This window comes from Tessaracoccus sp. SD287 (assembly GCF_017355265.1).
Taxonomy (GTDB): Bacteria; Actinomycetota; Actinomycetes; order Propionibacteriales; family Propionibacteriaceae; genus Aestuariimicrobium.
This window is the reverse complement of sequence record NZ_JADIJQ010000002.1, coordinates 57,672-115,342: the sequence shown is the minus strand read 5'-3', so window position 1 is coordinate 115,342 and position 57,671 is coordinate 57,672. Positions and strand designations below refer to the sequence as shown.

Annotated in this window: 46 protein-coding genes, 1 tRNA gene, 1 other RNA gene and 1 riboswitch (2 of these 49 cut by a window edge); of the genes, 20 read left to right on the top strand and 28 right to left on the bottom strand. The window is 67.9% G+C overall.

Going from position 1 to position 57,671, the window contains the following annotated elements:
- The 6 genes from IPV09_RS01575 to IPV09_RS01550 form a co-directional block, all read right to left on the bottom strand.
- On the bottom strand, positions 1-1,064 hold the 5' portion of the coding sequence (locus IPV09_RS01575) for a multicopper oxidase domain-containing protein (protein ID WP_207473186.1). Its footprint begins 1,540 nt before the window's first position; only the first 1,064 of its 2,604 coding nucleotides appear in the window; it begins with the start codon at positions 1,062-1,064; its stop codon lies off the left edge, out of view.
- Between the two features lie 159 nt (positions 1,065-1,223).
- Positions 1,224-2,051, bottom strand: coding sequence for a phosphoenolpyruvate hydrolase family protein (locus IPV09_RS01570; RefSeq protein ID WP_207473179.1), 828 nt, complete (start codon positions 2,049-2,051; stop codon positions 1,224-1,226).
- Positions 2,052-2,082: 31 nt separating this feature from the next.
- Complete coding sequence (locus IPV09_RS01565) at positions 2,083-3,306, bottom strand: Tm-1-like ATP-binding domain-containing protein (RefSeq protein ID WP_207473177.1); 1,224 nt, start codon at positions 3,304-3,306, stop codon at positions 2,083-2,085.
- Positions 3,307-3,460: 154 nt separating this feature from the next.
- Positions 3,461-3,922, bottom strand: coding sequence for a hypothetical protein (locus tag IPV09_RS01560; RefSeq protein WP_207473175.1), 462 nt, complete (start codon positions 3,920-3,922; stop codon positions 3,461-3,463).
- Positions 3,923-4,136: 214 nt separating this feature from the next.
- Positions 4,137-4,913 (bottom strand): peroxide stress protein YaaA, encoded by a 777-nt coding sequence (gene yaaA / locus IPV09_RS01555; RefSeq protein WP_207473173.1) that lies wholly within the window; start codon positions 4,911-4,913, stop codon positions 4,137-4,139.
- A 35-nt stretch (positions 4,914-4,948) separates the two neighbouring features.
- Positions 4,949-7,033 (bottom strand): copper-translocating P-type ATPase, encoded by a 2,085-nt coding sequence (locus IPV09_RS01550; RefSeq protein WP_304650732.1) that lies wholly within the window; start codon positions 7,031-7,033, stop codon positions 4,949-4,951.
- Positions 7,034-7,466: 433 nt separating this feature from the next.
- On the opposite strand from IPV09_RS01550, the gene IPV09_RS01545 reads away from it, so the two are divergent.
- The 4 genes from IPV09_RS01545 to IPV09_RS01530 are packed head-to-tail and all read left to right on the top strand — an operon-like array spanning position 7,467 to position 10,538.
- Complete coding sequence (locus tag IPV09_RS01545) at positions 7,467-8,303, top strand: ATP-binding cassette domain-containing protein (RefSeq protein ID WP_207473172.1); 837 nt, start codon at positions 7,467-7,469, stop codon at positions 8,301-8,303.
- The gene (locus tag IPV09_RS01540) at positions 8,300-8,953 is read left to right on the top strand and encodes an ABC transporter permease (RefSeq protein WP_370590175.1); all 654 of its coding nucleotides are present in this window, start codon (positions 8,300-8,302) and stop codon (positions 8,951-8,953) included. Before IPV09_RS01545 ends, IPV09_RS01540 begins: the two co-directional genes overlap by 4 nt.
- On the top strand, positions 8,917-9,627 hold the full coding sequence (locus tag IPV09_RS01535; RefSeq protein ID WP_242681081.1) for an ABC transporter permease: 711 nt from the start codon (positions 8,917-8,919) through the stop codon (positions 9,625-9,627). The genes IPV09_RS01540 and IPV09_RS01535 overlap by 37 nt, the downstream gene beginning before the upstream one ends.
- On the top strand, positions 9,624-10,538 hold the full coding sequence (locus tag IPV09_RS01530; protein ID WP_207473171.1) for an ABC transporter substrate-binding protein: 915 nt from the start codon (positions 9,624-9,626) through the stop codon (positions 10,536-10,538). Before IPV09_RS01535 ends, IPV09_RS01530 begins: the two co-directional genes overlap by 4 nt.
- Positions 10,539-10,730: 192 nt before the next feature.
- On the opposite strand, the gene IPV09_RS01525 is transcribed toward IPV09_RS01530, so the two are convergent.
- From IPV09_RS01525 to IPV09_RS01505, 5 genes are all read right to left on the bottom strand, one after another.
- Complete coding sequence (locus tag IPV09_RS01525) at positions 10,731-12,470, bottom strand: ATP-dependent helicase (RefSeq protein WP_207473170.1); 1,740 nt, start codon at positions 12,468-12,470, stop codon at positions 10,731-10,733.
- Positions 12,467-14,167, bottom strand: a complete 1,701-nt coding sequence (locus tag IPV09_RS01520; RefSeq protein ID WP_207473169.1) for an ATP-dependent endonuclease — start codon at positions 14,165-14,167, stop codon at positions 12,467-12,469. Before IPV09_RS01520 ends, IPV09_RS01525 begins: the two co-directional genes overlap by 4 nt.
- A 114-nt stretch (positions 14,168-14,281) precedes the next feature.
- Entirely contained in the window at positions 14,282-17,284 is a 3,003-nt protein-coding gene (locus IPV09_RS01515; RefSeq protein WP_207473168.1) for a type I restriction endonuclease subunit R, read from the bottom strand.
- A 3-nt stretch (positions 17,285-17,287) separates the two neighbouring features.
- Positions 17,288-18,505 (bottom strand): hypothetical protein, encoded by a 1,218-nt coding sequence (locus tag IPV09_RS01510; protein ID WP_207473166.1) that lies wholly within the window; start codon positions 18,503-18,505, stop codon positions 17,288-17,290.
- On the bottom strand, positions 18,502-20,283 hold the full coding sequence (locus tag IPV09_RS01505; RefSeq protein ID WP_207473164.1) for a class I SAM-dependent DNA methyltransferase: 1,782 nt from the start codon (positions 20,281-20,283) through the stop codon (positions 18,502-18,504). Before IPV09_RS01505 ends, IPV09_RS01510 begins: the two co-directional genes overlap by 4 nt.
- Before the next feature lie 97 nt (positions 20,284-20,380).
- Here IPV09_RS01505 and IPV09_RS01500 point away from each other — a divergent pair, with 97 nt between their 5' ends.
- Both IPV09_RS01500 and IPV09_RS01495 read left to right on the top strand, forming a co-directional pair.
- On the top strand, positions 20,381-20,638 hold the full coding sequence (locus IPV09_RS01500) for a hypothetical protein (RefSeq protein WP_207473162.1): 258 nt from the start codon (positions 20,381-20,383) through the stop codon (positions 20,636-20,638).
- A 51-nt stretch (positions 20,639-20,689) separates the two neighbouring features.
- Positions 20,690-21,445 (top strand): hypothetical protein, encoded by a 756-nt coding sequence (locus IPV09_RS01495; RefSeq protein WP_207473161.1) that lies wholly within the window; start codon positions 20,690-20,692, stop codon positions 21,443-21,445.
- A gap of 579 nt (positions 21,446-22,024) precedes the next feature.
- On the opposite strand, the gene IPV09_RS01490 is transcribed toward IPV09_RS01495, so the two are convergent.
- The 4 genes from IPV09_RS01490 to IPV09_RS01475 are packed head-to-tail and all read right to left on the bottom strand — an operon-like array spanning position 22,025 to position 28,287.
- Positions 22,025-23,095, bottom strand: a complete 1,071-nt coding sequence (locus IPV09_RS01490; protein WP_242681080.1) for an ABC transporter ATP-binding protein — start codon at positions 23,093-23,095, stop codon at positions 22,025-22,027.
- 8 nt (positions 23,096-23,103) lie between these two features.
- Positions 23,104-24,630: an iron ABC transporter permease gene (locus tag IPV09_RS01485; RefSeq protein WP_207473159.1), complete on the bottom strand. Its 1,527-nt coding sequence runs from the start codon at positions 24,628-24,630 to the stop codon at positions 23,104-23,106.
- Positions 24,614-25,663, bottom strand: coding sequence for an iron ABC transporter substrate-binding protein (locus IPV09_RS01480; RefSeq protein ID WP_370590174.1), 1,050 nt, complete (start codon positions 25,661-25,663; stop codon positions 24,614-24,616). The genes IPV09_RS01485 and IPV09_RS01480 overlap by 17 nt, the downstream gene beginning before the upstream one ends.
- Positions 25,660-28,287 (bottom strand): AMP-binding protein, encoded by a 2,628-nt coding sequence (locus IPV09_RS01475; RefSeq protein WP_207473158.1) that lies wholly within the window; start codon positions 28,285-28,287, stop codon positions 25,660-25,662. Before IPV09_RS01475 ends, IPV09_RS01480 begins: the two co-directional genes overlap by 4 nt.
- A gap of 53 nt (positions 28,288-28,340) precedes the next feature.
- Here IPV09_RS01475 and IPV09_RS01470 point away from each other — a divergent pair, with 53 nt between their 5' ends.
- Complete coding sequence (locus IPV09_RS01470) at positions 28,341-28,922, top strand: 4'-phosphopantetheinyl transferase superfamily protein (RefSeq protein WP_207473157.1); 582 nt, start codon at positions 28,341-28,343, stop codon at positions 28,920-28,922.
- An 88-nt stretch (positions 28,923-29,010) separates the two neighbouring features.
- Positions 29,011-30,771, top strand: a complete 1,761-nt coding sequence (locus tag IPV09_RS01465) for a BCCT family transporter (RefSeq protein WP_207473156.1) — start codon at positions 29,011-29,013, stop codon at positions 30,769-30,771.
- Between the two features lie 282 nt (positions 30,772-31,053).
- Here the strand turns inward: IPV09_RS01465 and IPV09_RS01460 are convergent, their stop codons facing one another.
- The 3 genes from IPV09_RS01460 to IPV09_RS01450 form a co-directional block, all read right to left on the bottom strand.
- Positions 31,054-31,785 carry a hypothetical protein gene (locus tag IPV09_RS01460; protein ID WP_207473153.1) on the bottom strand — a complete coding sequence of 244 codons (732 nt, stop codon included), beginning with the start codon at positions 31,783-31,785 and terminating at the stop codon, positions 31,054-31,056.
- A gap of 542 nt (positions 31,786-32,327) precedes the next feature.
- Entirely contained in the window at positions 32,328-33,062 is a 735-nt protein-coding gene (locus IPV09_RS01455; protein WP_207473151.1) for a hemolysin III family protein, read from the bottom strand.
- 172 nt (positions 33,063-33,234) lie between these two features.
- A tRNA-Ser gene (locus IPV09_RS01450) sits at positions 33,235-33,319 on the bottom strand.
- 70 nt (positions 33,320-33,389) lie between these two features.
- Between IPV09_RS01450 and IPV09_RS01445 the strand changes: the two genes are divergently transcribed.
- Positions 33,390-34,316: a cation diffusion facilitator family transporter gene (locus IPV09_RS01445; RefSeq protein WP_207473149.1), complete on the top strand. Its 927-nt coding sequence runs from the start codon at positions 33,390-33,392 to the stop codon at positions 34,314-34,316.
- Here IPV09_RS01445 and IPV09_RS01440 read toward each other — a convergent pair.
- The 4 genes from IPV09_RS01440 to IPV09_RS01425 form a co-directional block, all read right to left on the bottom strand.
- A complete protein-coding gene (locus IPV09_RS01440) occupies positions 34,313-34,999 on the bottom strand; it encodes a molecular chaperone TorD family protein (protein WP_207473147.1) in 687 nt (228 codons plus the stop codon). The genes IPV09_RS01445 and IPV09_RS01440 overlap by 4 nt on opposite strands.
- A gap of 99 nt (positions 35,000-35,098) precedes the next feature.
- Positions 35,099-36,013, bottom strand: coding sequence for a DmsC/YnfH family molybdoenzyme membrane anchor subunit (locus IPV09_RS01435; protein WP_207473146.1), 915 nt, complete (start codon positions 36,011-36,013; stop codon positions 35,099-35,101).
- A 1-nt stretch (position 36,014) separates the two neighbouring features.
- The gene (locus IPV09_RS01430; RefSeq protein WP_207473145.1) at positions 36,015-36,644 is read right to left on the bottom strand and encodes a DMSO/selenate family reductase complex B subunit; all 630 of its coding nucleotides are present in this window, start codon (positions 36,642-36,644) and stop codon (positions 36,015-36,017) included.
- A gap of 3 nt (positions 36,645-36,647) precedes the next feature.
- Positions 36,648-39,125, bottom strand: coding sequence for a DMSO/selenate family reductase complex A subunit (locus IPV09_RS01425; RefSeq protein ID WP_207473144.1), 2,478 nt, complete (start codon positions 39,123-39,125; stop codon positions 36,648-36,650).
- Between the two features lie 194 nt (positions 39,126-39,319).
- Between IPV09_RS01425 and IPV09_RS01420 the strand changes: the two genes are divergently transcribed.
- From IPV09_RS01420 to recR, 7 genes are all read left to right on the top strand, one after another.
- Complete coding sequence (locus IPV09_RS01420) at positions 39,320-40,846, top strand: CYTH and CHAD domain-containing protein (protein WP_207473143.1); 1,527 nt, start codon at positions 39,320-39,322, stop codon at positions 40,844-40,846.
- A gap of 200 nt (positions 40,847-41,046) precedes the next feature.
- On the top strand, positions 41,047-42,006 hold the full coding sequence (locus IPV09_RS01415; protein WP_207473142.1) for a ferredoxin family protein: 960 nt from the start codon (positions 41,047-41,049) through the stop codon (positions 42,004-42,006).
- Positions 42,007-42,088: 82 nt separating this feature from the next.
- Positions 42,089-42,325: a DUF6457 domain-containing protein gene (locus IPV09_RS01410; RefSeq protein ID WP_207473141.1), complete on the top strand. Its 237-nt coding sequence runs from the start codon at positions 42,089-42,091 to the stop codon at positions 42,323-42,325.
- Between the two features lie 64 nt (positions 42,326-42,389).
- An RNA gene (ffs, locus tag IPV09_RS01405) (signal recognition particle sRNA small type) lies at positions 42,390-42,486 on the top strand.
- 137 nt (positions 42,487-42,623) lie between these two features.
- Positions 42,624-44,972 carry a DNA polymerase III subunit gamma and tau gene (locus IPV09_RS01400; RefSeq protein WP_207473243.1) on the top strand — a complete coding sequence of 783 codons (2,349 nt, stop codon included), beginning with the start codon at positions 42,624-42,626 and terminating at the stop codon, positions 44,970-44,972.
- 51 nt (positions 44,973-45,023) lie between these two features.
- Positions 45,024-45,332, top strand: a complete 309-nt coding sequence (locus IPV09_RS01395) for a YbaB/EbfC family nucleoid-associated protein (protein ID WP_207473140.1) — start codon at positions 45,024-45,026, stop codon at positions 45,330-45,332.
- Positions 45,333-45,421: 89 nt separating this feature from the next.
- Positions 45,422-46,021 carry a recombination mediator RecR gene (recR, locus tag IPV09_RS01390; protein WP_207473137.1) on the top strand — a complete coding sequence of 200 codons (600 nt, stop codon included), beginning with the start codon at positions 45,422-45,424 and terminating at the stop codon, positions 46,019-46,021.
- 20 nt (positions 46,022-46,041) lie between these two features.
- Here the strand turns inward: recR and IPV09_RS01385 are convergent, their stop codons facing one another.
- Positions 46,042-47,004 carry a BadF/BadG/BcrA/BcrD ATPase family protein gene (locus IPV09_RS01385; protein WP_207473135.1) on the bottom strand — a complete coding sequence of 321 codons (963 nt, stop codon included), beginning with the start codon at positions 47,002-47,004 and terminating at the stop codon, positions 46,042-46,044.
- A 13-nt stretch (positions 47,005-47,017) separates the two neighbouring features.
- Positions 47,018-48,763, bottom strand: coding sequence for a threonine/serine exporter family protein (locus tag IPV09_RS01380; RefSeq protein ID WP_207473134.1), 1,746 nt, complete (start codon positions 48,761-48,763; stop codon positions 47,018-47,020).
- Between the two features lie 181 nt (positions 48,764-48,944).
- Here IPV09_RS01380 and IPV09_RS01375 point away from each other — a divergent pair, with 181 nt between their 5' ends.
- Both IPV09_RS01375 and IPV09_RS01370 read left to right on the top strand, forming a co-directional pair.
- On the top strand, positions 48,945-50,315 hold the full coding sequence (locus tag IPV09_RS01375) for an NAD(P)/FAD-dependent oxidoreductase (RefSeq protein ID WP_207473132.1): 1,371 nt from the start codon (positions 48,945-48,947) through the stop codon (positions 50,313-50,315).
- 135 nt (positions 50,316-50,450) lie between these two features.
- A complete protein-coding gene (locus tag IPV09_RS01370) occupies positions 50,451-51,149 on the top strand; it encodes an NAD(P)-dependent oxidoreductase (protein WP_207473131.1) in 699 nt (232 codons plus the stop codon).
- Between the two features lie 12 nt (positions 51,150-51,161).
- Here the strand turns inward: IPV09_RS01370 and IPV09_RS01365 are convergent, their stop codons facing one another.
- Complete coding sequence (locus tag IPV09_RS01365) at positions 51,162-51,533, bottom strand: response regulator (protein WP_207473130.1); 372 nt, start codon at positions 51,531-51,533, stop codon at positions 51,162-51,164.
- A gap of 72 nt (positions 51,534-51,605) precedes the next feature.
- A riboswitch (cobalamin riboswitch) is annotated at positions 51,606-51,745 on the top strand.
- Positions 51,746-51,817: 72 nt separating this feature from the next.
- Here IPV09_RS01365 and IPV09_RS01360 point away from each other — a divergent pair.
- Positions 51,818-53,116 (top strand): VCBS repeat-containing protein, encoded by a 1,299-nt coding sequence (locus IPV09_RS01360; protein WP_207473129.1) that lies wholly within the window; start codon positions 51,818-51,820, stop codon positions 53,114-53,116.
- Positions 53,117-53,141: 25 nt separating this feature from the next.
- Here IPV09_RS01360 and IPV09_RS01355 read toward each other — a convergent pair whose 3' ends face one another.
- The 3 genes from IPV09_RS01355 to IPV09_RS01345 are packed head-to-tail and all read right to left on the bottom strand — an operon-like array spanning position 53,142 to position 55,369.
- Positions 53,142-53,417 (bottom strand): metal-sensitive transcriptional regulator, encoded by a 276-nt coding sequence (locus IPV09_RS01355; RefSeq protein WP_207473128.1) that lies wholly within the window; start codon positions 53,415-53,417, stop codon positions 53,142-53,144.
- Positions 53,418-53,442: 25 nt separating this feature from the next.
- Complete coding sequence (locus IPV09_RS01350) at positions 53,443-53,619, bottom strand: hypothetical protein (protein WP_207473127.1); 177 nt, start codon at positions 53,617-53,619, stop codon at positions 53,443-53,445.
- A 58-nt stretch (positions 53,620-53,677) separates the two neighbouring features.
- Positions 53,678-55,369 carry an FAD-dependent oxidoreductase gene (locus IPV09_RS01345; RefSeq protein ID WP_207473126.1) on the bottom strand — a complete coding sequence of 564 codons (1,692 nt, stop codon included), beginning with the start codon at positions 55,367-55,369 and terminating at the stop codon, positions 53,678-53,680.
- 296 nt (positions 55,370-55,665) lie between these two features.
- Here IPV09_RS01345 and ileS point away from each other — a divergent pair, with 296 nt between their 5' ends.
- Positions 55,666-57,671, top strand: partial view of an isoleucine--tRNA ligase gene (gene ileS / locus IPV09_RS01340; RefSeq protein ID WP_207473125.1) — the 5' portion only. Its footprint extends 1,204 nt past the window's final position; the window shows 2,006 of its 3,210 coding nt (coding positions 1-2,006); the start codon lies at positions 55,666-55,668; the stop codon falls past the right edge of the window.

Genomic DNA, 57,671 nt, shown 5'->3' with positions numbered 1-57,671 from the left:
GTGGCCCGGGTCATCCGCGGACCGCCGCCCATCACCACCGGCATCAAGTAGCTCATGGCGCCCAGCACCAGTTGCACCAGCCCGCCCACGATCAGCGGCGCGGTGACCTGCTTGATGTGCTCGGCGTCCAGCAGCGGGTGGGTCAGCACCTGCCAGGCCAACCAGCACACGCAGCCAGCGATCCAGACGATGGCCGCGCCCACCGACCAGGTGGGGAAGTCGCGCGGCGGCTTGCGGATGGCCGTCGAGATCGCGGGGGTGATGGCGCAGCCGAAGCCGGTCATCCAGACCACGAGTCCGGCGAGGGTGACCCAGCGCCAGCCCACCGTGGCCGCGGCGGCGGTGACCAGGACACCGGCCAGCATCAGCGGCAGCGCCACGCGGTGCAGTCGCTCGCTCCACGGTTCCATGGGGGTGCGCAGCATGGTGGGCCACAGGGTCAGCAGGGTGGCGGTGGCCGTCAACCCGACAAAGCCCAGCACGTTGAGCACCACGTGGGCGATCATCAGTCGGCCCTGCCACGGTTCGGGCATCGAGAACGACATGACGGCGCCGGCGGCGGCGCCCAGAGGCAGCAGCAGGGCGGCCGCGACGTACCAGCGGGCGACGTGCCCGAACCGGCCCGGCAGGGCCTTGCGCGCCTGGGCGACCAGTTGCAGGGCGTAGTAGGTGAAGGCCAGTCCGACGACCGTGGCCCCCACGGTGGTGACCACGGGCCAGCCGACGACCATGCCGACGATGGTGACGACGATGCCGAGGTTGAGCGTCCGCTGGCGCCAGACCTGCAGGTCGCGGGCCGCGTCGTCATGGCGCGTGCGCAGCACCGAGTCGGCGAAGTGCTGACCCCAGATCATGATCGAGTTCGCCGCGATGCCCAGGGTGGCCATGTGCACCAGCAGCCAGCGTGACTGTGGAATCCAGCGATGGACGACCACCAGGACCACCAGCGCCGCCATCCAGAACATCACTGGGCGTGAGGCGCGGCGATGCCAGGAGCTGCGCGCGGGGCGTCCGGTGGTGGGCTCGGGGGTGGTGAGCGAGATCTGCGTGGTCACAGCGTCCATTGTTTCAGGCGCGCTGTGGAGATTCCGCTGGGGGGCAGGGCGGGGCCCAGCCACTGACTGGCTGGGCCGATCGCCGAGGCCCCCCAGTAAGCGTCCCCCAGATGGCCCCGACCCCCTCAAAACAGGGGGGTAGGCCCAACTGGGGGACAGTTACTGGGGCTACTTGCGGAAGGTGATGGCCTTGAACTTCTCCGTCTGCTCCTTGATGCCGGTCTCGGTCGGGAATCGTTCCACCGAGCTGGCGCCGTAGAAGCCGACGATGCCCTCGGTGTTGTCCAGCACGTACTGGGCATCCTCGGGGTTCGCGATCGGACCGCCGTGGCACAGCACCAGGATGTCCGGGTTGACCGCCTTGGCGGCATCGGCCAACTCCTGCACCTTCTTGGCGGCCTCCTCCAACGTCATCGAGGTCTGGGCCCCGATGGTGCCGGAGGTGGTCAGCCCCATGTGGGGCACCAGGATGTCGGCCCCGGCCTCGGCCATCGCCCTGGCCTGGTCGGTGTCGAAGACATAGGGAGAGGTCAGCAGATCCAGCTCATGGGCCATCCGAATCATGTCGACCTCGAGGCCGTAGCTCATGCCCGTCTCCTCCAGATTGGCCCGGAAGACGCCGTCGATCAGGCCGACGGTGGGGAAGTTCTGCACTCCCGCGAAGCCGACCTCCTTCACCTGCTTGAGGAACAGCGGCATGATCCGGAACGGGTCGGTGCCGTGCACCCCGGCCATCACGGGGGTGTGCTTGACCACCGGCAACACCTCCATCGCCATCTCCATGACGATGGCATTGGCGTCGCCATAGGACATCAGCCCGGCCAGCGAGCCGCGCCCGGCCATCCGGAAGCGGCCCGAGTTGTAGATGATGAGCAGGTCAATGCCGCCAGCCTCGGCCGACTTGGCCGAGATGCCGGTGCCGGCGCCGCCCCCGACGATCGGTCGGCCGTCGGCCACCTGCTGGCGGAACTTCTGCAAGATGTCACTGCGGTTCATGATTCTCCTAGTCACGCGAGGGTGGTGGTGGTCAGGCGCCGGTGATCCGACGGTGCAGGGCCTCGGCCATGGTCTTTCCGAAGCCGGCGTCGTTGATGTGCTGGTCGAGTTCGTGGACGACCACCGGCGAACCCTCGAGACCGGCCTTCAACTCCTGGATCATGCGGGCGTTGGCCTCGGGGTCCCAGAAGGGGCCGTCGGCGACGTCGATCCCGGAGACGCCCCGCAGCGGGATGAACAGTTCGGTGGGTCCGGTCGCGGCTGCGAGTTTGCGGGCGATCCGGCGTCCGAGCTCTGCCATCTCGTCCGGGGTGGTGCGCATCAGGGTGATCGTGGGGTTGTGGACGAGGAAGTTCCTGCCCTCGTACTTCGAGGGGACGTCGGCGCGGGGACCGAAGTTGACCATGTCCAGGGCACCCAGGCTGACCACCTGCGGCACCCCGAGCCTGCCGGCCATCTCGAGCCGGTCCGGCCCGGCCGAGAGGATGCCCCCGGCCAGGTCATCGCACAGTTCGGTGGTGGTGAGGTCGCAGACGCCGGCCAACAACCCCGACTCGACCAGCTTCTCCATGGCCTGCCCGCCGGTGCCGGTGGCGTGGAAGACCAATACCTCGTAGCCCAGCGACTCCAGCGTGTGTCGGGCCTCGTCGGCGGCCGGGGTGGTGAGGCCGAACATGGTGATGCCGATGTTGGGCTTGTGGTCGCCCTCGGGTGCCGCCAGTCGGGCCTCGTAGGCCTTGGCCATGCCGGCGATGCCGGCGGCGGCGTTGTCGAAGACCTGCGTCGAGATGGAGTTCAACCCGGCGACGTCGACGATGGAGTACATCAGGGTCGCGTCCACCTCGCCCACGTAGGGCTTCACATTGCCCGAGGCCATGGTCGAGACCAGCAACTTCGGGAAGCCGACCGGCAGGGCCTGCATCGCCGGGGCCGCGACCGAGGAGCCGCCCGACCCGCCAAAGGACAGCAGGCCGTGGATGGTGCCCTCGGCAGCCATCTTCTTGACGATGGCCGCCGCACCGGCGCCCATCACGCCCATCATCTCGCCACGGTCGTGGTGCTCGCGCAGGGCGTCACGATCCTTCCCTGCCGCGCGCATCACCTCACTGGACGAGACGCTGGCGTGCTCGTCGGACGAGAACGAACCCACGTCGATGATCAGGGTCTGCACCCCATGTTCTTGTAGTCGGTTCTGGAACCACAGGCACTCCTCGCCCTTGGTGTCCAGGGTTCCCAGCAACGCCACTGTTGCCATTGGTCGCTCCCTTGTCGTCGTGAGCCAACCGCGGCTGTCGGCAGGCGTGCCCACGTGCGGACAAGCCCGGCGAATCGGTCGCGGGGACTCAGCCTTGAGTCTGTCCCCCGACCATATGCCCACCCCGACAAGGGCTGGGAGGCGGGTTCGACGGTTACATCATTCCCATCACGAGGATGACCAGTCCGATCGCCCCGGTCAGGAAGGCCATGTACTGCATCGGCACCCAGAACAGGGTGTGCCGGTTGCGCGCCCGCTTCTGCAGGGCCGCCGCCTCGGCCGCCAGCAGGTGGTCGGCCTGGGCGCGGGCCTCGTCGTGGCTGCTGGGCGCCGGGTACCCGGGGGCGTACTGGAACTGCCGGGTGGCGACCAGGTGGTCCAGCTCCTGCCGGCGGGCCGCCACCACGGTCTCGGTCAGGGTGATCGGACGCTGCTCGTTGAACCATCGGCCCAGGAACCAGGTCGCGATGCTGCCGACGACCAGTCCGAGGCCGGCCATCACCTGCGCCCCGCTGCTGTCGTCGAGTCCGATCAGCGTGCCGAGTCCCACGAACAACGCCGCTCCGCCTGCCGGCAGCAGGAACGCCAGCACACCCCACCCAGCCCAAATGATCACGGCAGGGATGCTACTGGGTGCCCGGGCCACCGGCCGAGGAGCCAGTTGCCTGGTCGTCACCAGCACGCCGTGACGTCAGCAGTCGGCCCCGAATGTCCTACTTGCCCCGGAACCTCACCAGTTGCCCGTGAACGTCACCGTTGCGCCTGCTTCGAACTAGGGGCAAGGGTCGCGTTCGCGGGCAAGCAGGAACAAGGATCGCGGTCGGGGGCAATCAGCCGCGGCGGAACACCGGCGCGTCCGGGGTGGACACGTCCTTGGCGTAGCGGTAGCCGTCCTCGGCGAACTCGGTGACGGCCCGCGCCGAGCGCACCCGCTCGGTGACCAACCAGCCGACCATGGTTCCCCGGGCCCGCTTCGCGGAGAACGAGATCACCTTCCAGTTGCCGGCTCGGTCCCGGTTCTCGAAGCGGGGGGTGATCACCCGTGCGTCGAGGGCGTCGAAGTCGACGGCGGTGCTGTACTCGGTCGACGCCAGGTTGACCACCACGTCCGGGCCGGGGGACTCGGCCAGGTCGTCGCGGACCAGGTCGGTGATCCGCGAGCCCCAGTACTCGTAGAGGTTGCGCCCGGCCTCGGTGCGCAGCCCGGTGCCCATCTCCAGTCGGTAGGGCTGGATCAGGTCCAGCGGTCGCAGCAAGCCGTAGAGCCCGGACAGGATCCGCACCGTCTTCTGCGCCTCAGTCCAGTCCCGCTCGTCGAAGCGCTGGCGGGCGTCCAGGCCCTGGTAGGCGTCACCGTTGAACAGCAGCGCCGCGGGGCGGGCGTTGCGGGGGGTGAAGGGGGTCTCGAAGGCCGCGTAGCGTTCGGCGTTCAGGGCGGCCAACTCGGACGAGATGTGCATCAGGCCCGAGATGTCGGCGACAGACTTGCTCCTCATCACCTCGACCAGACGCAGGCTGTCGTCCAGCTGCCGCGGCTGGGAGTGCTTGCGGGTGGTCAGCGGTGAGTCGAGGTCCAGTGATTTCGCGGGGGAGAGCAGGGCCAGCATGCCGTCGAGACTAGTCGACGCATGCTGGCCCACTCTCACAGCTCCAGCGTGACCCGATTCAGTCGGGCCGCGTTGGTGATGACGCTCACCGACGACAGCGCCATGGCCAGCGCGGCGATCATGGGCGAGAGCAGCACCCCCAGGAACGGGTAGAGCACCCCGGCCGCGACCGGAATGCCGATCACGTTGTAGATGAAGGCGAAGATGAGGTTCTGCCTGATGTTGGCCATGGTGGCCCGTGACAGGGTCCGCGCCCGGACGATCCCCACCAGGTCGCCGCCGAGCAGGGTGACCCCGGCGCTCTCCATGGCCACGTCGGTGCCGGTGCCCATGGCGATGCCGACGTCGGCGGTGGCCAGTGCGGGGGCGTCGTTCACGCCGTCGCCGGCCATGGCCACCGTCCGCCCCTGCGCCTTGAGGTCCTCGATCACCCGCCCCTTGTCCTCGGGAAGCACCTGGGCGCGGACCTCGTCGATGCCCAGGCGTCGGGCGACGGCGTCCGCGGTGGTCTGGTTGTCGCCGGTGAGCATCACCAGCCGGATGCCGGCGGCGTGCAGCGCCTGGATGGCGCGGGGGGTGGTCTGCTTGACCGGGTCCTCGATCGCCAGCACGCCAACCACCTGCCCGTCGACCGAGACGTGGACGGCCGTGGCGCCCTCACCCCGCAGCTGGTCAGCCGCGGTTTCGGCGGCCTCGGGTGCAGAGACGTAGTCCGCATTGCCGATGCTGACCCAGCGTCCGCCCACCTCGGCGCGGACACCGCCGCCTGCCTCGGAGGTGAAGTCGGTGGACGCAGGGATGGTCAGGTCACGGTCGCGCGCGCCGGTGACGATGGCCTGGGCCAGCGGGTGCTCGGAGTGCTGCTCGACGGCCGCGGCCAGCGCCAGCACCTCGTCCTCGGCGAGTTCGGCGAGGGTCTCGATGACCGTGATCGTCGGCGCGCCCTGGGTCAGGGTGCCGGTCTTGTCGACCACCACGGTGTCGACCTGCTGCATGACCTCCAGCGCCTCGGCGTTCTTGACCAGCACGCCGGCCCGCGCGGCTCGTCCGACCCCGACCATGATCGACATGGGCGTGGCCAGACCCAGCGCACAGGGGCAGGCGATGATCAACACGGACACGGCCACGACCAGGGCGTGCGGCAGGCGTGGTTCAGGCCCGACCAGGAGCCAGATGACGAAGGCTATGAGCGCGATGCCGATGACGACGGGGACGAAGACCGCCGAGACCTTGTCGACCAGGGACTGGATGGGGGCGCGCGAGCGCTGCGCCTCGCCGACCATGGCGACGATCCGCGACAACAACGAGTCGGACCCGAGACGTTCGGCGCGGATGACCAGGCTGCCGTTGCCGTTGACGGTGCCGCCCACGACGCGGTCGCCCGCCTGCTTCGAGACGGCCAGCGACTCACCGGTGACCATGGACTCGTCGATGCTCGAGCGGCCGTCGGTGACCGAGCCGTCAACTGGCACCTTCTCCCCGGGCCGCACCCGGACCAGATCGCCGACGACCAGGTCGGCCAGGTCGACGTCGGTCTCGGTGCCGTCGGAGTTGATCCGGCGGGCCTGGGCTGGGGCGAGGTCCATCAGCGCCTTGATCGCTCCCGACGTGGATTCCCGGGCACGGAGTTCGAGGACTTGTCCGAGCAGGACCAGCACGGTGATGACCGCGGCCGCCTCGTAGTAGGGCTCGGGGCGTCCGTCCATCACGCGCATCGACTCGGGGAAGACGCCGGGCCACAGCAGGCCCACCGTGGAGTAGGTCCACGCCGCAGTGACGCCGAGGGCGACCAGGGTGAACATGTTCAGCGACCGGTTCCTGATCGACGCGGCGGCGCGGACGTAGAACGGCCACCCCGCCCAGAAGACGACCGGGGTCGCCAGCGCGAACTGGACCCACTGGTTGGCGGCCCCCGACAGGCCGATCTCGATGCCGAGCAGCGGCAGGATCATGGCCATCGCCAGCAGCGGGATGGTGAGTGCGGCCCCGATCCAGAACCGGCGGCGCATGTCGATGAGTTCCTGGTTGGGTCCGGCGTCGGGGTCGTAGATGGCCGGTTCCAGCGCCATGCCGCAGATCGGGCAGGACCCGGGACCGTCACGCCGGATCTCGGGGTGCATGGGGCAGGTCCATTCGGTGCCCGGGGGAACGCTCCCGGTTCGGGGGGTTGTGGTCACGTGGTGCCCGTGGCCCTCAGCCGGGTGGTGCCCGTGGCCCTGATGCCCATGGCCCTCTTGCTCGTGCTGGTCGTGCTGGTCGTGCTTCTGTCTGGACATATCGCTCCCTTCTGTCCTGACTATATACCCCATGGGGGTATCAAAAAGCAGAATGCCGCGATATGTGGCACTAGGCACGGGTCCCTGAAAGGCCTGCGAACCACGCAACGGGCGGCACTCCACGCGCAGTGAGGATGCCCTCGCCATCCCGATGACTTGCGGCTGGACAACACCGCCGGATCAGCCGCAGGTGTCGTCGGGCTGTGCAATCGTGGAACCCCCGGAACAAACCGCAGCCCATCCCCGTTGCACCACCTGCCCAGCAGGGAGGACCCCCGTGATCGAGTTCCAGCACGTCTCCAAGCGCTACCCCGACGGCACCGCCGCCGTCGCGGACTTCAGCGCGGTCGTGCCCAGCCACTCGACCACCGTGCTCGTCGGGTCCAGTGGCAGCGGCAAGACCACCCTGATGCGGATGGTCAACCGGATGGTCGACCCCACCGCCGGACGCGTGCTGATCGACGACGAGGACGTCGCCACCCTCAACCCGGTGCACCTGCGCCGACGGATCGGCTACGTGATGCAGCAGGGCGGGCTGCTGCCGCACCGCAAGGTGATCGACAACATCGCCACCGTCCCGATGCTGAACGGCACCGGCCGCCAGCAGGCCCGCACCCGGGCCCACGAACTGATGGACCTGGTCGGCCTCGACCGGTCCATGGCCAACCGCTACCCGCACCAACTCTCGGGCGGTCAGCAGCAGCGGGTGGGTGTCGCCCGGGCGCTGGCGGCCGACCCGAACATCCTGCTGATGGACGAACCGTTCGGGGCGGTCGACCCGCTCGTGCGCAGCGACCTGCAGCAGTGGCTGCTGGGCCTGCAGCGGGAACTGGGCAAGACCGTCGTCTTCGTCACCCACGACATCACCGAGGCACTGCTGCTGGGTGACGAGATCATCATCCTCAAGCCGCATGCCGAGGTCGCCCAGCGGGGCACCGGCCACCAGATTCTCGCTGACCCCGCCGACGACTTCGTCCGCCAGTTCGTGGGCCTGGACAGCGGCGAACGCTCGCTGCACCCCGAACAGGTCAACGGCCGCACCGTTCTGGTCGACGCACACGGACGACCCGTGGGCCTGCTCACCGCCCCCGGCACCACGGGCGGCGGCTCGTGACCTGGCTGCTGGGCAATCTCGACCTGATCGGCCAGCTGCTGGTGCGCCACCTGATGCTGTCCCTGCCGCCGATCGCGCTCAGCCTGGTGCTGGCGGTGCCGGTCGCCTGGCTCGCCAACAAGGTGCGCTGGCTGCGGGTGCCGTTGGTCTCGCTGTCGTCGCTGATGTACGCGATCCCGTCGCTGCCCTTGTTCATCGTGCTGCCCCTGCTGCTGGGCACCAACATCCGTGACCAGGTCAACATGGTCGTCGCACTGACCCTGTACGGGCTGGCGCTGATGGTGCCGGCCACCGTGGACGCCCTGGGCCAGGTCGATGCCAAGGTGCTCGACGCCGCGGTGGCGATGGGACATCCGCCGGTGCGCCGTTTCCTGACCGTCGACCTGCCGCTGGCGGGTCCGACCATGCTGGCAGGGCTGCGGGTGGTGGCGGTCAGCACCATTTCGCTGGTCACCGTGGGCGCGGTGCTGGGCATTCCCAGCCTCGGGCAACTGTTCACCGACGGCTTCCAGCGCGGCATCATCGAGGAGATCGTCACCGGACTGGTGGCCACCGTCGTGTTGGCGCTGCTGGTCGACTGGCTGTTGGCCCGCGCCGGACGACTCATCCTGCCATGGGCACGACCCGAGGCGACGGCGGGGGCGGCATGAACTTCCTGGTCGAGGCCTTCGCCTGGCTCGGTGTCGCCGAGAACTGGACCGGTGCCCTCGGGGCAGGGCCCCTGTTGTGGCAACACCTCTGGTACAGCCTGCTGGGCCTGGCGATCTCGGCGCTGATCGCCATCCCGATCGGCTGGTGGGTGGGCCACACCGGACGCGGACGCGGCCTCGCCGTCGGGCTCAGCGGCGGTGCCCGCGCCCTGCCCACCCTGGGACTGGTGACCCTGTTCGGCATCATGGTCGGCATTGGCCTGACCGCCCCGATGCTGGCCTTCGTCATCCTGGGCATCCCCAGCGTGCTCGCCGGCGCCTATGCCGGCGTCCAGGGCGTGGACCGTGCCGTCGTGGACGGGGCCCGCGCGGCCGGAATGACCGAGTGGCAGATCCTGCGACAGGTCGAGGTGCCGCTCGGCCTGCCGGTGCTGCTGGGCGGGCTGCGCTCGGCGATGCTGCAGATCATCTCCACCGCCACCCTCGCGGCCTACGTGGGGGCCGGCGGACTGGGCAGGCTGCTCTTCCTGGGGTTGAAGACCCAGCAGTACGACGTCATGCTGGCGTCCTCACTGCTGGTCATCGGCCTGGCCATCACCAGTGAACTCATCTTCCTCACCCTCCAGCGCGTGGCAACCCCTGCCCATGCACTCACCCGAAAGGAACGCTCATGACGCTCAACCGTCGTCACTTCGTCTCGCTGGCGGGGCTCGCCGTCCTGGCCGGATGCTCGTCGGCTGACCCGCTCAGCCAGGACGCGACCACCGCCGCCAACACCGCTGCCGGTGGAACGCTGGTGGTGGGATCGCAGGCCTACTACTCCAATGAGATAATTGCCGAGCTGTACGCCCAGTCGCTCGAGAAAGCCGGCTTCACCGTCACCCGGCAGTACCAGATTGGCCAGCGCGAGGTCTACCTTCCCGAGATCCAGGCAGGCAAGATCGACGTCTTCCCTGAATACAACGGCAACCTGCTGCAGTACCTCGACAAGTCCTCGACCGCCACGACGGTCTACGCGATCCAGACCGAACTGGGCAAGGCGCTCGGTGACAAGCTGCGGGTCCTCGACCCCGCCGAGGCCAGCGACCAGGACTCCTACACCGTCACTAAGGCGTTGGCCGAGCAGCACGGCCTGGCCAGCATCGCCGACCTGACCAAGGTCGGCGGCACGATCAAGATCGCCGCCAACAGCGAGTTCAGCACTCGTCCCTACGGGCCCAAGGGTCTCAAGGAGGCCTACGGCGTCGACGCCGAGGTCGTCCCGGTGGAGGACTCCGGTGGCCCGTTGACGGTCAAGGCGCTGCTGGACGGCGACGTGCAGGTGGCCGACATCTACACCGCCGACCCGGTCATCGCCAAGCAGGGGTTGGTGGTGCTGAAGGACCCCAAGAATCTGATCCTTCCCCAGAACGTGGTACCGGTGGTCTCCAAGAAGGTGGACGATGCCGCCGCTGCGGCGATCGACAAGGTCAACAAGGCGCTGACCGCCACGGAGTTGCAGAAGCTGAATGCTCGTTCGGTCGACGAGAAGCTCGGCTCGGACGAGATCGCCAAGGCGTGGTTGGGGGAGAAGGGGTTGGTCTGAGCTGCCGTGAGCAATCGGCAGTGGTAGCTTTACGAGGTCCGTGCGGTCGAACTCAGCGGCGCTGCGACGTGCGCGGCTAAAGCAGGGCTGATGATGGTGCGTGCCGAAGGCGTGTCCATGACAGTTGATGGTGTTCCGGTCTGGGCCCCGTCGCGCGGACCTTGGAGAAGCTGGTAGTCCGCCGCAGGCGATCTATAAATACTCCAGTAGCGGGCTGCGTTTCACGTTGTACGACTTCTGCTTCCGTTTGCTCCAGCGTGTGTCCGTGTAGACAATGTCCACGCCTCGTCGCGCACGAGTGATTGCGACGTAGAGCAACCTCCGCGCCTCTTCCCACTCAGACTCGTCGGCGTTCCACCCCGGCATTACCTGCTCGTCTACTCCGGCCACGATGACGTAGTCGAACTCCAATCCCTTCGACGCGTGGATGGTGGCCACCATCACATGATCAGGCGCGTGCGCGAGTAGTGCAAGATTGCTCAGCATATGGTTCGATAACGGCCCTGTCTCTGAGTAGGCAGAACGCATGCTGGCGAATCCATCATCCCGCGTCGCCCTTACGCCCCGATCCTCCGCCAGTGCCACACTTAAGCGCTCCAAGAAGTCGGTGATGCGAGTCGTCTCATCCGAGTCGAAGAGCAGGCGCACAACTTCCACCTTCGCCTTATGGCTGACTGGCCCCCCCGTGATGGCAGGCAGTCTGTCGAGAAGGACTGAGAGGCTGAGCGTCATCGACTCGCCGCGCAAGGCCCAGGCGGCCAGTCGCTCGACCAACACGGTCCCAGGCGTCGAATGCCAATCAAGTTGCGCGCGGGAGAAACACAAGACACCCGCACTACGAAGCGCGCCTGTGATCTCCTCACGGTCGGACTTCCATGACGTCAGAACCGCGATTTCCTCCGGAGCCACACCCCTGCCCAGTGCGGTCTTTACCAGCTTGACGCATAGCTCAGATTGTCCCGGAACGCCTCCGGTGGCCCCGTGGATCTTAAGGGATCCCCCCGCGCTCTGGCCAGTGACATCGCGATGCTCACCAAGGACGCGGATGCCAGAGTCAATGACATTCTGTCCACTCCTGTAGTTACGCCGGAGTCGCACGCTCACAGTGCGTGGGTCCCCAGATAGCGAACGAAGCAACTCCGGGTGAGCACCTGAGAACGCGTAGATCGACTGGTCTGGGTCCCCAACGGCGAACAGGTTGGAGCCAGACCCAGTTGAGCCAACCGTGAGCGCGCGTACGATTCGATCAAGACCCGGTGCAAGATCTTGGTATTCGTCGACGTAAATCCGAGGGAAACACGCGGACAGAGTCTGGCGGATCCATGGGTGCTCCTCGACGAGATACACCGCCCAAGAAATCAGCTCGACAAAATCGTATTGACGCCGCGTGCGCAACTCCGCGGAGAATTCTTGGGCCAAGTCAGCAATACGTGAACCCCCGAACTGGAGATCGCCAGAGAAGTCCATTCGTTGCCTGACGCGCATTACGTTCGTTCTTATGTTCGCGAAGTCTTCGTTGCGGAATGACCGGCCGAGGTAGATGTCCCTCAGAAGCTCTTCCGCCTCCGCGTCTGAAACGAGGCTGCTCTCCGCGAGCAGCTCCTCACCGGCCGCTTTAGCGAATGGGAGGACGATTCTTCTGAGCGCAAATGAGTGCACAGTTCCCACAAAAAGGTTCGGACGACGCTGAACCCCGAACGCGTCAAGTCGACGTCGCATTTCCCATGCTGCCTCGTTTGTCATGGTGATGCATGCTGCTCCACGCGGTCCTACGAGTTGCTCGCGTAGATCCGAAGCAGCCCGAGCCGTGAGCAACTGTGTCTTGCCACTTCCAGGTGGCGCAAGTACCACAATATTGCCGACGGCAGTGAACGCGACCCACTGCTCCGGGTTCGTGCGCAGCTCAGTGATTGCTTCCGCTAGTCGGCTCATGAGCGAAGGTGATCGAAGGCTTTTTGGACGTAATCGGGCGCAGTAAGGAGGTCTTCCATGCTGGCTAACCGCTGCGCAAATAGGCCCTTCTTCCTGCGGATCCTTCTGAGCACGTCGTCGGCGTCGATGCTGTCATTCGACCACGCATGCTCGACGGTGGCGGCCGACGGACCAGGAATCATTGACTTTAGCGCATCGATCATTAAGCGCTGGTTACCCTTCGAGTGCTTGTAGAGGTCTACCTCCAGGGTCACGTCGCCTAGGAAGATGCCCTCCGCTTCAGCACTCGACTCGTCAATGTTCAAACTAGCGCACAGCCGGGCTACCCTGTCGGCGCCAGTTCGCCCGTCCGGGAGGTTCGGATCACCGTCGGTGATGACTGCGTATGGGATGCCGAGAGCCCTTACAAACTTTACATAGGGAAGGAAGTGCGTGCCATGAATGGCGCACACAGTGAGCCCTACCTCATCGAAGTCGCGACTTGTGCTCATTCGCTGGAGCAGGACTTGCTCGGCAAAGCCCTCAACCAGAATCACTGATTTGGCGAAGGCGAGTTCCGATCGCGTGGCGTCGAGATAGCGCTGAAGGTCTTCCCACTCGTTCGGCAATAGATCCGCCGTCCGTGCGGACCTCACATCCGCGCCCCCTGGCGTCGCGCGCATCCTCAGGAGATTTTTCGGGTCTGTCACGGAGACGATGTGTGGACTATGAGTCGTGACGAAGGTGCTCGATCTCGAGTCCCGGCGTGACTGGAGACCACTGAACATGCGCCGTTGGAGATGGGGATGAAGGTGGGCCTCCGGTTCCTCGATAGTAATAAGCGCGTACTCGATCTCCGCATTCTTGAGCCGACGACCCAGCTCAGCCTGAAGGAGGGCGAGGTACAGCACGTTCAGAGTGCCAAGACTGGACATCTCCAGATCCCGCTGCGACGACCCATCTAGCAGAAGCCGCAGGTTCCTGAGTGCTCGAGCCGGATCGGTCGGGGCCACCCCCAACGTGGGGTCCAGCGCGTTCTCATCTCCAACCAACTCGCGCGATCGGGCCGCGATCATCGTGGCAGCGGTTCTTACCGCTTCAAGCTCGTTGATGGCATCGCGAGCTTCGTTCAGAGCCGCGCGCACTGTCGCTATCTGTTCGGCCGGCACGCTACGGCCGATCTCGTCGAGAATCGGGCGCAGTGGAGAACGTCTCCAAGAGGCGAGGTCGGCCTCGGCGTCGCGAAGGGCCTGCATGTGCGCAAGGTGCACGTAGGTCCTGAGATCTCCACCGACCACTTGGTCAGGGTCCTCGCCCCCGTGAATGAGCCACTCGTAGAGCGGCGGATCCGCCGCCTCATGTCCCTCCCGTGGTCGGAACAAGTACGTGAGCCGCGCGCGTGAGGGGTCTCCCGTGATGACCGCCCCCGCGAGGGTGGCGAGCAAGCCTGGTTCGTCCGCGAAATCAACTAGGTCCACGGAGATAGAGATTTCTGCACCCTGATGCATTGGGTCCGCGCCTATACCGTCCCAAAAATCGTCAGCCGTGAGCGTCCGCTGCTGAAACGAGAGAGCTGGGTCCAGAACGAGTCGAAGCGCGTGCACCAGATTGCTTTTGCCGCTGCCGTTCTCGCCGACGACCACGGGCGCCGCAGCGAGCTGGACATTGACGTCCCGAAGGTTGCGGAAGTTCTTGATTCGGAGGGCGTCAAGCTGCATCCCCTGATCTTAGCGAGCGGCACTATCACCAGCAGCCAAGAGCGGACGAAGTCGGGCTCAATAGCGCTTCTGCAGGAAACCAGGAGCCCTCGGGCAAAGTGGAGGTTGCTTGGTTCAGGCGGTCTCGCTCCCGCTCGCGCTCCGGAACTCCTCATACGTCGACGACAGGAACCCGAGCACCCAGTCTTGAACTTCCGGCTTCTCGAAGAACAGGTTGAACAGCACCTGGTTCTGGTCGTGCCGGTCCACGATCTTCTGCTTGAGCCTGTCCTTGAGCATCAGCTCGTACTGGCTGCGATCGTTGTGCATCGCAACCAGCTTCAGCTCGACATCCTCCATGACCGAGAGCCGCTGCTGGTCGAACCAGACCTTGTCCGCCTCGCCAAGGTCGGCCCCGAACTTGTCGTTCAAAGCCGCGATCATCGCCGACAGCTTGTCGAGCACCGGCTCTGCCTGATGCCCCTCACCCATCCCGGGCAGTGCCTCACCCGGCTCGTCCGAACCGTCCAGCGTGATCGATGAGTCCGACGTGACCGCAATCCGCAGGTGCGTGAGCTGCACCGACTTGCTCAACTGGGGCAGCGGGTCGTCACTGTCCGCAGGCAACTCCGTGAGCAACACTCGTCCGTAGAGGAACAGTTCCTCCAACTCGGGGTCGGTCCACGGCATTACCTGCGCGACGAACGCGTACGCACGGCAGAAGTGGTTCAACCTTGACCGGAAGTCCGCCTGTTCATCCTCGTCTTCGATCAGGACGAACCGTCCGACCGCTGGGGTGACGTTCGCGTACACCTGCGACTGCTGGGCCGGGTCCTGCGACAACAACGCCGTCACGCAGGCCTGCATCTCCTGCCGCGACAGCACGCCGGCTGACATCAGCGCGTGGTGCATCGTGTACAGGATGTTCGGCTCGGTCGGGGTGGCCATCGTCTGCTCGTAGAACGGCTCGAAGGCTTCCCTGATCTCATCGGCGGTGTTCGCGAAATCGAGGATGAAGGTGTCCTCCTTACCGGGATGTACCCGGTTCAGCCGAGAGAGCGTCTGCACGGCCTTCACCCCGGCGAGCTTCTTGTCCACGTACATCGTGTGCAGCAGCGGCTCGTCGAAGCCGGTCTGGTATTTCTCCGCCACGACCAGCACCTGGTAGTCGTCGTCGCGGAACCGCTTCGGCAACTGGGTCTCGGTGAAGCCGTTGATCCCGGCCTCGGTCCACGCCACCTGCGGCACCTCCGGGTCGGTCACCGCACCGGAGAAGGCCACCAACGTCCGCATAGCGTCCGCACCGCTGTCGTAGCCCTTGCGCGTGATGTAGGCGTCCAGCGCCTGCTTGGTCCGCACCGCATGCAGCCGGGACCGGGTGACGACCATGGCCTTGGCGCGGCCGTCGATCTTGAGGGCGGTCTTCTGCCGGAAGTGCTCGACGATCACCTCGGCCTTCTGCTCCAACTGGTACGGATGCAGCGACACGAACCTGGCCAACGCAGCGCGGGCCTTGCCCTGATCCATCTCCGGATCATTCACCGGCGAGGCGTTGGCCAGCTTGTAGTAGGTCCCATAAGTCGAGTAGTTCGCCAGCACGTCCAGGATGAAACCCTCGTCGATGGCCTGACGCATCGAGTAGGTGTGGAACGGTCGGTGGATTCCCTCGACCAGCTCACCGAACAGCTCCAGCGTCTTCGGCTTCGGAGTGGCGGTGAACGCGAAGAAGGACAGGTTCTTCTGCTTGCCACGCGCCAGAGCGCTCTGGACCACGAGGTCCGAGGTTTCGGCCGCAGCCTCGGCGGCGGCTTCGGCAGCCTCGGCCTCCTCGAGCGAGGCTCCGCCCAGCACCGACTTGAGCTGCTTGACCGCATTGCCCGTGGTCGACGAGTGCGCCTCGTCGACGATCACCGCGAACTGCTTGCCGGCGATCTGTTTGCCCTCACCGGCGGCGGCGTCCTCTGCGGCGAACTTGGCCACCACGGGGAACTTCTGCAGGGTCGTGATGATGATGCGGGCGGCATTGCCCTCGAGTGCCTCTTTGAGTTGGCTGGAGTGCTGGTCCACACGGACGATCGTGCCGGGCGTGTGGTCCAGTCCGGCGACGGTTTCCTGCAGCTGCCGGTCGAGCACGCGGCGGTCGGTGATCACGACGACCTTGTCGAAGACCGGACGATCGTCTTCGCCGTGAAGGCGCTGCAGGGAGTGCGCGGTCCAGGCGATGGTGTTGGACTTGCCCGAGCCGGCGGAGTGCTGGATCAGCCGGTCGGTCCCGGCGCCAGCCTGGCGGGTGGCCTGGACGATCGACTTCACCGCGTGCCACTGGTGGAACCTGGGGAACAAGATCCGGCCGTCCTGGGCGTGGACGAAGGTGGCGAGCAGATCGAGCCAGTTGTCCCGCTGCCAGACCTGCTGCCACAGGTAATCGGTCTGGTAGCCAGACGAGTTTTGCGGGTTGCCCGCGCGGCCGGGCTGGCCGGGGCCGGCGGTGCCCTGGTTGAAGGGCAGGAACCGGGTCTGCTCACGCTCGAGACTGGTGGTCATCATCACCTGGTGCGGGTCCAGCGCGAAGTGGACCAGGGTCCGGTGGGCGAAGATCAGGTCGTTCGGGTTCCGGTCGGTGCGGTACTGCGTCATCGCATGCTCCACCGTCTGGTGGGTGAGCGGGTTCTTCAGCTCCGCGCTTGCGACCGGGATGCCGTTGACGACCAGGGCCAGGTCAAGGGAGTCGGCGGGATTGGACTCGGAGTGGTGCAGCTGGCGCACGACCCCGCAGCGGTTCGCCCGGTAACGATCCTCGAGTTCTGGGGTCAGGTTGTTCGCGGGCCTGAACCAGCACATCCGGATGGTGACGCCGGAGTCCTTGACGGTGTCGCGCAGCACATTGATGGTTCCGCGGGAGGTGATGGCCTTGGCGAGGGTGGTCAGGAACTTCTGCCGGGCTGTGGACTTGCCGCCGTGGCGGGTGACGAGTTGCTGCCAGGCCCTGGGCTGGGAGGTCTGGAGGTAGGTGATCACCTCGTCAGGGAAGAGCCCGAGGGACTTGTCGTATCCGGACGGGGCGAGCTGGTGCCACCCGTGTTGGACGAGATGTGCCTCGATGTTGGCTTCGAAGGACGACTCCAGGTGGACGCTCATGGCTCATTCTCCGGGGATGCGGCGGCTGGCGGTAGCGACGTCGAGTTCGCCGGTGACGGCGGCGGTGATCAGGGAGGACTTGTACTCGGTGAGGAGCTCGATGGAGCGGTTGAGCTGTCCCTGGTGCTCACGTGCAGCGGCTAATGCACGGTCCAGACGTCGCCCCAGTTCAGACATCTCTTGTGGGCTGCGCAGCGGGATCAAGACCTTGAAGTAGGAACCGGTGTTCAGATTCATGATTCCCGTGGTTTGTGTCGAATGGGGCGACTGTTGGCGCGTGGCGTACAGCGCTCCTAGGACCAAAGAGAGATAACGGCCATCGACCCCTTCTTTCGGACGGAGTCTCGAGACGAAGTTGCTGCATACGACCGGCCCTTCGACGGCGACCACATACGCGGGGCAACCCACGGGATTAAGCTGCGTCCCGCCGGATCGCTCCAGAAGGACATCGCCGGGGAGAAGCAGTCGGCTGTCGACCTGTGCATCCGTCGCGCTCCTGATTGTCTGGGTCGGGCCCAGCGTGAAGTCGTGCCGGTTGAAGTCGGCTACCCGAGCGACAGATATATCCCTCACCTCCTCGCCCGGGTTTGACCCCCAGATCCCGAGACGCTCGCCCTGTATCAATCGCCGAAGCTGGACTCGTGGCCCCTTAGAGTACAGACTGCCCTCACAAAGCTCTGACCGGGTCGCCTCGTCAATGGCACGGATCTGGTCTCGGCGGGCGGCGATGATCTGGTCGATCCGAGCCACTCGGTCGTCGAGGAAGTCCGCGATCCGCCGCTGTTCCCTGTGTCCGTACTTGGGCACTCGGAGCTGGAGGATCACATCTGGATCAACGCGTTGGTGGCTTCGGGTGGCAGATCGAACCTCGCTATGGAGCCGACCTCGCACAGCACTCGACAGTAGGAAGTAGCGGGTGAAATCCGGGTCAGCCGCGGGGCGAGGGTTGAGTGCCACGAACTCGGTCGATGCGACGGATTCGAAAGGCAGGGTGCGAGGAACGATGTGGACGCGAGGAATCCGGGGGTTGAGGCGACTTATCAGAATCTCGCCCCCTTGCAATCTGAGCTTGTGCGAGTCGATATCAGCGGACGGAACCAATACGGGCTCACCCTGATCCAGTGCCGGGATGCTGAAATGCAGTACCGACTCACCCATTTCAGACGGCTGCACAGTGAGGCGACTCACATCCACCAGCGAGCGCAATGGAACCGTCCTCACAGCCCCAACCCCGCCATCCACTCCTGGATCTCCCCCTCAAGCTCCTTGATCTCCCCAGCGATCTCCTCCACCGGCCGCGGCGGCTCGTACACGTAGAACTGCCGGGTGAACGGGATCTCCACCCCGACCTTCGTCTTGGCGTGGTCGATCCAGGCGTCCGGCACGTAGGGGTGGATCTCCTCGGCGAGGTGCTTCTCCGCCGTTTCCGCCAACACCGGCTCGCGCTCTGACTCGTCCAGGTCGAAGAAGCCCGCTGGCAGCGGCACGTTCTCCTGGTCCCGCAGCGAGGCATCCACCACCGGCTTGCCCCGCTTCAGCACCGGGTTGCCGTCCTCGTCGGTCTGCGGGCGCTCGACGGTGATTCGCTGGAACCCGAATGCCTCGCGCGGCAGCACCCGCGCCCGCTTCTCGTCTACGTCCTCGCCCAGGGCGTCACCGTAGATCTGTACCAGTTCGGCAATGGCGTAGGGAGTGAGCTCCTTGCGCTTGTCGCCAAGGGACTTGCGCATCTTCGTCCCGGAGTCGCGGCCGTCGATGAGCCGCACCAGACCGTGGGCGTCCTCGTCCTTGTCGTTGGTGAGGATCCAGACGTAGGTGGAGATGCCGGTGTTGTAGAACATCTGGTCCGGCAGGGCCACGATGCCTTCGAGCCAGTCGTTCTCCAGGATCCAGCGGCGGATCTCCGACTCACCCGACCCTGCTGCTCCGGAGAACAGCGGGGAGCCGGACAACACGATGCCCACGCGGGAGCCGTCCGGCTTCATCTTCGACAACATGTGCTGCAGGAACAGCAGCGATCCGTCAGAGACCCGGGGCAGGCCGGCTCCGAACCGGCCGGAGAAGCCGAGCTTCTGGTGCTCGTCCTTGATCGGTGCCGCGTAACTCTTCCAGTCCACCCCGTAGGGCGGATTGGCGAGAATGAAGTCGAACTGCTTCAGCCGGAACTCGTCCTGGGTGAGGGAGTTGCCGTTCGCCATCTGGTCAGGGGAAATGTCCTGCATCATCAGGTCGGACTGGGCAATGGCCCAGGTCTCGTCGTTGAGTTCCTGCCCGTACACATGGACGATCGACTCGGGGTTGCGTTCGCGGATCTTCTCCAGCGCCCCCATCAACATGCCGCCGGTGCCGGCGGCCGGGTCGTAGACCGTGCGGACCGGTTTGGGGTTGGCGGCGAGCTCGGCATTGGTGTGGCCGGTGAGCAGCAGGTCGACCATGAGCGAGATCACCTCACGCGGGGTGTAGTGCTCCCCCGCGGTCTCGTTGCTCATTTCGTTGAACTTCCGTAGGAGCTCTTCGAAGATGTAGCCCATCGCCTCGTTGCTGACCACGCTCGGACGCAGGTCAAGGTCGGCGAAGTCGGACAGCACCTGGTAGAGGAGTCCGGCGCGGTCCATCCGCTGGATCTTGTCGTCCACGTTGTAGGCCTCCATCACCCGATAGGCGTCGGGGGAGAGGCGGCGGATGTAGCCGGAGAGCTGGGCTGCCAGGTTGCGGTCGTCGCTGAGCATCGAGACGAAGGTGAGCGGTGAGGTGTTGTAGAACCGCTGCTTCGCCGTCTTCTTCAGCACCATGTCATGGCCCTCGTTATAGGGCTCGGGGAAGTTCGCGGCGGCGGCGAGCACTGCGTCCTTGGTGGGCTCGAGCACCGCGTCCATGCGGCGAAGGACCAGCAGGGGCAGCATGATCGCGCCGTACTCGTGCTGCTTGAAGGTTCCGCGAAGCTTGTCCGCGACCCTCCAGACGAAAGCGACCTTGTCAGCGAAACCTTGGGGGGCCACGGATCTCCTTCGATGGGGTGGTGGGGATCAAGCTATCGGATATGGGATCAGCATTACTCCGTGGCCCACCGGCGTGCGCGTGCGTACGCTTGGCGGCATGGACCTACAGGTCGGCATAGATGAGGCGGCGGCCTTTCTGAGTGTCCCGCCCGAGATTGTGGCGTCTCTGCTGGCGTCCGGGGACCTTCCCTACGTGCAGACGGCTGAACGGGCGAACATTCGCTTGAGCGATCTGACGGAATATCAGCGCCGCCTCGCTGAGCGGCGGAAAGACGCGTTAGAGGAAATGGCCGAGATTGCTCGGGAGAGCGGGCTCTATGAGCATACTGCGCGCTCGGGTGAGGGTATCCGCTGAGCCGAGGTGGGAGTACTCGAAACCAGGAGACAGACGGGATAGCATTTGTTGATGTCGCACAGTGCTGTGGACCCAGTGATCCAGTTCACGTTGGCGGGCCAGAACTACCGTCTCGCGCGTTCTGACGTGGTAGCACGACTCGAAGGGATCCGGCCCCGAAGGGTTGGCAAGTACGCAGTCAAGATCCAAGGTGTCTGGTTTCCGGTCAACCAGGCGTTTGGGGTGGGGAGCGGGATTCCGGAGGCGCTGTTCAACGCGCGGACCGCGCACCGTCACCTTGGAAAGCTGGGGCTGGAGGTTCGCGGCGAGGTTACGGCTCGCGGGGCGCATGGGCCCGACGCCGCTCGTGGGTCAGCCCAGAGGCCGTCCACTGCTGACGACCCCGTATGGCACTCCGAGGCCATGGTGCAACAGAAGGTCGTCGCGGCTCTCGACATGCATGGCTGGCGTATCGTGTCACAAGCCGACACGATCACTCGCGAGCGCGGCATTGACATAGTCGCTACATGTATCGGCGAGACTGTAGGCATCGAAGTCAAGGGATTCCCGAGCAGGACTTACGCCGACCCTCGCAGGGCAGGCGAAGTGAAACCAACCCGACCAAGCAACCAGGCGGTGCACTGGTACAGCCAGGCCGTGCTGGCCGCCATGCGTCTCCGGACACGCAACCCGGACTATCGCAGCGTGATCGCGCTCCCGGACTTCCCTCGATACCGAACGCTGTTTGAGGAGACGCGCTCATCCCTGGATGCTGCGGCGATCGAAGTCTGGTGGGTGGCAGAAGCGGGAGCGGTCGAGGGGTTATGAGGTGGCCAGACTCGAGCGGCGTAGCAGCGCGGCCGGTGATCATGGCGGCGGGCAGCCTTATCGCTCTGGTGACGTCATACATGGGCTTCCGAAACCCACGTGTCGCTTCATCCATCCAGTCGGTGAAGTACGGGTCCCAGGACAGGGGCACGTGCATCCCGCGGGCGAGGTCCTGGGGGCTGGCGTGTTCTGCCCAACGCAGCAGCCACGCCGTGTCGGCGTCCATCATGCGCCGCGCGAACCCGATGCCCAGCACCCGCGCTCCGCCCACGGCGCCGATGTAGTTCACCCACGAGTAGGTGCGCGTGGTGGCGGTCAGCAGGCGTGCCCACGCCCGCTGCGCCGGGTCGGGCAACCGGCGGAAGGCGCCGATGAGTGGGACGAAGACCCGCGCGATCCGCTGCCCGAACCACATGTGGAAGAGCAGTTCGCGGTTGGTCCACCGGGTGCCGTGGCTGGGAGCGTCCAGGTCAGAGGGGGACGCCGTCGCGACCAGGGTGGTGAAGTCGTCGCGCAGCCATTCCAGGTCCCGCAGGGCCTCAGGTGGTAACCCCATGCAGCCATTGTCGCGCGCCGCGCTCAGCGGCTGAACACCCGCACCGGGCTGACCAGTTCCAGCCCGACCAACTGCCCCACCTCCGGGGTGGAGGTGCCCCGCACCCGGGCCAGCACCCCACTGGTGTGCTCGCTGAACTCGGGCGCGATCCGCGCCAGGTTCAGGCTGACCAGGGCGTCGTGGCCGTAGAAGTCCACCCGGGAGACATAGGCATCGGCGACGCCCTTGCCGGGGTCCACCAGCCGCAACTGCTCGGGACGCAGCAGCACGTCCACCTGCCCGCGGGGGATGAAACCGACCACCGGCAGCATCCCGACGGCGCAGCGCACATGCTGGTCGGCCGTCTCGCCCGGCAGCAGCACCGCGTCGCCCATGAAGGAGGCCACTTGCGGGTCGGCCGGGGCCATGTAGATGGTGCGCGGCTCGGCCACCTGCCGCACCTCGCCGTGGCGCAGCACCGCGATCTCGGAGGCAAAGGACATGGCTTCGGCCTGGTCGTGGGTGACCAGCACCACCGTCGACCCGGCCGCGCGTAGCGCTCGCGCGGTTGCCTCGCGGGTCGCCGCCCGCAGCCCCGTGTCCAGCGACGAGAACGGTTCGTCCAGCAGCACGACCTCCGGGCGGGGTGCGAGGGCCCGGGCCAGGGCGACCCGCTGCTGCTGTCCCCCCGACAGTTCGGCCGGACGGCGCTCGGCCAGGTCGGCGGGCAGTTCCACCAGGTCCAGCAGTTCCAGCACCCGGTCGCGATGGGCCCGCTCCCGGCTGGTGAAGCCGCTGGCGGGCAGGCCGAAGGCAATGTTCCCGGCGACGCTGAGGTGGGGGAACAGCCCGCCCTCCTGGCGGACGTAGCCAATGCCGCGGCGTTCCGGCGGCACCCACTTGTGCGGTCCGGCGACCAGGCGTCCGCCAATGCTGGCCTCACCGCCGGACGGCTTGATGAACCCGGCGATGGCCCGCAACAGGGTGGTCTTGCCCGAACCGGAGTCGCCCAGGATCGCGGTGGTCGCCCCCTGCGGGACGGTCAGGCTGACCCCGTGCAGCACCTCGGTGCGGCCATAGCCGGCCCGCAGGTCGTTGACCCTGACCTCGTTCATCGCACTCCTCATCCCTGCCGTGTGATCTGGCGTCGCAGCAGCACCGTCATCGGAACCGACAGTGCAATCATGACCGCCGCGTAGGGAGCCGCCGCGGCATAGTCCAATTCGTCACTGGCGGCCCAGAATGCCAGCGCCAGGGTTTCAGCCCCCGAGGGGGCCAGCAGCAGGGTGGCGGTCAGTTCGGTCGAGATGGCCAGCGCCACCAGCACGAATCCGGCCAGCACCGACGGCGCCGCCAACGGCAGCACCACTCGTCCGAGCACGGCCAGACTGCCCTGCCCGAGCGAGCGGGCTGCCTCGGACAGCTCCGGGGGTGCTGCGGCCAGCCCCGACCGCAACGCCACGGTGGCACGCGGCAGGAACAGCACGGCGTAGGCGAGCACCAGCAAGGTCACCGTCTGGTAGATCCCCGGCACCCACCGCACCGCGACCGTCACCAGTGCCAGCGCCACCACCACGCCCGGCAGCGAACTGGCGATGTAGGTCACCCGTTCCAGCAGGACCGCGAGCAGCCCATGGCGGCGGCTCAGCATCAGCGCCACCGGCAGCGCCAGCACCACCGCCACCAACCCGCCGAGCAGCGACAGCCCCAAGGTCGTCCCGGTCGCGGTCCACAGGTCGTCGGCGACGGCCCCGGACTGGCTGGTGCCCACCACCAACCACCGCACCACCATGACCACCGGCACCAGCACCGACAGGCCCACCAACCCGGCCAGCACCCCCATCGCCGGGGCCGTCCAGTGGCCAAGCGGCAGCGGCGCCGGACGTCGGACCGCGCCGCTGCCGAGCCGGGCGATCCGGCCGCGGCCGCGCACGACCAGTTCGACCGTCAGCACCAGCAGGCACAACAGCAGCAGCACCGAGGCCAGCAGGGAGCCCTGTTGGCTGCTGAAGCCGACCGCGTACTGCTGCAGGATCGCTGTGGTGAACGTCTGGAAGCGCATCATCGACAGCACGCCGTACTCGGCGAGCAGGTGCAGCGCCACCAGCAGCGCCCCGCCGCTCACCGCCGGACGCAGCCGCGGCAGCACCGTCCGCAGGAACGCGGTGACCGGTCCCAGACCCAGGGAGCGCGCGACCTCCTCCTCGCCGGCGTCCAGGGTGCGCAGCAGTGCTGCCACCGGCAGGAAGACGAAGGGGAAGTACGCCAAGGTCGTCACCAGGGCGGCACCGCCGAGCCCGACCAGCCCCGGCTGCCACGAAATCCAGGTGTAGCTGGACACGAACGCGGGGATCGCCAGCGGCGCCAGCATCAGGGTGCGCCAGACCCCGGCGGCCGGCAGGTCGGTGCGCTCCACCAGCCAGGCGGCGCCCACCCCGAGAACCACCGACAGTGGGACGGTCAGCGCCATCAGCACGAAGGTGTTGCCCAGCAGACGACCGATCCGGGGACGCAGCAGGTAGTCGAGGGCAGCGCCCACGCCCTCGTCCCCGAGCGCGGAGCCCAGCACGACGACGATCGGCAGCAAGACCAGTGCCGCCACCGTCGCAGCCGCTGCCCGCAGCCACCAGCGCTCAGAAGATGCCGGCATCCGTCATCAGCTTGGTCACCTGGTCGGAGTTCAGGGTGAAGGGGTCGACGGGCGGAGCGTCCAGGCTGGCAAGCGGCGGCAGCGCCGGGTCGGAGGCCACCCCGTTGCCGACGGCGTACTCCATGGACTTCGAGGTGACCAGTACCTGCTGGCCCTCGGGGGAGGTGACGAAGGCCAGGAACTGCTGGGCCTGGTCGGCCTTGTCGCTGCTCTTCAGCACGCCGCCGGCGGACAGCGAGACGAACGCGCCGGGGTCCTTCTTGCCGAAGTAGTGCAGCTGCGTGTTGCCGGAGCCCTCCTTGTTCCCGGCCTGGTCGCGGTACCAGTAGTAGTGGTACATGATGCCGACCGGCACCTCGCCGGCATTGACGGCCTTCATGGTGGCGATGTTGTTCTGGAACACCTTGGCCCCCGACTGCAGGGCCTCCAGCCAGGTCGCAGTTTCCTGCTCGCCGCGGTCGGCCAGCATGCCAGCCACGATGGCCTGGAAGTCGGCGCCGCCGGGGGCGCAGCCCCAGCGACCCTTCCAGGACGCGTCGGCCAGGTCCATCATCGAGACGGGCAGCTCGGACTTGCTGATCTTGGACGGGTTCCACACCAGCACCGTCGACCGGGCCGCGATGCCGATCCAGTCCTTGCTGGACGGGGCCGCCGACGCTGGCACCTGGCTGAGCGTGGCGGCCGCCACCGGGGCGAGCAGCCCGGCGCGCTGCACCAGCGTCATCGCCGGGGAGTTCTCGGTGAGGAAGACGTCGGCGGGGCTCTTGTCGCCCTCCTGGACGATCTGATGGCCCATGGACGAGTCCTGCCCGGCGCGGACCTGCGTCTTGATGCCAGTCTTCTCGGTGAACGCCTCGGCCCAGGCGTCGGTGACGTTCTGGTGCTGGCTGGAGTAGATCTGCAGGGCGTCCGGGTCGGTGCCGCCGTCCTCGGAACCGGAACTGCAGGCGGCCAGGGCCAGCGGAGTGACCGCGAGCGAGGTCAGCAGCACGCGGCGGGTCAGTCGGGTGTCCCGGATGGGTGGCAGGTTCACAGCAGGGTTCCTCGCGGTTCGGGGCTGACCGGTGCCGCGGGGGCGGCTCGGTGGGGGACAAGGGCTTGCAGCCGTCGGATGGGGCGCTCGCTCAGGCGCCACAGGGCGACCCCGACGGCCACGGACAGCACGGTGCCCAGCAGCGGACGTCCGAGCCAGTCGAGTATGTGGAACTGCACCAGGTAGACGTGCAGGCTGGCGGCGGCGAGCACCGAGACGGGGGTGACCAGCATCGCCGGAACCGGCACCGTGCGCAGCAGCGCGAGCGCGCTGATGCCGGCCAGGATGATGCCATTGCGCAGCAGGTCGCCGGGGAAAAAGTCGATGACGCCGACGGCGGCCAGGGCCAGGGTGAGCAGGCGTTGGCCCCTCGACCGGGCCTGCGCCAGGGCCAGACCGGCGGCGAAGAGGAAGAACACCGTCGGCATGATGCCGCGCAGGGTGCCCTCGAACAGGCCCAGCACCGCGAACCGGCTGACCAGCCCGACCAGCAGCAGCCCCAACGAGACCCGCCAGGGGTGCGATGCCCACAAGCGGCTGAGGGTCGGCACCGAGAGGACGGCGGTGGTGACCAGCAGGCACAGCACCACCGCGTCGACGAACCACAGTTCGTTGCGTTGCAGCCGGTTCACGTCACCGGTGGCCCAGTTCGCCAGCAGCAGGTTTGCCACGCCGTAGCGTCCGGTGGCCATGCCAAGTGCGGCGACGGCCATGGTGGGCACGGCGATGCCGATCAGCAGTCGGGCGGTGCCCCGCCACCGTTGGCCAATGCCGAGCGCCGACAGCCCGAACAGGGCGGCGTTGAACCCGACGACGGCCATCAGGGTGTGCGCCCCACCGGGAAGTCGGAACAGGTGCGCGTGGGACCCGGCGATCATCACCACGGCGAGCGCGCGCAGCACCGCGGTCGTCTCCATCCGCCGCCAGCTGCGGCGTCCGCGGGTGGTGGGGGTGGCGGGGTCGTCGCGGTGCCGGACTTCCGCCTCGCGGACCAGCTCGGCCAAGGGCCGGTGGTGCCAGTCGGTGGGCAGGTCGCCCAGCAGCTCGCCGAGCGCCAGTGCGGCCTGGACGTGGCTCAGGGAGTCGCCCCCCTGGGCGACGAAGGACAACTCGAGGTCGATCTGGTCACGTCCCAGCACCCGGCGCAGCACCGCGGCGGCCCGGACCGCCACACCGGGGGAGTCGATCTGCTGGCGTGTCCCGGCGCACTCATCGGGGTCGGAACCACGGATCAGCAGGTCGCAGCCGGCGCGGTCCAGCTTGCCGCTGGCCAGCCGGGGTAGACCGATGACAGCGACCCGGACGTGACCGACGCCGAGCCCGCAGGCGTCGGCAGCCAGCCTGCGGGCCAGGGTGCTGGTGTGCTGAACGCTCTGGCCGGGCACGGGTTCGACGCCGACCCTCAGGCCGGTGTCGTCGCCGGTGACACAGGCGACCAGGCCGGAGCGTTCCAGCGCTGCCTCCACCCTGCCCAGGTCAATGCGAAGCCCCAACACCTTGACGAATCCGGAGCGTCGGCCCACGATCTGCAGCAGGCCGTCGCGCCAGCCGCCGAGGTCGCCGGTACGAAGTTCGGTGACCATCCGGCCCAGGGCCAAGTCGTCGGGATGGTCGGCATAGCCGAGCATCACCCCAGGACCGCGGACGACGATCTCACCGGTCCCGGCCTCACGGTCGGCCTCGGGCACCCGGGTGTCGATCGTGATCGTGGTCTCGGGCAGGGGACGGCCCACGGTGCCCGGCGAGCCCACCGTGATGTCGGGGTGCTGGACGGTGATGCGGGCCGTCGCCTCGGTCTGGCCGTACATCAGCGACAGACCCCAGCCGTGGGTGCGGCCCAGGGCCGTCGTCCGCGCGACCCGCTCGGGGCCCATCCGTCCGCCGGCCTGGGTGATCAGCCGTAGTGAGGGATGGGGCCGGTCCAGGACGCCGGTGGTCTCGGCGAGTTCGATCATGTGGGGGACCACGGCCAGGGTCGTGACCCCCGCGTCCACCACGTCCCAGAACCCGTGGTCGAGGACGGACTGGTCGGTGAGCGCCACGCTGCCCCCGACGGCCAGATGGCTGTGCAGCACCGAGAGGCCGTAGGTGTAGTGCAGCGGCAGGCTGGTGATGCCACGGTCCTCGGCGCCCAGCCCCAGCGAGTGGGCGATGCCACGGGCATTGCTGAGCAGGTTGTCGTGTGACAGGCGGACCAGCTTCGGCGAACTGGTGCTGCCGGACGTGCTGAGCAACAACGCCAGGTCGGGATGCAGCAGGTACGCCGGCGAGGAGGAGGTTCTGCTCACGGTGTCGTCATCGACGAGCAGGTCTGCAGGCCAGTGGCGCTGCAGCGCCCCGTGCGTCTGGTCGCTGGTGACCAGGGCGACGTGACCGGCCTCCAGGACGCCGAGGTAGGCCACGATGCTGTCGAGGGTGGGACGCAGTCGCACGTGGGTGAGCAGCCGAGCGTCGAGGGCGGGGGGCAACGCGGCGGCGAACTCCTCGACCCGTTGACGCAGGCCCGCGTGGTCGATGACATCCCCGTCAGGATCCACCAGCGCGGGCCGGTGGGGGTCGACGGTGCCGGGCAGCGGAAGCGGGGAGTGACCCGTCAGGGTCGGTCGCGTCAGGAGCTGGGGCACCTCGTTAGGGTAGCCTCACTAGCCGGATATAGACAAGGCGAGAGTTGTCTAATGTGACGCAACCGAGAGTGGTGCAGGTGTGGTGGGCCGACCTGCGCAGCGCCGAGATGAGTGCTGCGCAGCGCCTGCCTGCCGCCGAACGGGCCAGGCTGGACGAACTGGACGACCAGGCGGCGCGCGGACGCCGACTCGTTGGTGAACTGCTGCTGCAGTCGGCGGTGCGTCACGCCCGGGGTCTAGCCGACGACGCACTGGTCGAGATCGACCGCACCTGTGCGCAGTGCCGGCGGCAGCACGGGCGTCCGACGGTGGCCGACGGCGCCGGACCACACCTGTCGGTGGCCCACGCCGGGGTGCTGGTGGCGGTCGCGACCTGCGCCGGAGCCCCGGTCGGGATCGATGTGGAACGTGCCCGCGCAGAGGTCGACATCGCGGGGTGGGTCCTCGCCGAGGCCCGGCTGAAGGTCGGGGTCGAACTGGCGGGTGGGAACGCTGGAGCAGGGGACAGCGGTGGATCGCATTCGGTGGTCCTTGACGCTCCGCTGGACGGGTACCGGGCGGCCCTGGTGGTGGCCGGTGCCGGTCCGGTGCAGGTGGTGGAGCACCACGTCGCTAGTGACGTGGATCACATTTGAGGAGGGGTCGAGGGGCGCACCTGTTACCGTGCTTGGGTCCCCTCGCCGGTCGAGGGGATGTTTTGCGTGTCTGCCCCGAGGAGTTTCCATGCCCAGACGTCGTCGCTCTGCCGAGCTGCTGGAGCAGTTCGACCACGCGATCCGCCGACGGCCGGCGAAACATGGCACAGGCATTGACTGGGCCGTCTTCGGCATTGCCGCGACCGTCGTCATCGCCTTCCTGACCTGGGGCGTGGTGGCGCCGGCGAAGCTTGGTGCGTTTTCCGGTGATGCGCTGAACTGGACGATGGCCACCTTCGGCTGGCTGTTCGTCGGCGCCGGGTCGATCTTCCTGGTCTACGTCATCTGGGTGGCGCTGAGCCGCTTCGGCGACATCCCGCTGGGTCGCGATGGCGAGACGCCGCAATTTCGCACCTCGTCGTGGATCGCGATGATGTTCGCCACCGGCATGGGCATCGGACTGATGTTCTACGGCGTCGGCGAACCGCTGTTCTTCTACATGGCCCCGCCGCCGGACACCACCGATCCGCAGACGGCCCAGGCCCTCGAGACGGCCATGGCCACCACCATGTTCCACTGGACGCTGTACCCGTGGGCCATGTACGCCCTGGTCGGGCTGGCGATGGGCTACAGCGCCTACCGGATGGGACGGGCGCAGCTGTTCAGCTCGATGTACACCTCGCTGTTCGGCGAACGCGCCGTGAACGGCTGGGGCGGACGGGTGATCAACATCCTGGCCATCATTGCCACGCTGTTCGGGTCGGCCGCGTCCCTGGGTCTGGGGGCGCTGCAGATCGGCGGCGGCCTCGAGGCGAGCGGCATCGTCGAGCAGTCCACGACCATCCTGCTGGTGGTCGTGATCGCGGTGCTGACCGCGGCCTTCGTGGCGTCGGCAGTCGCCGGCATCGAGAAGGGCATCCAGCGCCTCTCGAACATCAACATGCTGCTGGCCGTGGTGCTGGCCGTCATTGTCTTCCTGGGCGGGCCCACCCTGTTCATCCTGAACGTGATTCCCAACGCGGTCGGGTCCTTCATTGACCAGATGCCGCAGATGGCATCCCGCACCCCCGCCCTCGGGTCCGAGGTGTCGGCCTGGCTGGGTTCGTGGACCGTCTTCTACTGGGCGTGGTGGATCTCGTGGACCCCCTTCGTGGGCATGTTCATTGCCCGCATCTCGCGCGGTCGTACCATCCGTGACTTCGTCGCCGGCGTGCTGCTGGTGCCCTCGACGGTGTCGCTGCTGTGGTTCGCCATCTTCGGTGGCGGCGCGATCGGCATCCAGCGCGGCGCCGAGGTGGCCGGCAATGATGACCGCTTGCTGGCACGCCTGGTCGACGGCGCACCGGACATCAACTTCGACCTGATCCTGTTCGAGATGCTCGACAAGCTGCGGGTGCCCGATTGGATCACCCTGGTGCTGGTCGTCGTCGCGATCGTGCTGGTCGCGATCTTCTTCGTGACCGGCGCCGACAGTGCGTCCATCGTGATGGGCGGGCTCTCGGAACGTGGCGCCGAGGAGCCGCGCACCGGTCTGGTCGCCTTCTGGGGCGTGGCCACCGGGGCCGTGGCGGCGATCATGCTGATGGCCGGCGGTGATGAACCGGCGACTGCGCTGAACGGGTTGAAGAACATCACCATCGTCAGCGCGCTGCCGTTCGTGGTTGTGATGCTGGTGCTGCTGCTGGCGCTGACTGGCGTCCACGGTGCTGGAGGAATCGGTCATCGAGGCCGTCGAGGAGCACGACGGCACCTTCTCGCTGGCGACCACCGACGCCCCGGAGACACCGGTGGTGGTGACCACCGCACGCTCCGATGCCCTGTCGGTGGACCCCTCGGACGCCGACGGTGAGGGATCCTCGCTGGCGGTGGCCCCTGCCGGGGAGGGTGAGGCGGAGCCCCGCCGCTCGCCCGACCCCGAGCAGTAGCCGTCGACGCGTGAACAAACAAGTCCCCCAGAGCACGAGCCCTGCACTATGACAGGCCGCGTGCTCTGGGGGACTTGTTTGTTGACGGGTGGTGAGCGTCTGAACCGTTCCAAGCGCAGGGCCAGCCGCAGCGGGGCGTCCAGGTCGCGCCGCTCGGCCAGTGAACCGCGGACCGGTAGTTGGACGCCGGTAGCTGCTCGGGCCGGTCAGAGACGCCCCGACAGGGCCATCGTGTCGAGGACGTCGCCGATCGCAGCTCGGGCCTGGATGCACCCCTTGCGGGCGCGTCCGTAGTCGGCGAAGGTGAGCCCGGCAAACAGGGGTGTGAGGGAGCCCTCGATGCGTCCGATGCGGCGCAGCGACACTTCGGCCATCCCCAGGATCTCCGGACCGGTGTGGGTCTCGGTGGACTTCAGGAACGTGGTGGGAATGCTGGCGAGGTCCGCCAGAGTGGCAGTCAGCTCGGCCAGGTTGTCCCGGTTCTCTCCCCCGCGGAGGGTGATGCCATAGGCGTCGTCGAAGGCGTTGTCGGTTTCGAAGGTGGGCAGGGTGCAGGCCGAGGCACTCGTCCCGGCCAGCTGGGGCAGCTGCTTCGCCGCGGGTGTCCTGCGTGGTGTGGGTGCCGGAGGTGCCAGCGGCGCCGGGTCTGGTGCTGGTGCTGGTGGGGTGGGCTCGGGCAGCGCCAATCCCAGTTCACGCTCGAGTTCGGCGATCCTGACCGGGTCGGACTCGTACTCGACCGACTCCTGCTCGTCGACCCCGGGGACCGTTCGGGTGCCGCCATTGACCACCAGCAGCACGGGCCACAACAACGCCCACCCGAGAGCAGTCAGTGCCCGAACGGTCCCACCGTCCGCGGGTTCCTGCACGCGGGTCTGGATCAGGTTGCCGGCGGTGGCCCACACCACACCGGTCAACAACAGGAACGGGGTGCCCATGGTGGTCCTCTCTCACGCTGTGCCACAGGTCTATCAGCCGTCGCTGACAGGAATTGCAGGCCCCGGCGGTCAGTATCCGCCGCGACCCATGAGCCAGGAGGTGTGAACAGACAAGTCCCCCAGAGCACGAGCCCTGCACTATGACAGGGCGTGTGCTCTGGGGGACTTGTGTGTTGACATGTGGGGCGGTGCGCGGGTCTCGCCACCAGCGATCCCTATCCGCTCGGCCAGGCGCACACGGTCGGTAACAGGGGGTTCCACCCCCGGAACGACACAACGCCCCACCCGAGTCATCGGGGGCCGCCGCAGCCGGCGAGCACGAGGCTCGCAATCGTGGTGGCGGCGACAGCCGCGACACGGAACTTCTTCCACATGTGCATCTCCCTGGGTCACTCCCGCCAGCGTGAGTGCGGCCTCTTCGCCGTGCTGTCCGGGTCGTCTGGCGGAACCTCTCCGCACTGAAATAGTCGTCGCTCTCGTCCCCGGACGGTCAGCTGTTGCCATGTGTTGCACTGGCGGGGACCAGGGACGGCTGGGACCGCTCAGGCGGGCAGGACGTAGAAGTAGACCAGCAGGTAGTGCAACAGTGCGGCCAGCATGACCAGGACGTGCCACAACTCATGGAAGCCGAAGACCCCGGGTCGGACGTTCGGTCGTTCGGCGACGTAGACGGCGAAGCCCACGGTGTAGATCACGCCGGAGGCGCCCATCAGGGCCAGGGCGCCCAGCGAAAGGTGCGTGGCAGTCCCGACCAGCAGCGCAGTGACCCAGCCGACTGAGATGTACAGCGTGTTCGTGATGTACTTCGGCACCTTCTGTCGCCATACCGAACGCAGGACGATTCCTGCCACAGCAATGAGCCACACCCCTGCGAGCACGGTCCACCCGTACACGTTGCGGAACAACACCAGCACCAGGGGAGTCAGCGACCCGGCGATCAGGAAGTACACCGAGGCGTAGTCGAGCGTGCGCAGCACCTCGTTCACCCGGGCCCCGGCGTCGATGCCATGGTGCACTGCGCTGGCGACGAACAACACCACCAAGGACAATCCGTAGATCGCCAACCCGACGATCTTCCACGGGTCACCCTGGTCAGCGGATTGTGAGATGAGCAACCCGGCCCCGACCAATGCGAAGCAGGCACCCACCAGGTGCGACATGGTGTTGAATCGCTCGTCGGTCACGTGGATGCTGCCGTCACGACTCCGAGGAATCGTCCGGTCGGGGTCTTCGGTCGGACGGTGAGAGCGGTCCGTGGTGTGGGACGTGGTGTTCAACCGGCGCGCCTTCCGTGAGGGGCGCTCGAGCCCCGTGGGTCACGAGGGCAACACGGGCGCGACGCCCTCAGTCTACGCGGGGGCGTGCGGGCGCTGCCGGCAGTGCACCCCTGGAGGCGAACATCAAGACGCCCCTCCCGACCGCGGTCAGGAGGGGCGCTGATTCCTCACGCGGAGGATACGGGATTTGAACCCGTGAGGGCGTGAACCCAACCCGCTTTCCAAGCGAGCGCCATAGGCCACTAGGCGAATCCTCCGCCGCACAGCTTATCGGAGCAGCACGTGCGGCGCGAACCGGGCCCCGCGGGCTGGGGTATGGTCCGACGAATGGGTCACGACCACAGCCATTCCCCCGTGGGAACCGACGGGCGCGCGCGCACTCGGCTGGCCATCGCCTTCGGTATCACCGCCGGCATTGTCCTCGCCCAGGCCATCGGCAGCGTGCTCACCGGAAGCCTGGCCCTGCTCACCGACACCGCCCATGCCCTGGCTGACGCCTCTGGACTGGCGGTGGCGCTGGTGGCGGCCTCCATGATGCTCCGTCCACCCACGAGCGCCCGCACCTGGGGGTTCGCCCGGGTCGAGGTCATCGCGGCCCTGGCCCAGGCCGTCCTGCTGCTGGCCGTGGGCATCTACTCCGCACTCGAGGGCATTCGCCGCCTGTTCCAACCGACGATCGTGCCCGGCAGCGAATTGCTGGTTTTCGGCATCATCGGGCTGGCCGCCAACGTGGCCGCCATCGCCGTGCTGTCCGCGGGCAGGGGGGCCAACTTCAACATGCAGGCGGCCTTTCTCGAGGTCGTCAATGATGCCCTCGGGTCGGTGGGCGTGATCATCGCGGCCATCGTCATCCAGACCACCGGTTTCCAGCGCGCCGACACCGTCGCGGCCCTGTTCATCGCTGCCCTGATCGCACCCCGGGCGTTCCGCCTGCTGCGCCAGACCCTGCGGGTGCTGCTGGAATTCGCCCCCCAGGACGTCAATCTCGACGAGGTCCGCCGCCACGTGCTCGACCTTGACCACGTCAGCGATGTCCACGACCTTCACGCGTCGACCATCGGCACCGGGCTGCCGGTGATCTCGGCGCACGTCGTGGTCGACGACCAGTGCTTCGAATCGGGGCACGCGCCCGACATCCTCGGCCAGATCCAGGCCTGTCTCAGGGAACACTTCCCGGTCTCGTTCCAGCACTCCACCATCCAGCTGGAGACCGCGGCGCTGCGTGAACGCCAGTGCGCCGCGGCCCACGACTAGCGCGTACCAGCAGCCGATCCCAGGATCGTGCCGAAGGCCTCGATGCTGCCCTCCAGCAGGTGCCCGACCGCCCGGTACAGGTCGGTGGTTGCCCCGGCCACGATCAGCCGGCCAAGCTGCGGACCCCAGGTCGCCAGGTGCTGCTCGCAGAAGGAAGCCATCGCCTCGAGCAGGGTGGACTGACCCACCACGTCCCCGGCCTCGGCGGCATTCAGGGCGGTCACGGCGAGCTCGCCGACGAAGGCCAGCTCCAGGCCCATGTGGTCGTCGGGTTCCTTGTTCAGCGCCGGCGCCTGCAGGCCGAACTCGGCGTAGGCGTGGCGCACGTTCATGGTCTGTTCCTGGAACATCAGGCCCTCGTCGTCCCGGTGCACCGACTCCCACGGCGGGGCGGCGAGGGTGCCGGGCCCGACGAACAGCTGGCGGTAGTCCGCCTCCAACTCCTCGGCGGAGGCGGGCTCGGCAATCGCCAGGTCGAGGGCCGCCAGTCCTGCGTCGGTGGACGGGTTCGCCCCCGCCAGCGGCCACGCGGCGACCTGGTCGGCGTCAAGGTTGGCAACCACTTCGGGTGCCGACTCAATGCGCAGCAGCAGGTTCGCCAGAAAGGCGCACGCGGCCGCGACGGCGTCCAGGTCGTCAGTGCTCGGGACGCGACGGGGGGTGCCCAGGTCAACGCTTGTCACAACAGTCCTCCAGAGAATGAGTCGGTGCACAGAGTGTCCCCCTGAACCAGCGGCGCAGGGGGACATTCACGGTGGGTGGGCGCGGTCTGCGCCCGGCAACTACATGCCGGTGCGCACCATGGCCGCGTAGAACAGTTGGCGTCCGATGAACTCGCCGACCAGTACCAGGGCGAATGCTGCCACGGCCAGGTACATGACGATCTTGATGTCCTTGCCCCGGGCCAGCAGGTACAGCAGCACGCTCATCAGCGTCACGGCCAGGAAGACCAGCACGGTCTGGGATCCCGACCAGAAGCCGTACTGCTCGGTGAGGATGCGCAACGACGCCTGGGCGGCTGGGTCCTCGTGGGTGCCGAGGTAGCCGATGTAGGCGGGCAGGCCAATGAACTTCAGGCCCATCATCACGATGCTGCCCAGGGCAATGCCCTCCAGCGAGCGGCGGACCAGGGTCTGCTCCCGGTCGCCGACCTGCTGGCCCCTCTTCTCGCGGACATAGGTGGCGATCACCAGGGCCGCGCCCACCGCCAGACCGCCGACCAGGAGCGCCGTGATGAAGAAGCGCAGCGGGGTGTGGAAGGTGGCCCAGGCGGGCACCGTCCGCAGCGAGTACACCTGGCTGATCGCGTAGACCAGGTAGGCGCCCACCAGGGCGGTGACCATGGCCACGATCTGGCGCAGCCGGTGTCCACCCCACTTGAACCACTGCAGCACCGCGAACAGGGCGCCCAGGCCGAGGAACGCCATGCCGGCCACGATCTCGACGCTCAGCGGCGAATCGGGGAAGTGACGAATGGAGTTGATCGCCCGCAGCGGCGAACCGAGGTGGAACATCGAGGCCATCAGGCCGAGCAGCAGCAGCGGACCGATCGCGTACAGGGCCGGGTCGGTGACCCTGTCCATCACCTTCTGCGGCACCCGGGCGCCGAGGACGTGGATGATGCCCAGCGTGATGAATGAGCCCGCCGACAACGCTGCGGCGATGGTGAAGATCACCAGAGGCATTTCGTGGGTCATGTCAGATCTCCTCGGGGTTGCCGATCGCGCCGGCCTTCGAACCGGACGGCTTGGCCTTGGGATGGGGCAGCACGACCAGGTTCGGCTTGGTGATGCCGGGGTCGGGCAGGGGGGCCACGTCAGCGGTGGCGCCGGGGGCCTGGCGCAGGTCGACGATCTCGCCGAAGCTCAGCGCCCGGGTGGGGCAGGACGCCACACAGGCCGGCTCGCCGCCCTCGGCGACGCGGTCCATGCAGAAGTCGCACTTGGTCATGACGCCCTTGGCGGCGTCGAACTGGGGGGCCGAGTACGGGCAGGCCATCGCGCAGTACTTGCAGCCAATGCACACCTCGGCGTCCACGTAGACGATGCCGTTCTCGCCGCGACGCATCGCGGTGGTCGGGCAGACGTCCATGCAGATGGCGTCCTCGCAGTGGTTGCACGAGACCGACGTGTAGTAGCTGTAGACGTCCTGGGTGGCGGTGCCCTCGGTCTCATTGGTGACCCAGCCGCCGCCGGTGTACTCGGCGACGCGTCGCCAGGTCACGCCCACGGGCAGGTCGTTCTTGTCCTTGCAGGCGATCTGGCAGGCCTTGCAGCCGGTGCACTTTGCCTGGTCGAACGAGAACCCGAGTTGCTTGAAGTTGGCCATCGGTCATGCCTTCCTGATCTCGACAAGCGCCGAGTGCTGTCCGTTGCCCTTGGCGTAGGCGGTGAGTGCGCCCGAGGCCAAGGTGTTCACCGAGCCGCCGAGGTCACGACCGCCGGCCTTCTGTGGGGTGTACCAGGCGCCCTGCGGTATGGAGAGCACCCCGGGGACGATGCGCCGGGTGACGTAGGCGGGCAGCTCGACCTCGCCGCGGTCATTCCAGACGACCACCTGGTCGCCGGCGCTGATGCCCCTGGCCTTGGCGTCGGCGTCGTTGATCCACACGTGCTGGGGGTGCGCCTCCTTCAGCCACGGGCTGTTGCCGTAGGAGCTGTGGGTGCGCTGCTTGTAGTGGTGGCCGATGCACTGCAGGGGGTACTTGTCCTGCAGCGGGTCGCCGGGCATCTCGCGGGTCTGTCGGTAGATCGGCAGCGGGTCGATGGGCTGGCCCTCCTCCTGCGGCCAGTCCTGGCTCATCAGGTGCAGGTTCGAGGACCAGATCTCGATCTTGCCCGACGGGGTGCCCAGCTTGTTCGCCACGGGGTCCGCGCGGAAGTCCTTCATGGCGATCACCGGGTCGAGCTTCTTGCGCCAAACCCCCATCGTGCGCAGCTCGTCGAAGCTGGGCAGGTCCGGAATGGTCTTGCGGGACTCCTCGACCAGCCAACGCACCCAGTCCTCCTGGGTCTTGCCCTCGGTGAACTTGTCCTTGACGCCCAGCTTCTCGGCGATGCCGGTCAGCTGCTCGTAGATGGGCTTGCAGTCGTAGAGGGGCTCGATCGCCTTGTCGCAGAAGATCGTGTAGCCCATGTTGCCGGCGCTGCCCTGAGCCGCCAGGTCCATCTGCTCGGAGGTGGTCACGTCGGGCAGCAGGATGTCGGAGTAGCGCGCCGAGACGCTGAGCTGGTTGTCGATGGTGACGATCATCTCGACCTTGGACTCGTCGCTGAGGATCTCGATGTTGCGGTTGATGTCACCGTGCTGGTTGATCATCGCGTTCGAGCCGTAGTTCCAGATGAACTTGATGTTGGACCCCAGCACGATGTCGTGCTTGACGTTCGCGTTGCCGTTGAGGTTCTGCAGGTCGCGCACGCCGTCCTTGTAGGTCATCCCCTTGCCGCGCTCAATGGCGTCGGGCCACATGTAGTACGAGATGACGGGACGGACGGGGTTCTCAAGCACGGGGAAGCTGGCCATGCCCAGGTTCGCCGACCCCTCGCGGTGGCCAGTGCCGCCACCGGGGATGCCGACCTGGCCGATGACGTTCGACAGCAACATCGGTGCGCGCGAGGCGGACTCACCGTTGGAGTGACGCTGGCTGCCCCACCCGGAGTTGATGCTGCACGGCTTGGTGGTGGCGATCTCGCGTGCCAGGGCGATGATGGTCTGCGCGGGGACCCCGGTGATGCGGGCGGCCCACTGCGGGGTCTTCTCGATGCCGTCGGGGCCCTTGCCCTCAATGTAGGCGCGGTAGGACGAGTTCGCCGGGGCGCCCTTGGGCAGGTGGGCCTCGTCGAAGCCACTGCAGTACTTGTCCAGGAAGGCCTGGTCGTGCAGGTCCTCGGCAATCATGACGTGCACCATGCCGGCCACCAGGGCCGCATCGGTGCCCGGCCGGATCGGCACCCACTGGTCGGCCAGGTTCTGCACGGTGTCGGACAGGCGCGGGTCGATGATGATGACCTTGTGGCCCGACTCCTGCTTGGCCTTCTGGGTGACGAACAGTTCGCCGCCGCCACTCATCCGGGTCTCGTGCGGGTTGTTCCCGAACATCACCACGAGCTTGGAGTTGCGGGTGTCGTCGTTGGAGTTGGACGTGACCCAGCCGCCGTAGTGGAAGTCCAGGGCCGCCTCGACGTTGCCGGCCGAGTAGTCGTTGTAGTGGTCCAGGTAGCCGCCGACGCAGTTCATCAGCCGCGAGATGGCGGTGGCGCGGGGCGGCCACGAGGTGGCGATGGTGGCGCCGAGCACACCGGTGCCGTAGTTGAGGTAGATCGACTCGTTGCCGTGGGTCGAGATCAGGTCCTTGAGCTTGTCAGCGATCAGGGTGAAGGCCTCGTCCCACGAGATCTCCTGCCACTGTCCACTGCCACGCTTCCCCACCCGCTTCTGCGGCTTCTTGAGTCGCTCGGCGGAGTAGATCCGCTGCCGGATGGAACGCCCCCGTACGCACGCGCGGATCTGCTGGCTGCCGAGTTCGTCGTCGCCACCCTCCTCGGGGTCGACGCGGATGATCTGGCCATCCTTGACGGCCAGCAACAGGGGGCAGCGGCTGCCACAGTTCACGGTGCAGGAACTGGTGACGCGCTTGTCCTCGGGGTAGGCCGAACCGGTCGCATCCTCGCTGTCCTTGGAGGCCAGACCGCACCCTCCCAGGCCGAGGACGCCAACCGTGCCGCCGGCGATACCGCTCCACTGCAGGAACCGTCGACGGGTGGGCGACGTGCCCCCCTGGCCGACGCCCCGCTCCTGGATGATGGTCATGAAATCTCCTCAAACTCAGAGTCCTTGTGCGCTCTGCATCGATCGTAGGTGAGCGCCTTTTGTGACTTTCTGGCGGGGGACATGAATACACTGTCGTGAATTACGAAACAAGAATCGATCCTTTTGTTGGTTGAGCCGCGGCCCGACGCACGCTCAGTGAGACAATGGCAGTCCCGATGGCCCCAGGAGGCGTCATGCAACAGATTGAAATTGAACGCAAATACGTGCTGGCCCCGTGGCGCGGCGATGCCGTGCTGGACGACGGCCTGGCCATCGGTCTGACCGAGCCGTACGGCTGGGGTGATCGGGAATCCTTCGGGTTGGTCGCCGACTACGTCGACACCCTGGAGTTGGCGCTGATCCGCAGCGACCACACGCTGCGTCGCCGGGTCGGAGGCGGCGACGAGGGCTGGCACCTGAAGGGCCCGAAGCGTGAGGAGTCCCGGGTCGAGGTGCACCTTCCCTTGACCGCGGGTCGCAGCGCTGCCCTGGTGCCGTGGCAGCTGCGGGCGCAGGTGGCCGATGTGGTGGGCCTGGATGCGCTGGTGCCGGTGGCGCGGCTGGTCACCGAGCGCACCGAGCACCAGATCCTGCGGATCGCCGACGGCGCGGTGGTCGCCCTGATGGCCGACGACAGGGTGCAGGCGACCCCCGTCAACGGGCCCACGAGCACCTGGCGAGAGGTCGAGGTGGAGCTGGTCGACGGGACGGTCGCCGACCTCGACGCCATCGAGTCCCACCTGCGTGACGCTGGGCTGCTCCGCCACGATGGCGGGCCGAAGCTGGCCCGTGCGCTCGGCCTGGCCGAGGCCGACCGGGGCGACCCCGCCGCCGCTGCGGGGACCGCGGACGAGCCGACGACCGTCGGGGCGGTGGTGGTGCGCCACCTGCGGCGCCAGGTCGGCGCCATCCAGGGACTGGAGGGCAAAACCCGCAGCGACGTCCCGGATGCCGTCCACAAGTCCAGGGTGGCCACCCGCCGCCTGCGCAGTACCCTTCGCAGCTTCCGTCGGTTCCTGGACCGTTCGGTCACCGACCCCATCGCCCTGGAAGTCCGGTGGTTGGGCGAGCGACTCGGGGCCCCGCGCGACGCCGAGGTGCTGCGTGATCGCCTCACCGCCGACCTGGCCGCCCTCGAGCCGGAGCAGGCTGCGGGGGACGTGCGCGAGCGCCTGCCGGACGCCCTGGACCGCGCCCACGCCGAAGCCCACGCCGACCTGGTCAGGGCTCTCGACTCGGACCGTACGAAGAACCTGATGGAGGCGCTGGCGGCGTTACTGATCCGCCCACCGCTGCGGGCCGCGCGGGCCCAGCGCCGGGCCGCCCCAGCCCTGGCCCAGGTCTCCCAGCAGGTCACCGGGCGGGTCGCCGCCGCGCACGCCCGGGCCGCGTCCGAACAGGACCCCGACCATCGGCTCGAACTGCTGCACGAGGTGCGCAAGAAGGCCAAGGCCGCCCGTTACGCCCACGAGGCCTTTGGTCATCTCGGGGACGACCGGGCCAGCGCATTGGCCGAACGGTGGGAAGAGGTGACCGAAAGCCTCGGCGAATTGCAGGACGCCACTGTGGCCATCGACCGGCTGCGGGAACTAGCCGCCGAGGCGGCCGTCGCCGGACAGCCCACCGCCCCTTATGAGCTGCTCGTTGCCCGCCAACAGGAGCGCGCCACCCTCGCGCACCAGCATGCCGAGCAGGCACTGTCGAGAGCGTCGAAGCGGTAGGCCCGCCCTTTGCGAGGGGGCGCGGTGAGCGGGTGGCACCACCCACCTAGAATGGTTTCCAGTGGCGACCCATCGCGTGAGCGTGGGGTGTACAAGAAATGCGATCGGCGGTTCTTTGGGTGACACATGGCCGATCAATGACGGGGGCCGCGAAAACAATGGGCTCGAACAATGTGACGGGGGGAAGCGTGGATGCAGGAATGGAGCACCGCTTTTCCCGGGTGCTGACGATGCTGCAAGCCCGTGCCGTCTGCCACGTGGTGGTGCGTTGCGAGGAGCACCCCCATGCCCGGACGCCCGACACCGGGGCCCTCGACACCCGTGCCCTCGACACCCGGGCCAGCGGCGAGGGGAACACCGGTGAGCGGCCCGAACCGTTGGACGGCGCCGACGTCGTCGCGGTGCTGCTGCCGCACTGCCCGTCGGGTGCCGACGACTGGATGCTGGTCGACCTGGCCGTCGCGTCCGGTGGCACCGTGCTGGTCGACCCGTCAACCTGTCCGCCCGAGGCCGGGCAGCTCGAGACCGGGAAGCTCGAGACCCTGTCCCGGCTGACGTCCGGACGGGTCCGTGCGGGCACCGTCGGGGGCGAGCGCATCGTGGTGACCACCCTGTCTGTCTCCCGTCCACCCATGAGCCGACGTGGAATGCTGGCTCGCCGGCCTCCCGAGCCGGTGGTGCCGCACCACTCCGAGGATCCCCGGGCCAGACTGGTGGACTCCTTGCGGGCACTGGGCGGCGACGAGGTTCACGGTGGCGCGCCGGCCCTGGCACTGGATGCCGCTGCCTGCATCGCCTGTGGTGTCTGCGTCAAGGCTTGCGCACACGACGCCCTCGAGCTTGGCACCGCGCAGGGGCGCACCACACTCGTGCAATACCCCGACCGATGCCAGGGGGACCAGACCTGCGTCGTGTCCTGCCCCAGCCAGGTGATCAGCGTCGTGGACCACCACGACTGGACGACGGTGCTCGCCGGCCGCCCCCTGCCCATCGCACGGCTGGCCACCACCACCTGCGATCGCTGCCGGATCACGATTCCTGCCGGTCGCAGCACCTGCCAGAGCTGCGCAGAGCGTGCGGAGGACCCCTTCGGGGTACACCTGCCGCCACACTTGATGGACAGGATTCCGGCGAAGTACCACGACCGGCTGCGGGGCTGACCACGGCACTGGCCGCTGCCGGTACGGGGCCGCGAGGGACACGAGACGCACCACAAACAGACGCACGACAAAGGAGAAGGACATGAGCGAGGACCGCAGCGAATGGCGTCCCTTCATTGAGCGCGCCAGCGCCGCAGTGGGGGTCGACCCCAGCCTGGTTGACGAGGACGTCATTCTGGAATTGACCTCATCGATCGCCCGTGAGGGGGTCCGACCGATGGCCCCGGTGGGTGCCTTCATCCTCGGCCTGGCGGTGGCTGGCGGCGGCGACCCCGGGGCGCTGAAGACCGAGATCGAGAACGTCATCCTGGCCCCCTGAGTCACCTCGGGGACCGTCCCGGGCCGCTGTTCGTGCCGGCCGATCTGATCCTCTACACTGGTCGGCAGGTCCCTCGTGCGGCGTTACCTCGCCCAATCCCCCCAGGGTCGGAAGACAGCAAGGGTAAGTGAGCTCTGACGGGTGCACGGGGGACCCCTCCATGCCTGCTGCCGATCAGCGCTGATGGACCGAGTGGCGATTCGTGTCGGTGCGCTCTCCTAGAGTGGTCATCGTGGACGACGACAGCTATGACGACAGCGACGCGCTGTTCGACGAGCCCGACGAGGGCTTGTTCGACATGCCGGACGAGCAGGATGGCCCGAGCCTGTTCGAGGACGAGCCTGAACCGGTCACACCCGAACCCGTCGCAGTCGAGCCCGGCCACGATGCCGGGGTTGCCGAGACCGCAGTCGAGGAGCCCGTCGTGGCTCCGCGCGCCGACCTGGCGCCGCCACCGGCCCAGGACCGTCCCGAGCGTCCCCGCGACGAGCTGGCCGCGCCGCTGGCCTTGTACCGCCGCTACCGCCCCGACACCTTTGACGAGGTCATCGGGCAGGAGCACGTCACCGAGCCGCTCATGCGTGCCCTGGTCAACAACAAGGTCAACCACGCCTACCTGTTCAGCGGTCCGCGGGGCTGCGGCAAGACCACCAGCGCCCGCATCCTGGCCCGTTCCCTGAACTGTGCCCAGGGTCCGACCCCCACCCCCTGCGGCGAGTGCCGCTCCTGTCGGGACCTGGCCCGCGGCGGCCCCGGCTCGATCGACGTGATCGAGATGGACGCGGCTTCCAACGGCGGTGTCGAGGACGCGCGCGACCTGCGGGAACGCGCCTTCTTCGCCCCGGTGCAGAGCCGGTACAAGATCTACATCATCGACGAGGCCCACATGGTCACCTCGGCGGGCTTCAATGCCCTGCTGAAGCTGGTCGAGGAACCCCCGCCGCACGTGAAGTTCATCTTCGCCACGACCGAACCCGAGAAGGTCATTGGCACCATTCGCTCGCGGACCCACCACTACCCGTTCCGCCTGGTGCCCCCGAAGGTGCTGGTGAACCATCTGCAGAACCTGTGCATGTCCGAGGGCGTCCAGGTCGAGGCAGAGGTGCTTCCGCTGGTGGTTCGGGCCGGCGCCGGGTCGGTGCGCGACTCCCTGTCGGTGCTGGACCAGTTGTTGGGTGCGGCCGGGGCCCACGGGGTCGAATACGTGGCCGCAGCCGCCCTGCTGGGCTACACCCCCGACACGTTGCTGGACGAGGTGGTGGACGCCTTCGCCGCCGGCGACGGGAAGGGGGTGTTCGCGACCATCGACAAGGTGATCGAGGTCGGCCAGGATCCCCGCCGCTTCGCCGAGGACCTGCTGCGGCGGCTGCGCGACCTGGTCATCGTCGCCGCCGTGCCCGATGCCGTGGAGACCGGGCTGATCGACGTCTCCGGTGACCAGGCCGAGCGGCTGTCGCTGCAGGCCGCGGCCATCGGCTCCGGTGAGCTGACCCGTGCCGCCGAGGTCATCGCCGCCGGCCTCACCGAGATGCGGGGCACCACGGCACCCCGCCTGCACCTGGAGTTGATGTGCGCCCGGGTGCTGCTGCCAGGGGCAGACGTCGACGAACGCGGCGTCCATGCCCGCCTCGACCGGCTCGAGCGCCGCCTGGCCGAGGGCGGGGTGCCGGTCGACCATGCCAGCCCTGCGGCGCCACCGGCCCCACGGGAGGAGTGGTCGGACGCCGACCGCGGTCCCGGTGCGCAGTCGCCGAGCCCCGCGCAGGCACCACAGGGGCGCCAAAGTCCGGTCTCGTCCGCGGACCACGCCCCCGCGTCCACACCGCCCCCGGTGCACACCCCGGCCGCCCGGCAACAGCCGCCGGCCACCCAGCAACAACCGCCGGCCGCCCCGCAACAGCAGCGACCCCCCGCGGAGCAACGCCCCAGCGGTCCGCGCCAGCGACCCCACCGCGAGCCGGCGGCCGAACAGCAGCGACCCGACAACGTGGTCCCCCTGCGTCCGCAGTCGGCGAGCCCGACGGTGCGCCCCGGCGACATCGACACCGCCCGAATGCGCCAGGAATGGCCGCGGGTGCTGGAGGAGGTCAAGGGGCGTCGCAAGTTCAGCTTCATCCTGCTGAGCCAGAACGCCCAGGTCGGTGACGTCACCGACGGGCTGCTCACGCTGGTCTTCGCCAATCCCGGTGCCCGCGACAACTTCACCTCCGGTGGCACCAACGACGTGTTGCGTGACTCGATCATCGAGGTGCTGGGCGCCGACCTCAAGATCAAGCCGGTCCTCGACGAGTCGCGCGGTGCGGGCAGTCCGCAGGCACGCGGCCCCGTGGGACGCCCCGGAAGGGACCGGGCCGACCGCGCAGGTGGTCCCCAGGCGCATCCGGCCGACCCGCCGCCGTCCCACGACGAGGAGCCGCCGCCACCGGACGAGGAACCAGAGCCGGACACCGACCGTCGTGGGTTTGGCGAACTGGCCAAGGCCTCGGTGCGTCCGACCACCACCGCCGGGCAGGTATCAGCCGAGACCCCGGAGGTCGACGCGGGGGAGTCGGCCGACGACCAGGTACTGGACGAGTCCGGCAGCTCGGCAGCCGAGTTGCTGATGAGCGAGCTCGGTGGCGAGATCATCGACGAGCGTGAGCGCTGACCACCGACCACCTACGATTGACCCGAACCCGGCACCATCGAAAGGACCCAGATGTTCCCCGAAGGCATGGACATGAACGCGCTGCTCGAACAGGCGCAGGCGATGCAGGCGCAGCTTGCCCAGACCCAGCAGGAACTGGCTGCCGCTGAGTTCATCGGCTCGGCCGGCGGTGACCTGGTGGTCGCCACCGTCTCGGGCACCGGTGAGTTGAAGGGACTGGTCATCAAGCCTGAGGCCGCCGACCCCGAGGACACCGAGACCCTGGCCGACCTGGTCGTCGCCGCAATCCGCGACGCCAACTCCCAGGCCTCGGCGCGGGCGGCCGCCTCCATGCCGCAGATGCCGAACCTCGGATTCTGAGCGCCGTCCGCTGAGGCCGGGGTTTCGGGCCCTCGGCACTAGGATGGGGCAGTGCCCGTCGGGGCAGCCCCACCATCAGGAGTAGTCACTTGTACGAAGGACCGATCCAGGACCTCATCGATGCCCTCGGGCAGCTGCCCGGCATCGGCCCGAAGAGCGCCCAACGGATCGCCTTTCACCTGCTCGACGCCCCGGTCGAGGACGTCGAACACCTCGCGTCGACGCTGCGCGAGGTCAAGGCCAGGGTCAAGTTCTGCGACATCTGCTTCAACGTGTCCGAGGACGAGCGTTGCCGGATGTGTCGGGATCCCCGGCGTGACCAGAGCGCCATTTGCGTCGTCGAGGAGTCCAAGGACGTGATGGCCATCGAACGCACCCGCGAGTTCCGTGGCCTCTACCACGTGCTGGGCGGTTCCATCTCGCCCATTGACGGCCGCGGCCCGTCCGACCTGCACATTCGTGAACTGTGCATGAGGCTGGGGGACGGCACCGTCCAGGAAGTCATCCTGGCCACCGACCCCAATGTCGAGGGCGAGGCGACCGCCTCGTACCTGAGCCGTCTGCTGCTGCCGATGGGGGTGCGGGTCTCGCGGCTCGCATCAGGGCTGCCCGTGGGCGGTGACCTGGAGTACGCCGATGAGGTCACCCTGGGCCGCGCCCTGGACGGACGCCGCTACGTCACCGCCTGAACCCGCGAAAGGGGACCGCGTCAGGAGGTCGCCAGCAGCCGTGGTGCGGGGGTCAGGTAGCTCATGTGCTTCTGGTACGGATCGGTGAACATCAGTTCCACGGGAAGGTCCAGCGGCTCGTAGTTGGCCTTCTGGATCTCGAGTTCGAAGCGCTGCAGGGCCAGTTCCAGGGCGGTCATGTACACCCGTGACTGGGTCAACCCGCCGCGGATGGCGACCATTTGCTGGCCCACCCTCTGGGCGGCAGCAACACAACTCTGGGCCACCGTGATGGCGCACTCGGTGACCAGCTGGGCAGCCACCGCGTCGTCGCGACCTGCTGCCGCGCAGACTTCCTCGGCGAAGCTGGCCACGGTCTCCACCTGGCGCTGGTCAGCCAGCAGGCGCACTGCTGCCTGCAGGTCGATGCCACCGAGCCACTCGTCGGCCAGGTCGCTCAGCAGGGTGGGCTGGCCCACCTCGTCCCGCGCCTCGAAGGCAGCAGCCAGGCCGCGTCGGCCGAGCTCGAAGGCGCCGCCACGATCACCCAGCAGGGGTCCCCAACCGTCGACGCGATGCAGGGCGCCGCGCTCGTCCAGGCCCATCACGATGACCCCCGACCCGACGCTGGCGACCACACCGAACCCGCCGAGTGCCGCGGCGTGGGCCAACACCCCCTCCTCGCACAACCCCAGGGTGGCGTCGGGCCAGACGGACTGCAGCGCTTCGCCGAAGGCATGCTCGTCGGGGGGCAGGGCCGCCGAACCGACCACCACGAGGTCAGGGCTGACGAGGTCATCGAACTGGGCGAACGTGCTCGCCACCGCCGCGACGATGGCGTCGATGCCGTCAGGGATGCCGGGCACGTGGGCAGGGACACCTGGACCGCTCACTTCGACGCCGTCGGAGGTCTTCATGCCAATGGCCGACTTGCCGATGGCGACGATCAGGGCTTCCATGGTGACCTCACGCTGGGGGGTGGCAGTTCCTGCCCACCCCATCATGCCGAGGGGCCACTCAGTTGTCCTGTTCTTCGCGCCCGCGTCGCCAGGCCTTGCCCAGGGCCAGCCGGGTGGACCAGTCCCGCGGCATGCTGAGCGGTCGTCCGGCTACAGTGCCCAGGCTCGCGCCGGCAGCCAGCATGACGGCCACCAGCACGGCTTGGAACAGCAGCATGGTGGCGTCGTCGTTGACAGTGATGCCCTGGCTCATCTGCACCAGTCCCAGCAGGCCGCGGTACAGCGCCATGCCGGGCACCAGGGACACCAGCCCCGCGGTGACCAAGGAGATGGCGGGCGTCCGGACGACCTGGGTCAGTGCCTGGGCGGCGATGCCCACCACGAAGGCGGCAGCACCGGCGGTGGCGGCATCAGCCGCCACCCGGGTGCCCACACCGGTGGCGACCACCCAGGACAGCAGGCCGAACAGTGCCGCCAACAGCCACGCCCGCGGGGGTAGGTGGTTGTTGATGGCGAACGCCACCGCGATCAGGGCCGACGCGATGACCTGGATCCACCACAGTGGTTTCACCCCGGTGCTCGGGGACAGGTAGGCCGGAATGCCGAGCTCCAGGCCCACCCACAGGGTCACCGTCAAGCCCAGGACGATGCCGCTGGTGAGGGTGACGACCTGGACGAAGCGTGCCGCTGCCGTGAGGTAGTAACCGTCGATGGCGTCGCGGGCGGCGGTGGTCATCGACAGTCCCGCCAGCATCGAGACCATGCCCGCCGCCACGATCAACGAGGGTGAGACGCTCACGCTCCAGCCCTCGTAGGCTCTGGCCGCCATCACCGTCAACGCCGTGACGCCGCAGACCGCCGCCCCGGCGGCCTGACCGAAGAAGGCCGGAGCCTTGGCTGCGGCCACCCCCCGCATGACCAGGTCGACCGTGGCGGTGGTGAGCCCGGCGATCAGGCAGTCCCAGATGTTGCCGCCGAACAGGGCAGCGACCCAGAAGCCGAGGAAACCCTTCGCCATGGTCTGCACCCAGCGCCGGTAGGTCGGCGGCATCCTCACGATCTCAGCGATCCGCGTGCGTGCCTCCGACAACTCCACCTGACCGGAGGTGATGGCGTCGGTGAGTTCCTCGACCGCCTGGAGTTGGCGGTAGTCAGCGGTCCGCGAGGCCACGGTGCGCAGGATGGTGATCGGGTCGCCCTCGAGTGAGCGGAAGTGGGTGATGTTGACCGACGACATTGTCACGTCGGCGTGCACCGAGATGTCGAAGTGCTGGGTGACCCGCAGCAGCAGCGCCGTCGAATCGGCGGCGGTGGCGCCGGCACCCAGGGCCGCGGCAGCAACGCGCCCGGCAAGGTCGACCACCGCGCGGCCGTGGCGCAGGTCGATCTCGGCACTGGACAGCATCGACGTGCCGGTGGTGTGGCCCGAGGTCTCGGCCCACACCCGTCGGGCCTGGGCGCGCAGGTGGCGCAGGTTGTAGCGCTCCCGGGCGTTGCGGGTCTGGGCGCTGGCGCGCCGCTGCTCCCGGATGCTCTGGCGGGTCGGCAGCGGAAACGGGGCCGCCTCGTCGGCTGCCGCGGCCACCGGCACGGCTGGGTCGTTCGGCGTGGCCGCCGACTGGCTTCCGGCTCGGGGCGCAGCGCTGGCTGCATCAGGATTGCGAAACAGGTGGGAGGGCAGCGGGCCGTAGGACACCAGGGGTGGAGGTGTCTCCTCGTCCCGGTGCCCGGCCCGCGCCCGAACGGCGTCCCTGGACGTCGGCGTCTGGTCGTCCGATCCGTGGTCCTGGTGCGCTTCTGCCACCTGTTCAGCCTCCCTCGTCAGCCCCGACCCAGCCTAGCCGTGGGCCACAGCTCGGACGGGGTGGCGAGCGTTGATCCCGACCGCGGTGGCACCCGCCGGCGACCACAGGGGTAGCGCGACCTGAAGGAGTAGCGTGAAGCAGCGCCGCGTCCGGCGGTGCCAGTCGGTGAAGGTGGAGGGCATGACCGAGCAACTCGTGGCAGACCTGCTGGTGATTGGCTGGGGCAAGGGCGGCAAGACCCTGGCGGCGGCGCGCGCTCGCCTGGGTGACCGGGTGGTCATCGTGGAGCAGTCCGACCAGATGTATGGCGGCACCTGCATCAATGTGGGGTGCGTGCCCTCCAAGGCGTTGGTGCACCAGGCCGGGGCCCGACGCGGAAGTGACGACGCCGACGCGTGGTACGAGCAGGCGATCACTACGGTGCAGACGTTGACGAGCGCCATGCGCCAGAAGAACTTCACCATGCTCGACACCCTGGACACGGTGACCGTCGTGACCGGCCGCGCACGCTTCCTGGATGCCACCAGCGTCGAGGTGGCAGCCGGGAAGGACCGGCTGCTGGTGAGCGCCCGGACCATCATCATCAATACCGGGGCCGTCGCCGCGGTGGCGCCGATCACAGGACTGCGGGAGTCGTCCCGTCTGGTGACCAACGTGGAACTCCTGCGCACCGTCGAACTGCCCCGGCGGCTGGTGGTGATCGGCGGTGGTTACGTCGGGCTGGAGTTCGCCGCCAGCTATCGGGCTCTGGGGTCGCAGGTGACAGTGCTTGAGGCGGGCCCGTTCCTGCCGGGCGAGGACGAGCGGGTGAGCTCGGCGGTCAGGGAGGTGCTCGCCGACGACGGGGTGACTATCGTCACCGGGGCATCGGTGACCCGCGTCAACGACGGCGCAGACTCCTCTGTGGTGTCCTATGTGCTCGACGGTACCGCGGTGGACGTGGACGCGGATTTGGTGCTGGCGGCGACCGGTCGTCGCCCCGCCACCGACGACCTCGGGTTGGACCGCGCCGGCATCGAGCTGGGGTCGCGCGGCGAGGTACTGGTCAACGAGTTCCTGCAGACCAGCCAGCCCCACGTGTACGCGATGGGCGATGTGAACGGGGGCCCGCAGTTCACCTACATCTCCCTGGACGACTTCCGGGTGGTGCAGGCCCACCGCTGGGGCAACCAGGCACGCTCGACCCTGGATCGGGTCGCGATTCCGCAGGTCACCTTCGTGACCCCGCCATTGGCCAGTGTCGGCATGACCGAGCGTGCGGCAATCGAGGCCGGTCATGACGTGCTCGTCGCCGACAAGCAGGTGGCGGACATGGCGATGATGCCGCGCGCCAAGATCGTCGGCGAACCGCGGGGCTTCATGCGTTTCGTGGTCGACCGCGTCACTCGTCAGGTGCTCGGCGCGACCCTGATGTGCGTCGACTCCCAGGAGGTCATCAACCTGGTCGCCCTGGCGATGCGCCACCAGGTCACGGTGGACGAACTCCGTGACGCCGTCTACACCCATCCCAGCATCAGCGAGGGCCTCAACGACGTCCTGGGCGCCCTCTGAGTCGCCCGCGGGAGGTGCACCGTATTCCCACCACCGGTCCGAGGGATCGGTGCTGAGGAGGATGAGGCCTTGTCAAACGGTTGATGCCGTGCGACGCTGCACTCACATCTGGCAGCGGCCCCTGGGGGAGAACACGTGAAGGTCACCATCATCGGCGGCAACGGCCACGTCGGAAAGTTCCTGGTGCCCACCCTGCGGGAACGCGGTCATCAGGTCCTGGTCGCAGACCTCACCATCGCCGAGGACAATGACCAGCAGATGAAGGCGCACGCCCTGTCGTCGAGCCAGGTCGGCACGGCGATCCGCGACGCCGACCTGGTCGTCCACATGGCCATGGCACTGGCATTCACCGACCAGGAGCGCTACGACCCTGAGTTCGTGGCCCGGACCTATGGGGTCAACGTCGGGTCGGTGGTGACGTGCCTGGAACAATGCCGGGACCTCGACAAGCCCATGGTGCACATCAGTTCGATGTCGGTCTACGAGAACTACGGCCGGGTCCCGGTCGACCCCGACGGGCCCGGGGACTCCACCGCGAACTACGGCTTCACCAAACGCCTCGCCGAGATCGCCTGCCGCGAATTCGCCGACAAGTTCGCGATGCGTGTCACCTCGCTGCGGCTCGCCTTTCCCACCCCGGACGAGTTCGCCCCCCGCTGGCTGCTGCCGCGTCGCACCGAGGTCGTCCAACAACGCATGGACGACGGCACCCCCGTCGCGGCGCTGTCGTCGACCCAACTTGCCATGGCCATCGAAGACTGCCTGGACATGCCGGTCGGCCACCGGGTGCTCGCCACCACGGCAGCCCCCGAGACCCTGCTCGTCAAGGGCTGATCGCGTCGCGGCTCAGCGTCCGACGATCCGTTCCAGGTCCTCGCGAAGTGCTCGTGGGCGGAATGGTTTGACCAGGTACCCGTCGGCGCCCGCGGCGAGTGCCCGCTCGGTGTCGACCGGGCAGGCCCGGGCGCTGACCATGACGACCGGGCCGAGGAAGAACTCGCGCAGCCCCCTGAGGACCTCGACGCCGTCCATTCCCGGCAGGCCCATGTCCAGGGTCACCAGATCCGGGTCGTGTGAGCGCACCGAGTCAAGGGCGTCCTCGCCCCTGGCCAGCGCTATCACCTCATAGCCCATCCGGTCCAGGACCGTCCCCATCAGGCCGCGGATGTCATCGTCGTCCTCGACGATCACGACCCGCCGTGCGCCGTGTTCACTCATGGGCCCAATCAACCACACGCCCGGACACGGCTGTGAAGGGGGTCCCCTCAGTCGCCAAAGCGTCCACGAAAGTTCACCCTCCGCACGAGCCGCACGAGATAGTCTGACGGGGTCGAGGCGAGAACCGGGTGCGATTCCCGGGCTGACCCGCAACCGTAAGTGCGTCGCAGGCGCACCAGCCGGACCGAACCGCGACATCACCACAGTTGACTCGCGCGGTATCGAGGGTGGGTCCTTTCGAGGTTCCTGTGCCCCCCCCGCGGGAACCTCGAAAGGAACACCTCATGCCTGTTCGTCGCTCGTCGCTGGTGCTCGGCATCCTGACCAGCCTGCTGCTGGTCCAGGGCGTCGTTGCCCACGCCGACACCAGTCCTCCCACGTCCCCACCCGCCCACGTACTGCCCGCCAAGGTCGTGCCCGCCAATGCCCAGGCCGCCGACGCCTGCCTGGCCGCCAAGAATGTCTGGGTCCTCGTCGAGGACGAGGCCGGCACGCAGTCCGGGGGCTGCGCCACCGAGTTCGGTTCCGGCCTGCAGGCGTTGCGCAGCGCCGGCTTCACCGTCACCGGCGATTCCTTCATCACCGCCATCAACGGCCACCCGGCCTCGCCCAGTGCCACCCACTACTGGTCGTACTGGAGTGGGACCACCGCCGGGGACGACGTCGCCTGGAGCTTCGCGCAGGTCGGCGCCAGTCAATCGACGCCGGTGCCAGGCACCGTCCAGGGCTGGCATTTCGTGAACTGGCAGAGTGGGCCGGCGACGCCACCCTCCTGGCCGATGCAGCCGGCGGTGGTGGAGCCACCGCGCGTCGCCACGCCGATCACTGGGGTGCTGGGTGACCACACCGGCGACGGCATCGCTGATGTCTACGCCGTCGACGCCCGCGGTGGCCTGCAGATTCATGCCGGGTCGACCACCGGCAGGCTGACGTACCTGGGTCAGGTCGGCACCGGCTGGTCCGGCATGGACTACATCACCCAGGTCGCCGACGTGGACGGGGACGGACGCAGCGACCTGCTCGCCCGGCGCACCGGCGACGACTCCCTGTGGCTGTACCGGGCCACCGGGAACGGCTACCTGAGCACCTGGAAGCAGGTCGGCAAGAACTGGGGATCGATGGACATGATCGTCCCGGTCGGCAGCCTGGGTGGCGGGCCCACCCAGTACGTGGTGGCGCGCCGCGCCACCGACGGGGCACTGTTCCGCTACGTTCTGACCCCCGACGGACTGTCCAGCATCGCCCATGTCGGCACCAACTGGAACGGCATGCAGCAGTTGCTGAGCGTCGGCGACTTCACCGGTGACGGCCGCTCCGACCTGCTGGCCATCCGTGGCGACGGAACGCTGTGGATGTACGCCGGGGCCGCTGGTGCCAACATTGCCTCGGGCAAGCAGGTCGGGCGCAACTGGCAGGGCTTCGTCCTCGCCTTCAGCCCCGGGGACCTGTCGGGTGACCGACGCGGTGACCTGGTCGGCAAGCGCGGCGACGGTGAGGTGTTCACCTACGCCAACAACCTGGGGCGGTGGGGAGCCGCACGCCAGATCCTGTCCGGTGCCCAGGCCTACACACTGATGGCCTGACCTGGGCGGGCGCCGTCGGGCCTGGTCAGGCCAGCATCAGGAACAGCTTCTCGAGTTCCTCGGTGGTCAGGCCGTCCTCGGCCGCGGCGGCGTCCGGGTCGTCCACGCAGTCCTTCATGGCTGAGGCGACGATCGCGAAACCCGCCTTGTCCAGGGCGCTGGAGACGGCGGCCAGTTGGGTGACCACGTCGCGACAGGGGGCGCCGCCCTCGACGGCGGCCAGGACGGCATCCAGCTGCCCGCGGGCACGTCGCAGCCGGTTCAGGATGCGACGCTGCGCGCCGGGATCAGGTGTCTTCATGGTGTCCATTGTGCTGCCGCTTCCTTCAGCGTCCGAACAAGCGGGCGAACGGGTTGGACGCCCGCTGCTTGGCCGGTGCGGCCGGATGGTTGCCGGGGCACCGCTGGGAGGCGGGGACACCGCGCATGACCGCGTCGACGTGCTGGCCGCAACCGGCCCAGGTGGTCTTGCCGCACTGCTTGCAGGTGACTGCTCTGCACATGATGTTCCTTAGGGTTGGGTATTCGGTGATGGTGATTGTTGGGGTGGAGTGGTGGTGGTCAGGGAGACACGATCAGGTCGCCGGCCCGGTCGCCCAACGCGGCGCGCAGGGTGAGCATGCCGCCTGATAGCGAGGCGGAGTCGAAACCTGCCTGCGTCAGCACCCGGTGGGCGATGGCGGACCGGACCCCGGAGGCGCACAGAACCCGGACCGGGCGGCCCTCGGCGGCGGTGGTGACCTCGTCCAGCCGGGCACGCAGTTCGGTGTGCGGGATGTTGAGCGCTCCCGGCAGGTGGCCCGCGGTGAACTCCTCCCGGCTGCGGGCGTCCAGCACCAGGGCGCTGTCCAGGACCTGGTCGACCTCGGTGGCCTGCCACGTGTTGAGGGTGCCGTTCATGAGGTTCTCCCCGATCATGCCCGCCAGGTTGACCGGGTCCTTGGCCGAGCCGTACGGCGGGGAATAGGCCAGGTCCAGGTCGATCAGGTCGGTCACGGCCATGCCGGCGCGCAGCGCCGTGGCCAGCACGTCGATCCGCTTGTCGACGCCCTCGGCACCCACCGCCTGGGCACCGAGCAGTCGCCCGTCGGCACGATCGAAGTGCACCACCAGGCGGATCTGCTGCGCCCCGGGGAAGTACCCGGCGTGCTGCAGGGGGTGCAGGTGGATGGTCGCGGCGTCGCGTCCGGCGTTGACCAGACCCGCGCGGTTGGCACCGGTCATGGCCACCGTCAGGCCGCCGACCCGGACGATGCTGGTGCCCACCGGCTGGGGGATGGACCGGGCGCTGCCGGGACGCAGGATGTCATCGGCGACCAGCCGTCCGGCCCGGTTCGCCGGTCCGGCCAGGGCCACCGGACGACGCGCGCCAGTGATGGCATCAATGCTGGCGGTGGCGTCCCCCACGGCCCAGATGCCGGGAACCGAGGTGCGACCATGCTCGTCGACCACGATCGCGCCGCGGTCGCGCTCGATGCCCGCCGAGGCGAAGGCCTCGGTGTCGGGACGGACCCCGACCGACAGCACGACCAGGTCGGCGTCCAGGCGGCTGCCGTCGGCCAGCACCACGACGTCATGGTCCACGCCCGGTTCGATCGCGCTGGCAGCCACACCGGTGCGGACGCTGATGCCCAGGCGTCCCAGCTCCTCGGTGACCAGTGAGGCCAGTTCCGGCTCGACGGGCGGCAGCACATGCTCGGCCAACTCCACGACGCTGACCTGCAGGCCGGCACCGGCCAGGGCCTCGGCGGCCTCAAGGCCAATGAAGCCCGCTCCGAGCACCACCGCCCGGGTCGCCCCACGATCAACGCTGCCGCGCAACGCCAGGGCGTCGGCGACGGTACGCAGCGTGCGGACCCGCGGCGAGTCCAACCCGCTGATCGGTGGACGGATCGCGTGGGCGCCCGGCGCCAGCACCAGGGCGTCATAGCTGATTCGCTGCTCACCGGCGGGGGTGCGGACCAGCACCTCACGACGCTCGGGGTCAACGGCCGTGACGTCGTGGCCGGGACGGACGTCCAGGTTGAGCGCCGCGCGCAGCGAGTCGGGGGTCTGCACCAGCAGCTTGTCCGGATCGGTGATCTCGCCCCCCACGAAGTAGGGCAACCCACAGTTGGCGAACGAGACGTGCTCGCCGCGTTCCAGGACGATGATGTCGGCAGATTCGTCCAGTCGGCGGGCACGGGCAGCGCATGACATGCCGCCGGCGACGCCACCGACGATGACCAGGCGCACGGGTTCAGAAGGACTCATGAGACAAAGATACCCAGGGGGGTATACCTCGTGCAAACCGCTGCGCCGGGTGGTGCCGACTTGGGCGCATCCGCCGCGGGCGCCTACACTGGGCCACGTCGCACGGCATGGATGGGGCCATCACCCCGGAGCTGCCGGAAGAACGGGCGCCGCTGGTGCCCCACTAGACCCGGCTGCGACGAGCAATGAGTGGGGGCAGCCCGTCCGACCCGGACGCGACCGCCCCAACGAAGGGTGGTACCGCGGGGCTCGCCTCGTCCCTTCAACCAGACCCGCCGTGTTGAAGGAACCGCCCCATGACCAGCGAGAACGCCGTTTCCGCGAACCCTGCCCGCACGTACAACGCCGTGCCGGCCCACGTGTCGTTCCCCGAACTCGAACACCAGGTCCTGGCCTTCTGGGACCAGCACAAGACCTTCGAGGCCTCACTGGAACGCACCCGCGGGGCCGAACCCTGGACCTTCTACGAGGGTCCCCCCACCGCGAACGGCCAGCCGGGGACGCACCACGTCGAGGCGCGGGTGTTCAAGGACGTCTTCCCGCGCTTCCGCACGATGCAGGGCTACCACGTCGAGCGCAAGGCAGGCTGGGACTGCCACGGGCTGCCCGTCGAACTGGCCGTGGAGAAGGAGTTGGGCTTCAACGGCAAGCCCGACATCGAGGCCTTCGGTGTCGAGCAGTTCAATGCCAAGTGCCGCGAATCGGTGACCCGCCACGTCGACGCCTTCCAGGACCTAACCTCCCGGATGGGCTACTGGGTCAACATGGACGACGCCTACTGGACGATGGACCCGGCCTACGTCGAATCGGTGTGGTGGGCGCTGAAGCAGGTCTTCGAGAAGGGGCTGCTCGTCGAGGACTATCGCGTCGCCCCGTACTGCCCCCGTTGTGGCACCACGCTCAGCGACCATGAACTGGCGCAGGGCTACGAGGACGTCGTCGACCCCTCGGTCTACGTCCGGATGCCGTTGACCTCGGGACCGCATGCCGGAAGGGCCTCGCTGCTGGTCTGGACCACCACCCCCTGGACCCTGGTCTCGAACACCGCTGTGGCCGTCCACCCCGAGGTCACCTACGTCGTGGTCACCAATGGCACCGACACCCTGGTGGTCGCCGAGCCCCTGGTCGCCAAGGCCCTGGGCACGCCCGCCGAGGAGCAGCCGCAGTGGCTCGAACTGGCCCGCCACAGCGGCGCCGAGATGGAGAACTGGACCTACGATCGTCCGTTCACCATGGTCGACTTCCCCGAGGCCGCCCAACGGTCCGAGACCGGCACCCGCTCGCACTTCGTCGTGCTGGCCGACTACGTCACGACCGAGGACGGCACTGGGTTGGTGCACCAGGCCCCCGCCTTCGGCGCCGACGACATGCAGGTCTGCCGTCGCTACGGCCTGCCCATGGTCAACCCGGTGCGTCCCGACGGCATCTTCGCCGACGACCTGGCCCTGGTGGGCGGCCAGTTCTTCAAGACCGCCGACGCCGACCTGGTCACCGACCTGCGCGAACGCGGGTTGTTGTTCAAGAAGCTCGACTACGAGCACAGCTACCCGCACTGCTGGCGCTGCCACACCCCGTTGCTGTACTACGCACAGCCGTCGTGGTACATCCGGACCACCCAGATCAAGGACGCGCTGCTGCGCGAGAACGAGGGCACCAACTGGTTCCCCGACAACATCAAGCACGGCCGCTACGGCGACTGGCTCGACAACAACATTGACTGGGCACTGAGCCGCAACCGGTACTGGGGCACCCCATTGCCGATCTGGCGCAACGACCTCGACCCGACCCACCTGGTCTGCGTCGGGTCCCGCGCCGAACTCTCGGAACTGACCGGTGGCGACCAGTCCGCGCTCGACCCGCACCGCCCCTACGTCGACGACATCACCTTCACCCTGCCCGGGGTCGAGGGCACCTTCCGGCGGGTTCCGGAGGTCATCGACGCCTGGTTCGACTCGGGTTCGATGCCCTTCGCGCAGTGGGGCTACCCCTACGCCGAGGGCTCGGTGGAGGCCTTCACCAAGGCCTACCCGGCCGACTTCATCTGCGAGGCCATCGACCAGACCCGCGGCTGGTTCTACACCCTGATGGCGATCGGTACCCTGGTCTTCGACGAGTCCAGCTACAAGAACGTGCTGTGCCTGGGCCACATCCTGGCCGAGGACGGCCGCAAGATGAGCAAGCACCTGGGCAACATCCTGCTGCCGATCCCGCTGATGGACACCCACGGCGCCGACGCGCTGCGCTGGTTCATGGCCGCCTCCGGGTCGCCGTGGAGCCCGCGGCGGGTGGGTGACGTGGCCCT

Coding starts and splice junctions, on each gene's coding strand:
- IPV09_RS01360 (WP_207473129.1), top strand. CDS start 51,818: ATGCCTGTTCGTCGCTCGTCGCTGGTGCTCGGCATCCTGACCAGCCTG.
- IPV09_RS01415 (WP_207473142.1), top strand. CDS start 41,047: ATGGAGCACCGCTTTTCCCGGGTGCTGACGATGCTGCAAGCCCGTGCC.
- IPV09_RS01520 (WP_207473169.1), bottom strand. CDS start 14,167: ATGCAGCTTGACGCCCTCCGAATCAAGAACTTCCGCAACCTTCGGGAC.
- IPV09_RS01515 (WP_207473168.1), bottom strand. CDS start 17,284: ATGAGCGTCCACCTGGAGTCGTCCTTCGAAGCCAACATCGAGGCACAT.
- yaaA (WP_207473173.1), bottom strand. CDS start 4,913: ATGCTGGCCCTGCTCTCCCCCGCGAAATCACTGGACCTCGACTCACCG.
- IPV09_RS01550 (WP_304650732.1), bottom strand. CDS start 7,033: ATGCACCCCGAGATCCGGCGTGACGGTCCCGGGTCCTGCCCGATCTGC.
- IPV09_RS01570 (WP_207473179.1), bottom strand. CDS start 2,051: ATGAACCGCAGTGACATCTTGCAGAAGTTCCGCCAGCAGGTGGCCGAC.
- IPV09_RS01460 (WP_207473153.1), bottom strand. CDS start 31,785: ATGGGCACCCCGTTCCTGTTGTTGACCGGTGTGGTGTGGGCCACCGCC.
- IPV09_RS01395 (WP_207473140.1), top strand. CDS start 45,024: ATGTTCCCCGAAGGCATGGACATGAACGCGCTGCTCGAACAGGCGCAG.
- IPV09_RS01410 (WP_207473141.1), top strand. CDS start 42,089: ATGAGCGAGGACCGCAGCGAATGGCGTCCCTTCATTGAGCGCGCCAGC.
- IPV09_RS01345 (WP_207473126.1), bottom strand. CDS start 55,369: ATGAGTCCTTCTGAACCCGTGCGCCTGGTCATCGTCGGTGGCGTCGCC.
- IPV09_RS01525 (WP_207473170.1), bottom strand. CDS start 12,470: ATGAGCCGACTAGCGGAAGCAATCACTGAGCTGCGCACGAACCCGGAG.
- IPV09_RS01430 (WP_207473145.1), bottom strand. CDS start 36,644: ATGGCCAACTTCAAGCAACTCGGGTTCTCGTTCGACCAGGCAAAGTGC.
- IPV09_RS01375 (WP_207473132.1), top strand. CDS start 48,945: ATGACCGAGCAACTCGTGGCAGACCTGCTGGTGATTGGCTGGGGCAAG.
- IPV09_RS01500 (WP_207473162.1), top strand. CDS start 20,381: ATGGACCTACAGGTCGGCATAGATGAGGCGGCGGCCTTTCTGAGTGTC.
- IPV09_RS01365 (WP_207473130.1), bottom strand. CDS start 51,533: ATGAGTGAACACGGCGCACGGCGGGTCGTGATCGTCGAGGACGACGAT.
- IPV09_RS01350 (WP_207473127.1), bottom strand. CDS start 53,619: ATGTGCAGAGCAGTCACCTGCAAGCAGTGCGGCAAGACCACCTGGGCC.
- IPV09_RS01445 (WP_207473149.1), top strand. CDS start 33,390: ATGGGTCACGACCACAGCCATTCCCCCGTGGGAACCGACGGGCGCGCG.
- IPV09_RS01495 (WP_207473161.1), top strand. CDS start 20,690: ATGTCGCACAGTGCTGTGGACCCAGTGATCCAGTTCACGTTGGCGGGC.
- IPV09_RS01400 (WP_207473243.1), top strand. CDS start 42,624: ATGCCGGACGAGCAGGATGGCCCGAGCCTGTTCGAGGACGAGCCTGAA.
- IPV09_RS01465 (WP_207473156.1), top strand. CDS start 29,011: ATGCCCAGACGTCGTCGCTCTGCCGAGCTGCTGGAGCAGTTCGACCAC.
- IPV09_RS01535 (WP_242681081.1), top strand. CDS start 8,917: ATGGGCACGACCCGAGGCGACGGCGGGGGCGGCATGAACTTCCTGGTC.
- IPV09_RS01490 (WP_242681080.1), bottom strand. CDS start 23,095: ATGAACGAGGTCAGGGTCAACGACCTGCGGGCCGGCTATGGCCGCACC.
- IPV09_RS01385 (WP_207473135.1), bottom strand. CDS start 47,004: ATGATGGGGTGGGCAGGAACTGCCACCCCCCAGCGTGAGGTCACCATG.
- IPV09_RS01425 (WP_207473144.1), bottom strand. CDS start 39,125: ATGACCATCATCCAGGAGCGGGGCGTCGGCCAGGGGGGCACGTCGCCC.
- IPV09_RS01565 (WP_207473177.1), bottom strand. CDS start 3,306: ATGGCAACAGTGGCGTTGCTGGGAACCCTGGACACCAAGGGCGAGGAG.
- IPV09_RS01355 (WP_207473128.1), bottom strand. CDS start 53,417: ATGAAGACACCTGATCCCGGCGCGCAGCGTCGCATCCTGAACCGGCTG.
- IPV09_RS01485 (WP_207473159.1), bottom strand. CDS start 24,630: ATGCCGGCATCTTCTGAGCGCTGGTGGCTGCGGGCAGCGGCTGCGACG.
- IPV09_RS01435 (WP_207473146.1), bottom strand. CDS start 36,013: ATGACCCACGAAATGCCTCTGGTGATCTTCACCATCGCCGCAGCGTTG.
- IPV09_RS01420 (WP_207473143.1), top strand. CDS start 39,320: ATGCAACAGATTGAAATTGAACGCAAATACGTGCTGGCCCCGTGGCGC.
- IPV09_RS01530 (WP_207473171.1), top strand. CDS start 9,624: ATGACGCTCAACCGTCGTCACTTCGTCTCGCTGGCGGGGCTCGCCGTC.